This is a genomic window from Streptomyces sp. NPDC097595, from assembly GCF_044761525.1.
GTDB classification, from domain to species: Bacteria; Actinomycetota; Actinomycetes; order Streptomycetales; family Streptomycetaceae; genus Streptomyces; species Streptomyces drozdowiczii_A.
Window position 1 is genome coordinate 163677 of sequence record NZ_JBIWCN010000010.1, and the last position, 52196, is coordinate 215872.

Below are 52196 nucleotides of genomic sequence, written 5' to 3' on the forward strand. Positions count from 1 at the left end.
GCGAAGGAGTAGCGGCGCAGCACCGACGCGGGGCGGCCGAGCAGCCGGCACAGCGCGTCGTTGGTCCGCAGCAGCCGCCCCTGCTGGTCGCCGCCCAGCTCGGCGATCGCCATGCCGCTGGGGGCGTACTCGAATGCCTGGCGGAAGGATTCCTCACTGGCCCGGAGCGCCTGCTGCTCGCGCTCCAGCCGGACCAGGGCCCGCTGCATGTTGGCCCGGAGCCTGGCGTTGCTGATCGCGATGGCGGACTGCGAGGCGTACATATGGAGCGCCTCGCGGCCCCAGGCGCCCGGGCGGCGTCCGTTGCGCGGCCGGTCGACGGATATGACGCCGAGGAGGTCCGCGCCGCCGCCGGACGCGTACATCGGGGCGTACAGCCGGTCCTGGGGGTGCCACTCGTCCTCGAAGCGGGGCTCCGGGCCCTCCGTGTGCCACTGCGGCACGTCGTCGTCGAGGAGGACCCAGCCCTCGGTGTGCGGTATGAACCGGAGCCCGTCCCACGCCTCGCCCATGAGCAGCCTGCGCTCCCAGGAGGCGCGGGAGCCGACCCGGCCGGTGATCAGGGCCTCGGCGGCGTGGTTCCCGGCGAGGGCGGCGACGACGAGGTCGCCGTCGGGACGGACGAGGTTGACGCAGGCAAGCTCGTAGCCGAGATTGGCGACGATCCCGTCGGCCACGGTCTGCAGTGTGTCGGCCAGGCTCCGCGCCGTGTTGAGATCGGCGACGGCCTGGTGCAGCTGCCGCATCGTCGCGAGACGGACATAGGGCTCCGACTCGGCGTCCATCGCTCGCACTCCCCGAGACCTCGACAGCACTCCAGAATTCATATCGACGTACGTGACGTACTTACTGCAGTGTCACGGCCACTGAATCACAGTGAGCTGTACACCCGGTACACAGGGTCAGCAAATATTGCACTCTGTGACTCAAGTCACAAACGAGCGGGAAGAGGTCAGGGCAGGTCAGAGGGGTGACGGAACCGGGCGGTCCTAGGACCCGGCTGGTCCCCTGGCCCGATGCGGGGGCGCGTGGGGCGCGGCTAGCGTTCCCTGTGTGTTGCAGACGAAACCCCCCACCCCGCGTACCGAGCCCGTCCCCCATGCTGAGGGGGTGAGCAACGAAGAGTTCCGTGCCGCCCTGTCCCGGCTGGCGGCCGGCGTGGTGCTGGTCACCGCCCAGGAGCCGCCGCTCGACGAGAGCGGGCGCGGTGAGGACGTCGGCATGACCGCGACCGCCTTCATGTCCGTGTCCCTGGACCCGCCGCTGGTCATGGTGAGCCTGCGCAACGACTCCCGGATGGACGACCTGCTGGCGGAGCAGCCGCTGTGGGCGGTGTCCGTGCTGGCGGAGAGCCAGCGGCACATCGCGGGCCGGTTCGCGATGAAGGGCCGGATCAGCGACCGACTGCTCTTCGAGGACATCCCGTACGTACGCGGCGAGGTCACCGGTGCCCCGCTGGCGGGCGGCGCGCTCGCGACGCTGGAGTGCCGCACCGAGCAGCGGGTGGTCGCGGGCGACCACACCCTGGTGATCGGCCGCGTGCTGGGGGCGCGGGTCCCGAGCGGGGACGGCGGGCCGCTGACGTACTTCCGGGGGAAGTACCGGCAGCTGGGCTGAGCCGAGGGGGCCGGGGGCCGCGGGCCGTCGCGCCGGATCGAGGGGCCGGGCACGGGGACCGCCCTACCAGTCGCGCCCCGAGCGACCCCGTTTCGTGTCGCCGCGCTGTTTCTTCTCGCGCAGCCGTCGTTCGTTGATCCCGCGGGGGATCTTCTTCTTCACGCGCGGCCTGGGCGGCGGGGCGGACGCCTCGGCCAGGAGGGCCGCGAGGCGTACGGCGGCCGTCTCGCGGTTGCGCCACTGCGAGCGGTGCTCGGACGCGCGTACCGCGATCACACCGCCGGTCAGCCGGCCCGCCAGCCTTTCCAGCGCGCGTTCCTTCCACACCTCGGGCAGCGCCTCGGTGGCCGCGAGGTCGAAGCGCAGCTCGACCTGCGAGTCGCTGGTGTTGACGTGCTGGCCACCGGGCCCGGAGGAGCGCGAGAAACGCCACATGAGCTCGGCCTCCGGCAGGGAGACCGAACCTCGGATGACATAGGGCCCGGACATGACACCCATGTTCCCCGCCCCACCAGCTGTTCGTCACCTCTTTTTGCGCCGCCCCGGCTCCCCTTCGGTAAAGAAAGCAAAGGCGGGCGGAACCTCTCGGTCCCCTGTCGGCGTTATGACCTGTGACGGTAGCTTCGTGACCGCGAAGCCCGCACCCGACAGATGAAAGGGACTTCCCATGGCAGTAAGCCTGTCCAAGGGCGGCAACGTCTCCCTCACCAAGGAGGCCCCCGGCCTCACCGCCGTCACGGTCGGCCTCGGCTGGGACGTCCGTACCACCACCGGCACCGACTTCGACCTCGACGCCTCGGCGATCGCGGTCAACACGGGCGGCAAGGTCTACTCCGACGGCCACTTCGTCTTCTTCAACAACAAGGCGACCCCGGACCAGACCATCGTGCACACCGGTGACAACCTCACGGGTGCCGGCGAGGGCGACGACGAGCAGATCAACGTCAACCTGGCGGGCCTGCCGGCCGACGTCGACAAGATCGTCTTCCCGGTCTCCATCTACGACGCCGAGACCCGCAGCCAGAACTTCGGCCAGGTGCGCAACGCGTACATCCGCATCCTCAACCAGGCCGGCGGCGCCGAGATCGCCCGCTACGACCTGAGCGAGGACGCCGCCACCGAGACCGCCATGGTCTTCGGCGAGCTGTACCGCAACGGCGCCGACTGGAAGTTCCGCGCCGTGGGCCAGGGCTACGCCTCCGGCCTGCGCGGCATCGCGCAGGACTTCGGCGTCACCCTCTGACGCCACCAAGCCCTCACAAGGAGCCCCCGGCCGAACGTCTGCGGCCGGGGGCTCCCGTGTGTCCGGAGATCCGGTCACGCCTGGTCGAAGGCCGCCGGATAACGGACATGACAGCCCCTCAGTCGGACAAGAACTGGTCAAAGAAATGTGAGGCATTTGTTGGTACACCGTCAATAACGCCGATTCGGTGGCAGGCTCCCGGCTCGTAACCCCCCACGGAACGAGCAACGGAGTTTGCATGACCCCCCACATGAACACCCGTCGCGCCGCAGCCCTGGCCGCCGTGGCCGCGATGGTCGTCGTCGGAATGCAGACCGGTGCGGCGAACGCCCACCCGAACACCCCCGGCGACTCCTCCTCCGTCTCCGCCACTCCGGCCTTCGGCACCGCCTCGGCCCGCACCGCCGCCATCGAGTCCGCCCAGTCCGACGCCTCCTCCACCGCCTCCGCGCTGAAGCTCGGCGCCAAGGAGAAGCTGATCGCGCGTGACGTGATCAAGGACGCCAAGGGCACCGTCCACACCCGCTACGAGCGCACCTACGACGGGCTGCCCGTCCTCGGCGGCGACCTCGTCACCCACACCGCCGCGAGCGGCAAGCTGAAGAGCGTCACCAAGGCGACCACCGCCCGCATATCCGTGCCGTCCACCACGCCGAAGATCAAGACCGCGGCGAGCGCCCGCAAGGTGATCTGGGCCGGCGACGGCACCCCCGTCCTCGCCCTGGAGTCCATCAAGACCGGCGTCCAGAAGGACGGCACCCCCAGCCGCAAGCGCGTCATCACCGACGCCACCACCGGCAAGGTCCTCCAGAGCTACGAGGAGATCGAGACCGCCGGCGTCGGCAACAGCCAGTACAGCGGCAAGGTCGACCTGTCCACCACCGCGTCCGGCTCCGGCTTCGAGCTGACCGACGGCGACCGGGGCGGCCACAAGACGTACGACCTCAACCAGGGCGAGAGCGGCACCGGCGACCTCGTCACGGACGACGACGACACCTGGGGCGACGGCACCGGCAACGACCGCCAGACCGCCGCCGTCGACGCCCACTACGGCGCCGCGCAGACCTGGGACTTCTACAAGTCCGCCTTCGGCCGCGACGGCATCGCGGGCGACGGCAAGGCCGCGTACTCCCGGGTCCACTACGGCGACGCGTACGTCAACGCCTTCTGGGACGACAGCTGCTTCTGCATGACGTACGGCGACGGCGCCGACAACAAGAGCGCGCTCACCGCCCTCGACGTCGCCGGCCACGAGATGAGCCACGGCCTCACCTCGTCCACCGCCAACCTCAACTACTCCGGCGAGTCCGGCGGGCTCAACGAGGCCACCAGCGACATCCTCGGCACCTCCGTCGAGTTCTTCGCCGACAACGCGACCGACGTCGGCGACTACCTCATCGGCGAGAAGATCGACATCAACGGCGACGGCAGCCCGCTGCGCTACATGGACAAGCCCAGCAAGGACGGCGGCTCGGCCGACTACTGGGACAGCGGCGTCGGCGACCTCGACGTCCACTACTCCTCCGGCGTCGCCAACCACTTCTTCTACCTGCTGTCCGAGGGCAGCGGCGCGAAGACCGTCAACGGCGTCGACTACGACTCCCCGACCTCCGACGGCTCCACCGTCACCGGCATCGGCCGGGACAAGGCCGTCCAGATCTGGTACAAGGCCCTGTCCGAGTACATGACCTCCACCACCGACTACGCGGACGCCCGCACCGCCACCGAGAGGGCGGCGACCGACCTCTACGGCGCCGACAGCGCCGAGCTCAAGGCCGTCGACGCGGCCTGGAGCGGTGTCAACGTGAAGTAACCCGTACGCGGGGAGCGGGAGCCGGTCAGCCGTCCGCGGCGGGCCGGCTCCTGCCGTACAGCCACGCCTTCCACAGGTCCGACAGGTCCTGGCCCGTCTCCTCCTCCACGTACGCCGTGAAGTCCGCCGTCGACGCGTTGCGGTGCCGGTACTTCTTCGTCCAGCCCCGCAACAGCGCGAAGAACTCCTCGTCGTCGTCCACCGCCTCGCGGATCTTGTGGATGACCATCGCGCCGCGCCCGTACACCGGATCGTCCGAGATGGCGGCGGCGGACGGCGGATCGGCGGGCGGGAACGCCCAGTTGTCCTCGTCCTCGTAGGCGTCCTCGAACGACTCCTCGGCCGGGGTGTCGTTCTTCTCCTCCTCCCACAGCCACTCCGCGTACGTCGCAAGGCCCTCGTTCAGCCACATGTCGCGCCAGCTCTCCGGCGTGACCGAATCACCGAACCACTGGTGCGCCATCTCGTGGACGAGCAGCCCGACGCTCGGCGGGCCGGGGAAGAAGGGCCGGTTCTGCGTCTCCAGCGCGTACCCCGCGTCGTCCTTCCGGTCCACGATCGCGCCCGTCGCGGAGAACGGATACGGACCGAAGTGCTCCGCCTCCCACGCCACGACCTCCGGGACCCGGGCGACCGTCCGCGCGCTCGCCTTCGCCACCTCCGGGTCCACGGCCGTGAACACCGTGATGCCACCGGCCATCGTGGACGTCTTCGTCTCGAATTCCCCGATGGCCAGGATCGCGAGATAGCTCGCCATCGGCTCGGCGGTGTGCCAGCGGAAGGTCGTGCGGCCCTTCTCCGTGACCGGCGGGCCCGCCATGACCCCGTTGGAAACCGCCGTCAGCCCCTTCGGGACGGTGACCGTCAGGTCGTACGCGGCCTTGTCGCTCGGGTGGTGATTGCCCGGGAACCAGGCCATCGAACCGGTCGGCTCACCGAGGGCCAGCGCCCCGTCGTCGGTCGGCAGCCAGCCCTCCTCGGACTCGTCCGGGTCGGTGATCGTCTTCGGCGATCCGGAGTAGCGCACGACGGCACGGAACGTCTCGCCCTTGCGCAGCCGGTCCTCGACCTTCGCGTCCGTACGGAGCGTCAGCTCGTTGCCCGCCCGGTTCACGGCGGCCGGACGCCCCTCCACGGTCGCCGAATCCACCGTCAGGCCGGCCAGGTCCAGATTGAACGAGCTGAGGTCCTGCGTGGCGCGCGCGGTGATCTCCGCCGTCCCGCGCAACGTCTGCTCGTCCGGGTCCACATCGAGCGTGAGGGCGTAGTGCGTCACGTCGTAGCCCCCGTTGCCCAGCTTCGGGAAGTACGGATCGCGCACCCCGGCCGCACCCGGCTTGCCCTCCACCCCGCCCGTGCAGGCGGGCGCGAGGAGCGCGAGGGCGAGCAGGGGGAGGGCGGCGCGGGCCACCCTTCGGCGTGCCGGGGTTCGATGATCCACACCGATGATCCTATGTGCGGAATGTCGTAATCCGGGGGTGGTGCGCCGGGCTCACAGCACCGCGATCCCCAGCGGCCGTACGCCCGCCGCCAGACGGACCGGGGGCGTCTTCCCGTCGAGGGCGACGACTGTGATGCCCTTCCAGTAGCCGTCCCGGGTGAAGCCCTTGCGCGGGGCGGGCGCCTGCGCGGCGGGCGCTCACCGCGGGCCCCCGCCGTCCGGCGCCTCCGCGCCGCGCGCGTCCCGCAGCAGCGCCGCGATCCCCGCGAACCCGCGCCGCTCCGCGTGCTCCAGGGCGGTCACCCCGTCGCCGTCCGGCAGCCCCGGCGTCGCGCCCGCCGCGAGCAGCAGCTCCACGATCTCCTGGTGTGCCCGGCCGCCGTCGCCGAGGATCACGGCTTCCAGCAGGGCGGTCCAGCCCAGCCGGTTGACGTGGTCGACGTCGATGTCGGTGGCCCTCAGCAGCTCCCGTACGTACGCGACATGACCGCGCTCGCTCGCCGGGATCAGCGCGATCCCGCCGAACCGGTTCCGCAGCTTCAGATCGGGACCGGCGGGCAGCAGGACGCGCAGCATCTCCACGCTGCCCGTGACGCCGGTGGCCAGCCAGGGGCTCTCCTCGCGCCGGTCCTGCGCGTCCGGGTCGGCGCCCGCCGCGACGAGCAGCCGGGCGGTCCCGACGTGGTCCCCGTGGACGGCCAGGAGCAGCGGAGTGCGCAGCTCCTCGTCGCGGGCGTCGACCCGGGCGCCGCCCTCGATCGCGGTCCGCACTCCGGCGGTGTCGCCGGTGCGCGCGGCGTCGAGCAGCTGGTGATCGAGGGCGTTCATGTCCGTCTCCCGGGAGGTGTGCGCGTAGGTACTACTTGGCGAGGGCGGCGACGCCGGCCTGCGCGAACTTCTCGTCCAGGTCGCCGCTCGGGGCGCCCGCGACGCCGATGCCCGCCACCGGGGCACCCTTGACCTGCACGGGGGCGCCGCCCGCGAGGAACAGCGTGCCAGGGATGTCCTTCAGGTTCGGGGCCTGGGCGAGCCGCTTGGCCAGCTCGGAGGTCGGGGCGTTCCACGACACGGCGGTGTACGCCTTCTTCTCGGCCGACTCGTACGCCTGCGGGCCCGAGCCGTCGCCGCGCAGGGTCAGGATCGTGTTGCCGTTGCGGTCCACCACCGAGACCGCGACGCGCTGGTTCTCCTTCTTCGCCGCGTCCAGGGCGCCCTTCGCGGCCTTCGTCGCGGCGTCGAGCGTCAGGTGCGTCGTCTGCTGGAGGTTGCGGTCAGCGGTGTCCGCCTTGACGGTGGTCGCGGGGGCGGCGGCGGGGGTGGACGCGTTCGCGGACATCGCGCCGAAGGTGCCGGCCCCGAGGGCGGCGGCGGCGACGGTACCGGTCAGGACACGGGTGCGCAGCGACATCTTCTTCATCAGGGGCTCCTCAGCGGGGGGGCGGAAGCGGGTGGTTCCCGCGTCCTGCATCCATCGTTGGCCCGGAACCGGCCCCGGACGGTCGTCGTACCGGCTCGACCCGGCGCCCGGGACGGCTGACGTCCCCATCGGCCGATCGGTTGATGCGCGGGCGCCCGTCCGGGGGGACGATGAAATGTCCACGCAGGTCAGCGGGGGTCCCTCCGGGACCGGAGAGCAGGGGTACGAGGTGGAGCAGGGGTACGAGGACGGGCTCCGGCCCGCGCCCGGGCGGGGCGCCGGCGACGGGGACACCCGCTCCCTCGCCCTCCTCATGCACGCCGCGTTCTTCCTGCTCCTCGGCGCCTCGCTCGCGCGGTTCCTGCTGCGGCACCCCGGGGAGGCCCGCACGCCGTGGATCATCGGGCTGTCGATCGCGCTGGCCGTGCTCTACGTCGTCGGGCCCGTACTCGGGTCGCGCCCGACCGCCCGCAGCCTCGTCTGGCTCGGCGGGCTCGTCGTCGTGTGGATGGTGGTGGTCGTCCTCGCGCCCAGCTTCGCCTGGTGCGCGGTGCCGCTCTTCTACACCGGGCTGCGCATCCTGCCGCCCCGCGCCGCGTACGCGCTCGTCGCCCTGCTCACCCTGTTCGTCGTCGCCGCGCAACTCCGCCTCGCGCACGGCTTCGACCCCAACCTGGTGCTCGCCCCGCCCGCCGTGGCCGCCGTCGCCACCGCCGTGTTCGTCCACATGCAGCGCCAGGCGGTACGGCAGGGCAGGCTCATCGACGACCTGCTCCGCACCCGCCGCGAGCTCGCCGCCACCGAGCGCCGCGAAGGCACCCTCGCCGAACGCCAGCGGCTGTCCATGGAGATCCACGACACCCTCGCCCAGGGCCTGTCCAGCCAGCAGATGCTCCTCCAGGCCGCCGACCGCACCTGGGACACCGACCCGGCCGCCGCCCGACGCCACATCCGTACCGCCGGAGGCATCGCCGAACGCAACCTCGCCGAGGCCCGCCGCTTCGTCCACGACCTGGCCCCCGCCGACCTGGCCGAGGGCGGCGGCCTCGACGCGGCCCTGCACGCACTCGCCGCCCGCGAAACCGCCCAGGCGCAGGGCGGGCTCACCGTCCGCTGCCACATCGAGGGCGCCCCGCACACCGTCCTGCCCGACCGCACCCAGTCCGCGCTGCTGCGGATCGCCCAGGGCGCCCTGGCCAACGTCACCGAGCACGCGGACGCCACCGAGGCCGCCCTCACGCTGACGCACCTGGACGACCGCACCGTCCTCGACATCGCCGACAACGGCCACGGCTTCACGCCCACCGCCACGGCCCCCGGCGGGGTGCGCGGCGGGGTGCGCGGCCACGGGCTGCCCGCCATGCGCGCCCGACTCCACCAGCTCGGCGGCACCCTCACCATCGAATCGGCCCCCGGCGAAGGCACCGTCGTCACCGCCACCGTCCCCGTCGCCCCCACACCCCAGGACCCCGCATGAGCGCCGCCCCGACCCCGGACACGACCGCCGGCATCACCGCAGGCCGCATCCGCATCCTGCTCTGCGACGACCACGCCGTCGTACGCGCCGGGCTCCTCGCCCTCCTCGGCAGCGAACCCGACATCGAGGTCGTCGGCGAGGCGGGCAGCGGCGAGGAAGCCGTCGCGCTCGCCGCCCGGCTCACCCCGGACGTCGTCCTGATGGACCTCCAGCTCGGCACCGGCATCGACGGCGTCGAAGCGACCCGCCGCATCGTGGCCGGCCCCGGCACCCACGTCCTCGTCCTCACCACGTACGACACCGACGCCGACATCACGCGCGCCATCGAGGCCGGCGCCACCGGCTATCTGCTCAAGGCCGAACGCCCCGAGGAGCTGTTCGCCGCGATCCGCTCCGCCGCCCAGGGCCGCACCACGCTCTCGCCGCCCGTCGCCAGCCGCGTGATGGCCCGCATGCGCGCACCCCGCCCCACCCTCACCGACCGCGAACGCGACATCCTCGGCCAGCTCTCCCGGGGCCTCGGCAACCGCGAGATCGCCCGCGCCCTGTTCATCAGCGAGGCCACGGTCAAGACGCATCTCGGCCGGATCTACGACAAGCTCGGCGTCGACACCCGCGCGGGCGCCGTCGCCGTCGCCAAGGAGCAGCGGCTGCTGCCGTAACGGGCGACACGCCGGGCATGACACCATCGAACCGTGCTCGACATCGGCTACTCCCTCTCCCGCCGCTTCCCGGACCCCCCGCAGACCGACTACCGCCGCGCGGACGTCCGCGCGCTGCGGCACGACCTGTTCTCCGGGGACGTCTACCTCGCGGACACCAAGGCGGACCGCGAAGTATCCACAGCCTGGGGATGGGTGCCGGTGCTCGACTTCGCCTGGGCCCTGTGCGACATCGTCGAGCAGATCGACCAGGACCCGCGCGGCAGCCGCTCGCACCGCCGCCAGCAGGCCGAACTCGACTTCACCGAGTCCACCGACCGCATGCTCTTCGAGCGCCGCTTCGGCTGGGTCGACATCGAGGCCGACTGGATGGACCCCGAGGAACCTCCCCTCACCTTCAGCCACTCCCTGCTGCGCCGCGAGGCCCGCGACTTCCTGCACGACCTGATCGCCGACCTCGCCGACATGCACGAGGGCCTGGCCGACAACCCGGCCGTCTGGGACCTCCAGGCCCGCTTCCCCCGCCTCTGACCGGACCCGGCCCCCGCCTCACGCCTCCACTCGCACCCCGATCTGCGCCGCGAGCGCCGGCGCCAGCTCCATCAGCTGCAACGGGCTGATCACCGCACCCGCCAGCCGCTCCACCCCCCGCGCGATGTCCAGCTCCGCGACAGTCCGCAGATCCACGTCCTCCATCCGCGCCGCGCTGAAGTCCGCCCGCTTCAGCACGCAGTCCCGGAACTCCACCCGCGTCAGCCGCGCACCCCCGAAGTCCGGCTCCGCCAGCACACAGCCCTCGAAGACGACGTCCGTCAGCCGGGCCTCCCGCAGATTCAGGTAGTCGATCTTCCCGCCCCGCACGACCACCCGCTCCAGCACCGCGCCGTGCAGCTGCGTCCCGCCCAGCCGCGCGTCCACCACCTCCACGTCCCGCAGCGACGCCTCCGCGAGATCGGTGCCCACGCCCCGTACGCCCGTCAGCACCGAGTCGATGAACCGCGCCCGCACCAGCTCCGCCCGGTCCAGGGCGCAGCCCTCCAGCGCGCAGTCCATGAACCGCGCACCCCGCCCCGACGCGTCCGCCAGGTCCACCGACGCCCCGAACCGCACCCCGTCGTAATCCCCGTCCGGTTCGAGCCCGCCCTCCGCGAAATCCACCAGCGGCGGCAACCGCACCTCCGGCCGCCGCGCCGCCTTCACCCCACCGCTCCGACCACCACTGCGCACCATGCCCCCATCGTGACGCACGCCACTGACAACGCCCCGTCCGCGCTTGACCTCAACCGCGCTTGAGGCCAAAGGCTGGGGCCACCAGCACCCACGCCACCCCGGGGGACCCCGCCATGCACGCCATCCGCCTCCACGCCTTCGGCCCCGCCGAGAACCTCCGTCACGAGCGGACCGAGGACCCCGTCCCCGCACCCGGCCAGGTCCGCATCGCCGTCCGCGCCGTCGGCGTACACCTCCTGGACACCGCACTGCGCCAAGGGCTCCCCGGCCCCGACCCGGCCCCCGCCCCGCTGCCCACCATCCCCGGGCGCGAGGTCGCCGGCACCGTCGACGCGCTCGGCGAAGGCACCGACCCCGCCTGGCTCGGCCGCGACGTCGTCGCCCACCTCGGCAACGTCCCCGGTGGCTACGCCGAGCTCGCCGTCACCGACACCGACCGGCTCCACCCCGTGCCCGAAGGGCTCGGCCACCCCGAGGCCGTCGCCATGATCGGCACCGGCCGCACCACCCTCGGCATCCTCGCCGCCACCCCGCTCGGCCCGGAGTCCGTCGTCCTCGTCACCGCGGCCGCCGGAGGCATCGGCACGCTGATCGTCCAGTACGCCAAGAACGCCGGGGCCACCGTCATCGGCCTCGCCGGCGAACCCGCCAAGACCGCCCGCGTCCGGGACAACGGCGCCGACCTCGCCGTCGACTACACCCGCCCCGACTGGCCGCACCACGTCCGCACCCACCTGGACGCCCTCGGCCGGCGCGCCACCGTGCTCTACGACTCCGTCGGCTCCACCACCGCCCGCGCCGCCTTCGGCCTCCTCGGCGAGGGCGGGCAGCACGTCGTCTACGGCTGGTCCGGCAACGACGGCCCGTTCACCCCGTCCGCCGGTGAACTCGCCGCCCGCTCCCTCACCTCCGAGAACGTCCTCGGCCCCGGCCTGCTGAAGCGGGGCGGCGGACTGCGCGCCCTGGAGACCCGCGCCCTCGCCGAAGCCGCCGCCGGCCACCTGCGCCCCGCGGTCCAGAGCTACCCGCTCGCCCGCGCCGCCGACGCCCACCGCGACCTGGAGACCCGGGGCACCATCGGCAAGGTGGTCCTCATCCCCTGAGGGCGGACCTCACCACGGGCCCCGTCTCACGCCCCGCCCAGCTCCGCCAGCGCCCCGTCGGTCAGCCGGTACACCGTCCACTCGTCCTGCGGACGCGCGCCCAGCGACTCGTAGAACGCGATCGACGGGGCGTTCCAGTTGAGCACCGACCACTCCAGGCGCTCGTAACCCCGCTCCACACAGATCCGCGCCAGCTCCCTCAGCAGCGCCTTCCCGTGCCCGCCACCGCGCCGCTCCGGGCGTACGTACAGGTCCTCCAGGTAGATGCCGTGCACCCCGCGCCACGTCGAGAAGTTCAGGAACCAGATCGCGAAGCCGACGACCTCGCCGTCCTCGTCCGACTCCGCGATGTGCGCGAACGCGGCCGGGTGCTCGCCGAACAGCGCCTCCCGCAACTGCTCCTCCGTCGCACGCACCTCGTGCAACGCCTTCTCGTAATCGGCCAGCTCACGCACCATGGCGTGGATGACGGGGACATCGGCGGGGGTAGCGGTACGAATCATGCGTGCAGCGTAAGCATCGCCCCGCCGACCCTTACCCCTGACCCATTGATCGGACATACCCCCGCACCACTCGCGCGATCTCCGCCTGCTCCGGCGCCAGCCGCCGCGCCCCGCCCTCCACCGACCAGCACGCGTTCTGGAGCACCCGCCCCAGCGTCCACGCCGCCGCGCGCCCCCGGTCCAATCCCAGCACCCCCGTCATTGCGTCGAACCGCTTCCCCACCGCGTCCGCCTCGAAACGGTTCACCAGCGCGGGCAGCAGTTCGAACCCGGGGTCCCCCACCAACGGCTTCGGGTCGATGGCCACCCACCCGGTGCCGCCCTCCCCGGCCAGCACGTTCCCGAAGTGCAGGTCCCAGTGCAGCAGCCGGTCCCCCGGCTCCCCCGCCACCTCGCGCACCGCCGCCGCACAGTCCCGTACGAGCCCCCGCTCCTCCTCGTCCACCAGCGCCGCGACGACGTCCGGCGCGGCGGCCAGCATCCGGGAAGCGGCCTCCCCGAGCCCCCGCAGCCCGGCCCCGGCGCCGGCTCCCGTCGTGCCCGCCCCCGCACCCGCCCCCGGCCGCACCGCCGTCAGCTCCGCCAGCAGCCCGGCGATCACCCGGACCGCCCGGTCCGCGTCCGGCTCGCCCGCCAGCGAACGGCGTCCGTCCAGCCGTTCCAGGAGCATCGTCCCGGTCCCCGGATCGTGTTCCAGCAACCGCACCGCCCCGGCCCCCGCCGCCCCCCACAGCCGCAACGCGACCGGCTCCCCCGCCGTCTCCGCGTCGACCGGCTGCAACTTCAGCACCGCCCGCCGCCCATCCCCCGCCCGCACCACCGGCAGGACCAGCGCGCACACCCCGTACATCGCCTCGCCGTCCCTGCGCAGCCCCCACCGCTCCAGGAACTCCGCCGCCAGCCCCGGCAGCGCGGCCACGAACGCCCGGCCCGCCTCCCCGTTGTATGCGGACTGAGTAGCGATGAGCGCATCCGGAATGTCGATCACGCCCCCGATCGTAGGAGCATGCGTCAATCGGGCATGCCCTCCGGCCACCCAGCCCCGCCCGCCCGGCCCCGCAACGCCCCCGCCGGGCGGCTGCTCCGCGCCCTCGGCTCCTGGATCCGCAGCGCACCCGGCACGTACCTCTGGCTGACCGCCCTCTTCGTCACCACGGTGATCGTCCACCAGATGTCACCGGCCTTCGAGGAGGAGTTCCTCCGCCAGCGCTCCACCAACATCCACGAGCTCTCCCGTAACCCCGTCCGCGTCCTCATCACCAGTGCCTTCTGGATCGACAGCGGACAGTGGCTCCCCTACGCCGTCCTCTACACGGTCTTCCACGCCCCCGCCGAGCGCCGCCTCGGCACCCCGCGCTGGCTCGCCGTCGCCGCCACCGCGCACGTCCTCGCCACCCTGGTCAGCGAGTCCGTCCTCGCCTGGGCCATCACCCACGGCCACGCCCCGGCCTCCGCCGCCAACACCCTCGACGTGGGCGTCAGCTACGCCCTCGCCGGCGTGGTCGCGGTCCTCACCTATTACGTCCCCCGCCCCTGGCGCCCGGCCTACCTCTTCGCGGTCCTGGTGATCTACACGGTCCCCCTGATCACCAACCCGACCTTCACGGACATCGGCCACCTGACAGCGGCCCTGATCGGCCTGGGCTGCTACCCGCTGACGCGACGCGGAACAGAGGCATGAAAAAACCAGGCCGGGGAAGACCGGCCTGGCGGTGGAGCCCCCTGTCGGATTCGAACCGACGACCTACGCATTACAAGTGCGTTGCTCTGGCCAGCTGAGCTAAGGAGGCGTGCCGGAGCAGTCTAACCAACCCGGCCCCCGGCACCGTGCAGAAATTTCACAGCCGGTGAACTACTGACAGATTCGAAACCTCCAGGTAGCGTCCTTGCAGGTTCACTCCGATGGACCAGACCACTCCCTTACAACGGATCGTCCGGCACGTTCCTGCCGGTGGAGGAGAAGAATCAGCATGGCCAGTGTCACGTTCGACAAGGCGTCCCGCGTCTACCCCGGCTCCACGAAGCCCGCGGTCGACCAGCTCGAGATCGACATCGAGGACGGCGAGTTCCTCGTCCTCGTCGGTCCCTCCGGTTGCGGCAAGTCCACCTCGCTCCGCATGCTCGCGGGTCTTGAGGACGTCAACGGCGGTGCGATCCGCATCGGTGACCGCGACGTCACGCACCTGCCCCCGAAGGACCGGGACATCGCCATGGTGTTCCAGAACTACGCGCTGTACCCGCACATGACCGTCGCGGACAACATGGGCTTCGCGCTCAAGATCGCCGGTGTGAACAAGACCGACATCCGGGCGAAGGTCGAAGAGGCCGCCAAGATGCTGGACCTCACCGACTACCTGGACCGCAAGCCGAAGGCGCTCTCCGGTGGTCAGCGCCAGCGTGTCGCGATGGGCCGCGCGATCGTGCGTGAGCCGCAGGTCTTCCTCATGGACGAGCCGCTGTCGAACCTCGACGCCAAGCTCCGTGTCTCCACCCGTACGCAGATCGCCTCGCTCCAGCGCCGCCTGGGCATCACGACCGTGTACGTCACCCACGACCAGGTCGAGGCCCTCACCATGGGCGACCGCGTCGCGGTCCTCAAGGACGGTCTCCTCCAGCAGGTCGACTCGCCGCGCAACATGTACGACCGCCCGGCGAACCTCTTCGTGGCCGGCTTCATCGGCTCCCCCGCGATGAACCTGGTCGAGGTCCCGATCACCGACGGCGGCGTGAAGTTCGGCAACAGCGTCGTCCCGGTCTCCCGCGAGGCGCTGACCGCCGCCGCGGACCGCGGCGACACCACCGTCACGGTCGGCATCCGCCCCGAGCACTTCGACATCGTCGAGCACGGCGGCGCCGCCGCGAAGTCCCTCACCAAGGACTCCTCGGACGCCCCGGCCGGCCTGGCCGTCTCGGTCAACGTGGTCGAGGAGCTCGGCGCCGACGGCTTCGTCTACGGTGCCGCCGAGGTCGGTGGCGAGCACAAGGACCTGGTCGTCCGCGTCGGCGGCCGCGCCGTCCCGGAGAAGGGCACCAAGCTGCACGTCGTGCCCCGCCCGGACGAGCTGCACGTCTTCGCCACGTCGACCGGTGAGCGCCTCACCGACTGACGTCGCACACGCTGTACGGTGGCCCCGCACGATCTTCGTGCGGGGCCACCGCGCTTCCCCGGTGGAAACAACGCCGTTTGAAACGGCACACGCCAATTCCCCGCCAGAACGGTCATTTCGCTTCCGTTCGTCAACACGCGATTCGAAAAGCACACTCGAACCATCCCCCGCGAGGGTGACGTAATGTCGCCACGCCATCACCGGCCGCTACGCTCGCTGCGTGACCCACACCGTGCGCCGTATCGGCCGAACTCTCGCTTTCGTACTGCCCGTCGTCATGGTCCTGTCCGGGACCCTCGCGGTCACCGCCGTGCCGTGGGCAGCCAGCAACTCCGACTCGCAGCTCCTCGCCGCGTCGGCCCGCACCGTCCCCGACGCCAAGGGCGCCGACGCCGCCGTCAAGCAGCGCGCCCCCCAGGACGTCCTGCGCGACCGGCTCCTCCAGGAGCTCCGCGCCAAGGACCCGGGGGTCGCGCTGACGGACCTCCAGCGCGCCGTCGAGGGACGCCCGTCGCTCGCCAAGCACTGCATGTCCATCGCGAAGACCCTGGGCAAGGCCGCCGTCGACAAGTACGGCCCGACGCGCGCGCACCGCTTCTCGCGCCCCGTCTGCGACACCTCGTTCGCCTCGGGCGTCGCCCAGTTCAGCTGACCGCCGCGACACTCCCCGCTGCCGGGCACGGCCTATCGTGCCTGGCATGCATACGTTTCCGACGCAGGCCGTGATCCTGGCAGGTGGCCAGGGGTCACGGCTGCGCCCGTATACCGATGACCGCCCCAAGCCGATGGTCGAGATCCCGGGCACCGGGACGCCGATCATCGGCCATCAGCTTTCCTGGCTGGCCGCCGAGGGCGTGACCGACGCCGTGGTCTCGTGCGGGCATCTGGCCGAGGTGCTCCAGGAGTGGCTGGCCGACGCGGTGCTGCCGCTGCGCGTGACGACGGTCGTGGAGTCCGAACCGCTGGGACGCGGCGGCGGCCTGAAGTACGCGGCGGCGCGGCTGCCCGAGCCGGACGAGCCGTGGTACGCGACCAACGGGGACATCTGGACGCGCTTCTCGCTGCGCGAGATGGCGGCGTTCCACGCGGAGCGCGACGCGACCGCGACCCTGGCGCTGGCCCGGCCCCGGATTCCGTGGGGCGCGGTCGAAACGGACGCGTTCGGGCACATCACCGACTTCATCGAGGCGCCGCCCTCGCCGTATCTGATCAATGCGGGGGTGTACGTGTTCTCCCCCGCGTTCACGGGACTGCTGCCGGACCGGGGCGACCACGAGCGGACCACGTTCCCCCGGCTGGCCCGCGAACGCCGGCTGGCCGGCTATCCGTTGCCGCACGGCGCGTACTGGCGGGCGATCGACACCGCGAAGGACCTGACGGAGGCCGCCAAGGAGCTGGACGCGCGGTAGGACGTACGGGAACGGGGCGGGCCCGGAGGTTCTTCCTCCGGGCCCGCCCCGTTCCCGTACGGGCGCCCGCCGTCAGCCGAGGAGGCCGCCGATCGGGTTGCGGCCTCCGCCGCTGCCGCCGTCGCCGCCGCCGCCCGAGGAGGCGCCGGGGTCGGGGTCGGAGCCGCCCGTGGTGGAGCCGCCGCCGGTGCCGGTGGACCCGGAGGAGCTGGGGCCGGAGCTGGTCGCGGGGGGCTGCTGGGGGGTGGTCTGCTGCGGAGTCTGCTGGCCGGTGCCCTGGGTCTGGCTGGGCTGTCCGGTGCTCGCGCCCGCCGCCTGGCCCGTCTCGCGGACGCTCTCCGACGAGGGGGTGGAGGCGTCGGCGGACGGGGTGTGCGGTGCGGTGCTGTGCGAGGGCGTCGGCTGGTGGCCGGTGGGGCTCTTGGACGCCTTGCCCTTGCGGGACTTGTCGGGGAGCGGCGAACCGGGGAGCTGGTTGGTGGGCACGCCGTGCGGGCCCGGGACGGTGACGACATCCGTGGAGCGGACGGCGCCGCCGAGGACGGAGCCGATCAGCAGGGTGAGGCCGACGACGACGCTGGCGACGACCGCGCCCCGGCGCAGCACGCGGCGGCGCAGGTCCCAGATCTCGGAGCGGGGTCCGAGCTTGCGCCAGGCTTCTCCGGCGAGCCGTCCGTCGATGGAGTAGACGGGGGCACCCGCGATGATCAGGGGGCTCCAGGCGGCGAGGTAGAGCACGTCCGGGGCGTCGTAGGCGGCGACGGTGCGCCAGCTCACGGTGACCAGGAGGGCGGCGGACAGCAGGGCCCCGACGGTCGCGGCGACGCGCTGCCAGAGCCCGAGGACGGTGAGGACACCGACGACGACCTGGAGGAAGGCGATCGAGAGACCGGCACCGACCGGGTGCGAGAGGGCGAACTCGCGCAGCGGCTCGGCCAGCGCCCACGGGTGCAGCGAGTTGAGCCACTTGACCATCGAGCCGCGCTCGCCGCCGTCGAAGTAGACGGGGTCGCAGAGCTTGCCCATGCCGGCGTAGATGGAGATGAAGCCGAGGAAGACCCGCATCGGCAGGAGGACGACGCCGAGGTTCATCCGGCGGCCCGGGTAGTACGCGTGGCGGACGTCGTCCGGGGCGCCCTGGCGCCGGCCGCGGTCCTCCTCGTCCGTGAGGTCGACGGCGGGCTCGTCGTCGTACCGGCCCCGCTCGTCGTAGCCGTCCGGGTCGTACGGGCCGGGGCCGACGGGGTCGTAGGCACCGACCGCCCGGCGCATGGGGGGCAGCAGCGGACCGCCGGAGCGGGGTGCGCCGATGACGGGGTTGGGCTGGGTCTCTTCGAGCGGGGACTCGTCGAGGCGCGGGATGACCTGGGTGCCGGCACCGCCGCGTCCCTGGTCGAACTCGTAGGAGGCGTACGGATCGTAGGGGTCGTACGCGGTGTCGGGACGGCCCGCGGTGGAGTTGCGTACGGCCTGGAGGAGTCCGGTGGCGCCGGGATCGCCGGGGGCGGACTTGCCGCTCCAGACGACGGGGGCGCGCCGGCCGCGTCCGGCTCCGGGGGCGCTCATGGCGGGGATCCTGGGCGCGCCGGCGGGGGTCACACCGCGCAGCCGTGCGCGCTGGCCGGGCGCGAGCTGCACCCGGAAGCTGGCGTGGTTGACGATGACCTGCGCAGGGTCGCAGTCCACCTTGGTCATGCTCAGGGCGGGTAGTTCGTCGAACCGAGGCGTTCTGGTGTCCACACTCATCTAACCGAGTGATGTGTGATTAGGACACTGCCTTGACCGTGTCGAAGGTGTCCGAGACCCGTCAACAGGTGGTGGAGGGTCGTACGGGGGCGCGTGCACGTGCGTACGCGCCCCCGCGCGGCCGGCAAGGGCCTCTGGGATCAGGCGCGGCGGCGCGCGACCTCGTACATGACGATGCCGGCGGCGACACCGGCGTTGAGCGACTCGGCGCCGCCCGGCATGTTGATGCGGACGCGGTAGTCGCAGGTCTCGCCGACGAGGCGGCCGAGGCCCTTGCCCTCGCTGCCGATGACGATGACGACGGGCCCGCCGAGCGCTTCGAGGTCCTCGACCGTGTGCTCACCGTCGGCGGCGAGGCCGACGACCGCGATGCCCTCCTTCTTGAAGGCTTCGAGGGCGCGGGTCAGGTTGGTGACCTTGGAGACGGGGGTACGGGCGGCGGTACCGGCCGAGGACTTCCAGGCCCCGGCGGTCATGCCGGCCGCGCGGCGCTCCGGGACGACGACGCCGTGACCGCCGAAGGCGGAGACGGAACGGACGATCGCGCCGAGGTTGCGCGGGTCGGTGACGCCGTCGAGGGCGACGATCAGCGGGTCCTCGCCGTTGTCGTACGCGGCTTCGAGGAGGTCCTGCGGGTCGGCGTACTCGTAGGGCGGGACCTGGAGGACGAGGCCCTGGTGGTTGAGCCCGCCCGTCATGCGGTCGAGCTCGGGGCGCGGCGCCTCCATGAGGTTGATGTTGCCGCGCTCACCAGCGAGCTGGAGGGCCTCGCGGACGCGCTCGTCGTTGTCGATGTACTGCTGGACGTAGAGCGTGGTGGCGGGGACGCCGTCGCGCAGGGCCTCGTACACCGGGTTGCGGCCGACGACCATCTCCGAGGTGCCCTTGACGCCGCCGCGCCGGGGGGCCGGGCGGCGGTTGGCGGCCTGCTTGGCCCTGGCGGTCGCGATGCGGTTCTTCTTGTGCTTCTTGCGCTCTTCGGCGGGCGGGGTCGGGCCCTTGCCTTCGAGGCCCCGGCGTCGCTGGCCACCGCTGCCGACCGTCGCGCCCTTCTTGTTGGACGTGCGGCGGTTCCTGCGCTGGCTGTTCCCGGCCATGACCTACCTGTTTCGTTGCTTCGGTCGTGCGTACGTATAAGTGCAGTGTGCCGCCCGGCGGACCGGGCGGCATGTGGTGGCTACTGGCGCGGGCCGAGTGTCCACCGGGGACCGGACGGGCTGTCCTCGATGACGAGTCCGGACTGGTTGAGCTGGTCGCGGATGGCGTCGGCGGCGGCCCAGTCCTTGCGGGCGCGCGCGGACTGCCGCTGGTCGAGGACGAGGCGGACGAGCGTGTCCACGACGCCGTGGAGGTCGTCGCCGCGGTCGCCCTCGCCGGCCCAGTGGTCGTCGAGCGGGTCGAGGCCGAGGACGCCGAGCATGGCGCGGACCTCGGCGAGGCGCGCGACGGCGGCTTCCTTGTCGTCGGCGGCGAGGGCCGAGTTGCCCTGGCGGACCGTGGTGTGGACGATCGCGAGCGCCTGGGGCACCCCGAGGTCGTCGTCCATGGCTTCGGCGAAGGCGGGCGGCACCTCGGCGGCGGGCGCGACGGTCTCGCCGGCCTTCTCGGTGACCCGCTGGATGAAGCCCTCGATCCGGGCGAACGCGGACTCGGCCTCGCGCAGGGCCTCCTCGCTGTACTCGATCATGGACCGGTAGTGCGGGGTGCCCAGGTAGTAGCGCAGGACGATGGGACGCCAGGTCTTGACCATCTCGCTGACGAGCACGGAGTTGCCCAGCGACTTCGACATCTTCTCGCCGGACATGGTGACCCAGCCGTTGTGCACCCAGTAGCGCGCGAAGTCGTCGCCGAACGCCTTGGCCTGGGCGATCTCGTTCTCGTGGTGCGGGAAGATCAGGTCGATGCCGCCGCCGTGGATGTCGAAGGCGGTGCCGAGGTACTTGTGCGCCATGGCGGAGCACTCCAGGTGCCAGCCGGGGCGGCCGCGGCCCCAGGGCGTCTCCCAGCTGGGCTCGCCGGGCTTCGTCGCCTTCCACATGGCGAAGTCGCGCTGGTCGCGCTTGCCGGTCTCGTCGCCGGAGGGCTGGCGCAGATCGTCCAGGTCCTGGTTGGACAGCTCCAGATAGCCGGGGAACGAGCGCACGTCGAAGTAGACGTTGCCGTCGGCGGCGTACGCGTGACCGCGCTCGATGAGGCCGCGCATCATCTCGATCATCTCCGGGATGTGCCCGGTCGCGCGCGGTTCGTAGCTGGGCGGCAGGCAGCCGAGCGCGTCGTAGCCCGCGTTGAACGCCCGCTCGTTCTCGTAGCCGATGGACCACCAGGGGCGGCCCTGTTCGGCGGACTTGGTGATGATCTTGTCGTCGATGTCCGTGACGTTCCGGACGAACGTCACGTCGTAGCCGCGGTGGGCGAACCACCGGCGCATGATGTCGAAGTTCAGTCCGGACCTGATGTGCCCGATGTGCGGGGCGGCCTGGACGGTAGCGCCACAGAGGTAGATCGAGACACAGCCCGCTGTGAGCGGGACGAAGTCACGGATCTGCCGGGCGCTGGTGTCGTACAGGCGAATAGTCACCCCTCAAGGGTAGTGGGCCCGCACCAGTGCCCCGCGCCCCTGTGGATATTGCGGGCGCAGTTGTTACGGGGGCCGGTGCGGGCCTGCCCGCGCGGGGGTCAGCCGGTGCGGTAGACGAGGGCGGTCGCGAGGCCGGCGATGCCCTCGCCGCGCCCGGTGAAGCCGAGCCCGTCGGAGGTGGCGGCGGACAGCGAGACGGGCGCGCCGACGGCGTCGGACAGCACCCGCTGCGCCTCCTCGCGCCGCTTGCCGATCTTCGGTCGTACGCCGACGACCTGCACGGCCACGTTGCCGATCTCGAACCCCGCCGCGCGGACGATGCGGGCGGCCTCGGTGAGCAGGGTGACCCCGGCGGCGCCGGACCACTCGGGGCGCCCCGTGCCGAAGTGCTGCCCCAGGTCGCCGAGGCCGGCGGCGGAGAAGAGCGCGTTGCACGCGGCGTGGGCGACGACGTCCGCGTCGGAGTGGCCGGCCAGACCGGGGCCCTCGCCGTCCCAGCGCAGCCCGGCGCACCACAGCTCGCGGCCCTCTTCGAAGGCGTGGATGTCGGTGCCGATGCCGACGAGCGGAATGACGGGGGCGGGGGCCTGGGCGGGCCCGGGGGTCTCAGAAGCCATCGTTGGCCCTCCTGCGTGCGAGAACCGCCTCGGCCAGGACCAGGTCCAGGGGGCGGGTGACCTTGAACGCCTCTTCGTGTCCGGGGACGACGACGACGGGCGCGCCGAGCTGTTCGACCATGCCGGCGTCGTCGGTCGCGCCCTCGCCGCTGACGGCGACCTGCTCATGGGCGCGGAGCAGGGTGGCGCGGTCGAAGCCCTGCGGGGTCTGTACGGCCCTGAGCCGGGCGCGGGCCGGGGTGGAGAGCACCGGCTCGGGCGCGCCGGGGGCCCCGGGCTCGACCTCCTTGACGGTGTCGGCGAGCGGCAGGGCGGGAACGACGGCGGGGGCGCCGTCGCGTACGGCCTCGACGACCGCGTCGACGGTGTCCACGGGGACGAGGGGCCGGGCCGCGTCGTGCACCAGGACGGCGGAGATGGTGTCGGGGAGCGCGTCGAGGCCGCGCCGCACGGATTCCTGGCGGGTGTCGGCGCCGGGCACGACGAGGAAGTCGGTGCGCTCCGGCAGGGCGTACTCGTCCAGGAGGCTGCGGACCTCGGCGACGCCCTCGGGCGGTGCGACGACGACGACCAGGGACACATGCCGGGAGGCCGCCATGGCGCGGACGGCGTGGACGAGCATGGGCGTCCCGCCGAGCGCGCGGAGCGCCTTGGGGGCGCCGGGGCCGAGCCGTACGCCGCGGCCGGCCGCGGGGATCACGGCGGCCGTGCGGTAAGGACGCGGTTGTTCAGACATCGGTTGCACTCCGAGGCTTCGGCATGTTTGTGTCCACGGCCGACGTGGGTAGGGGCACAAGCGAGCCGGGCGCTGCGCCATGACTCGACCGGGACCCTTTCCGTGACCCCGGGCGAGCCGGGACACGCCGCGGCCGTTCGGGGTCGGTCTCGCACGCCGGGTTCAGCAAGATCGCGAGCAACGTACCAAGGACGTGTACCGGGGGATCGTCGGCATGTGGCCGGAATTCGCCGTTGGATTGCGGGCTGGCATGTCCGAACATGCCGCAGCGCCCGACGACACAGCGTGAATACGGCTGGTCAGCGGGCACCGCGGCACATTATCTACGGCCGGTGCGGCCCGGTCGTGATGACCGGTGCCATCCGGTTCAGGATGCGAGGACCTCGTCGAGGAGAGCCTCGGCCTTGTCCTCGTTGGTGTTCTCCGCGAGGGCGAGCTCGCTCACCAGAATCTGGCGCGCCTTGGCGAGCATGCGCTTCTCACCTGCGGAAAGTCCGCGCTCACGCTCACGACGCCACAGGTCGCGAACGACTTCGGCAACCTTGATGACATCGCCGGACGCGAGCTTCTCGAGATTTGCCTTGTAGCGCCGGGACCAGTTCGTCGGTTCCTCGGCATACGGTGCGCGCAGCACCTCGAAGACGCGGTCCAGCCCTTCCTGCCCGACTACGTCGCGCACGCCCACGAACTCCGCATTGTCCGCCGGCACACGCACCGTCAAGTCGCCCTGAGCGACCTTGAGCACCAAGTAGGTCTTGTCCACGCCTTTGATCTGGCGAGTTTCGATAGCCTCGATCAGCGCGGCCCCGTGATGGGGATAGACCACGGTGTCGCCAACCTTGAACGTCATGTGACAGGTACCCCTTCCGTGGCTATCAAGCGTAACACGAGAATCGCTACTCCCGAATGGCGTTTTCGCAGGTCAGGGCATATCTCGGGGCTTGACAAGAGAGACAGGGACGTGCTGCGGAGGGCCCTCGGAAGCGGGTATTCGCAGGTCGGAGCGGCTGTCCGGCGACGGAGAAACGCGGACGTTACACACACTCCGGTCCACCCCGAAGGGGTCGAACGTCCCGTTTTGTCGGGTTCCGCTTGCTGAACTTTCCGTAGCCCGTTCGATGATGGATCACTCGTTCGGACGTAAGTACCGATGGCCAATGAAATTGATCAACGTACGGGCCCGGCGGGGATTATGCGCAATGAATGCGCCACCGTCCGTGAACAGCCAGGAAGCCCGGGGCGAACGTGTGGCCGGAATTTGATCAAGCGCGTTATGTGAAGAGACAGCGAATGTCCGTACGTGTCCGGGCCCCGCGATCCCGGGCCCGTCAGGGGCGGGTCGGGTGCGGGGCGGCGAGAAGGGCTCGGTAACCTGACGGCTGACAGACCCTTAGGGCGGCTTTACCCCAGGCGCCCGCCCCGTCCGTACCCGTCCGCACGTTCAAGGAGTTGCCGCCGCCGTGAGCCGCAGCCTTCGACACGGCGCCCTCGCCGCCACTGCCATCGCGTTCTCGATCACCGCGCTCACCGCATGCGGCGCGGGCAACAACGCGCAGACGCTCGGGGTGCGGCCGGACAACGCCTCCACCCGGTCCGGCGCCATCAAGATCCAGAACGCCAACGTCATCACCCAGCCCGAACGCGACGCCAAGGGCCCGGCGGTCGTCACCGCCACGCTGTTCAACAACGGCTCCAAGCCGGAGACGCTCGACTCCATCACCCTGAAGGGCGGCAGCGGCACCGTGCAGCTGCACCCCGCCGAGGGCTCGGGTCCGGTCGTCGTCCCGGCCGGCGGCCGGGTGATCCTGGGCGGCCAGGGCAACGCCTCCGCCGTGATCGAGAACGGCCACGAGGCCACGGAGAACGGCAACGTGCAGCCGCTGGTCTTCAAGCTCAGCCGCTCCGGCGACATCTCGCTGGGCGCCTCCGTCGTCCCGGCCGAGCACTACTTCAAGGGCTTCGGCCCCAGCGCGCTGCCCGAGCCCTCGGAGACTCCGGACGCCTCGCCGTCCGGCTCCCCCTCGGGCTCCCCGAGCGACTCCGCGTCGCCGGACGCCTCCGGCAGCCCGTCCGGCGAGGCGTCTGCCTCGTCCTCGGCCTCCGAGTCCGGCCAGCCCGGCTGAGCCGCACCCCGCACCGCACATGGCCGAGGCGCCTTCCCCACCGGGGGGAGGCGCCTCGGCCATGTCATGCGTACGGGCCGGCCTACGGCTCGAACTTGTACCCGAGGCCCCGCACCGTCACCAGGAACCTGGGCGCGCCCGGGTCCGGCTCGATCTTGGCGCGCAGCCGCTTCACGTGGACGTCGAGAGTCTTGGTGTCGCCCACGTAGTCGGCGCCCCAGACCCGGTCGATGAGCTGCATCCGGGTCAGCACCCGGCCCGCGTTGCGCAGCAGCATCTCCAGCAGGTCGAACTCCTTCAGCGGCAGGTCGACCTTGCCGCCGGAGACCGTGACGACGTGCCGGTCGACGTCCATGCGGACCGGTCCGGCCTCCAGGGCGGCGGGGGCGACCTCCTCGGGCTCGCCGCGACGGCGCAGCACGGCACGGATGCGGGCGACGAGCTCGCGGGAGGAGAAGGGCTTGGTGACGTAGTCGTCGGCCCCTATCTCCAGGCCGACGACCTTGTCGATCTCGCTGTCCTTGGCGGTCACCATGATCACGGGCACGTTGGAGCGGCTGCGCAGCTGGCGGCAGACCTCGGTGCCGGGGAGTCCGGGCAGCATCAGGTCGAGCAGTACGAGGTCGGCGCCGTTGCGCTCGAACTCGTCCAGGCCGTCGGGTCCGGTGGCCGCGATGGCGACCTCGAAGCCTTCCTTGCGGAGCATGTAGGACAGGACGTCGCTGAAGGATTCCTCATCCTCGACGACAAGCACTCGGGTCACGGAAGGGCCTCCGGGGAAGGGAATGAATCGAAGGAGTCTGGGGTGGCGTCCGGGTGCGACGCCTCGTCGCCGTTGACGATGAGCGGGCCGCCGGACGCGCGGTCCCGGCCGCGTGCGGAGCCCGCTTCGGGCAGCCGCAGGGTGAAGGTGGAGCCCTGTCCCTCCGAGCTCCACACGGTGACCTCCCCGCCGTGCGAGGCGGCCACGTGTTTGACGATGGCCAGGCCGAGGCCCGTACCACCGGTGGCGCGTGAGCGGGCCGGGTCGACGCGGTAGAAGCGTTCGAAGACCCGTTCCCGGTCCTTCTCGGAGATGCCGATGCCCTGGTCGGTCACGGCGATCTCGATCTCGTCCCCGCCGGGCACGACCACGCGGCGGGCGGCGATGCCGACGCGGGTGCGGGCGGGGCTGTAGTTGACGGCGTTCTCGACCAGATTGCCCAGCGCTGCGGCGAGCTGGCCCCGGTTCCCCCATATCCGCAGTTCGGCGGTGCCGCCGGCGGCCATGGTGATCTGCTTGGAGCCGGCCTGCTGGCGGCAGCGGTCGATGGCCTCGGCGACCAGCTCGTCCACGCGGACCGGCTCGGCGTCCTCCAGCGGGTCGTCGTTCTGCACCCGGGAGAGGTCGATCAGTTCCTGGACGAGGTTGGTGAGCCGGGTCGCCTCGATCTGCATGCGGCGGGCGAAGTGCTCGACGGCCTCCTGGTCGTCGGAGGCGTCGAGCACAGCCTCAGAGAGCAGGGACAGGGCGCCGGTCGGGGTCTTGAGCTCATGGCTGACGTTGGCGACGAAGTCGCGCCGGACCGCCTCGATGCGGCGGGCCTCGGTGAGGTCCTCCACGAGCAGCAGCACCAGGCGGGAGCCGAGCGGGGCGACCCGCGCGGAGACCGCCAGGGCCTCGCCCCGGCCCGTGCCGCGACGCGGAAGGTCCAGTTCGACCTGGCGTATCTCACCGTCACGGCGGGTGTCCCGCGCCATGTTGAGCATCGGCTCGACGGCGAGGCGGCCGCCCCGGACGAGCCCCAGCGCGTAAGCGGCGGAGCTGGCCTTGACGACGCTGTCGCTCTCGTCCAGCACCACCGCCGAGGAGCTGAGCACGGACAGCACCGTGTCGACGCCCGGGGGGAGCGGGGCGCCGCTGTCGGACCGCAGGGAGGTGCGCGTCGGCTTCTTCTGGTCGCGCTCGCTCCAGCGGAACGCCAGCATGGCGATCACGCCGGTACCGACACCGGCGATCGCGGCAGCTGCGGCGACCGCCGCGTTCACGTCCATGTGTCCAGGTTATGCGGCAGGTCGGACACTCTCCCAGCCGTCGGGGTGCCTCCTCGGCCACTCGTCGCCCAGAGTTCACCGAGGGGCAAGGGCCGGTTCACTTGGCCGGTCGGAATCCGACGCGTACGCCCGTCACGGTGGTGCCGTGGGGTTCGGAGCCGGTCGTCGGCGGGCCCCGGCCTCGGTCAAGGACTGGAGAGGGACACCCATGCGTGACGCGTACCACGAGGAACTCGACTCGATCGGCGAGGACCTGGTCGAGATGGCCCGGCTCGTCGGCTCGGCGATAGGCCGGGCGACGACGGCGATGCTCGACGCCGATCTGAAGCTGGCGGAGTCGGTGATCGCCGCCGACCAGAAGGTGGACGACCTCCAGCACGAGCTGGAGGCGCGGGCCATCGCGCTCCTGGCCCGCCAGCAGCCGGTGGCGACCGATCTGCGGATCGTCGTGACGTCGCTGCGGATGAGCGCGGACCTGGAGCGCTCGGGCGACCTCGCCCAGCACGTCGCCAAGCTGGCCCGGCTGCGCTTCCCGCAGTCCGCGGTCCCGCACGACCTGCACGCCACCATCCTGGAGATGGGCCAGCTCGCGCAGCGCCTGATGGCGAAGGCGGCGGAGGTGATCGTCACCAAGGACGTCGACCTCGCGCTCCAGCTGGAGCAGGACGACGACGAGATGGACCTGCTGCACCGCGCGCTGTTCCAGCACCTGATGGACGACCGCTGGAAGCACGGCATCGAGACGGCCGTCGACGTGACCCTGCTCGGCCGCTACTACGAGCGGTTCGCGGACCACGCGGTGTCGGTGGCGAAGCGCGTCGTCTACCTGGTGACGGGTGAGCACGCGGACGAGATCCAGCAGTCCTCTTCGGTCGAGGGGGCTTAGGAGGGCTCCGGCGCGGGAAGGGCGGGGCGCTCGGCGGCCGGGCGCACGCCCGCGCACACGGCTCGCACACACGTTCCTGCGCGTGTGCGCCGTTGATGCGCCCGTCCGGGTGGGCATGCAATGGGTTGGGGCGGCACGACGTGTCCGTACGCCCCGGTCGCGGGTCCCTCGGTGGACGTGCGGCTCTGTCGTACGCCTTGAGGAGGAACCATGGCCGATTCCCCCATGACCGAACCGGAGCGCGAGGCCCCCGCCGAGGTGGTGCCGCTCACCGTCCTGGGCGCCTGCGGCTGCGGCTCGGGCTGCGGGTGCGGCTGCCAGTCCGGGGCGCCGTGCCAGTGCGGGGGCTGCTCCGGCTGACGCCGCGGGCCGCTGGACCGTACGGGTGACGTACGGGTTACGAGGGTGACGCCTCCGCCTTCGTGACCCGTGCCCCGGCCGGTCGCACCGGTGTGCCGGTCTCCGCGACCGTGGTCTCCGCCGCCGGCAGGCCGCGCATGAGCAGCCAGTAGCCGGCGGAGGCCACCGTGCCCAGGAGGGCGGTGGTCCCCCACAGCCAGCCGGCGCCGAAGTGGTCGATGACCACACCGGACATCAGCGGGGCGATGAGCGCGGCGGCCGACCAGGACAGGGCGTACACCCCCTGGTAGCGGCCCCTGCCGTGGGCCGGGGACAGCTGGACGACCAGGCCGTTCTGCACGGGCGCGTTGATGATCTCGGCGACGGTCCACACGCTGATGGTCAGCGCGTACACCCCGACGGAACCGGCGAAGGCGGTCAGCCCGAACCCGTACCCCGCGAGCAGCGAGGAGGCGACGAGCAGCCGGCGCGGGTCGCGGCTCTGGATGAACCGGGTGACGGGGATCTGGAGCACGACGATCAGGACGCCGTTGACGGCGATCGCCGTACCGAAGTCGGAGCTGCTGAGCCCGTCCGCGCCCATGGCCACCGGCAGGCCCACGTAACCCTGCTGGAAGATCAGCGCGATCACGAACGACAGGCCGACGACGCCCATGAACCGTCCGTCGCGCAGCACGGTGGAGAGCCGTACGCCGTCGTCTGCGCGCACACCGCCGACCGTGGGTCCGCCGGTCCGCTCCGGGCGGGACTCCGGCACCTTCAGGAAGACGACGATCGCGCAGACGAGCGTCATCGCGGCCTCGCCGAGGAAGCCCGCCCGGTAGCTGTACTCGGCGACGAACCCGGCGCCGGCGGAGGAGACCGCGAAGCCGAGGTTGATGGCCCAGTAGTTGAGGGAGAAGGCCCGCACCCGGTCCTTCGCGGGGACGATGTCGGCGATCATCGCCTGGACCGCCGGGCGGGAGGCGTTGCTCGCCATGCCGACGAGGAAGGCGACCCCGGCGATGGCCACCGGATGCGTCATGAACGCGAGCACGGCGACCGCGGCGGCGGTGGAGAGCTGGGCGGCGAGCATGGTGGGCCGCCGCCCGATGCGGTCGGTCAGCACCCCGGCCCCGAGTGAGGAGACGACGCCGCCGAGCCCGTGGAGGGCGGCGACGAGACCGGCGTACGAGGCGGAGTAGCCGCGGTCCAGGGTCAGATACAGGGCCATGAAGGTGGCGACGAACGCGCCCAGGCGGTTGACCAGGGTGCTGGTCCACAGCCACCAGAACTCCCTGGGGAGCCCGGAGACGGTTTCCCGGGTGGCACGGGTGGCCCGTCCGAGACCGGTGGCAGACATACGGGTTCCCCCCAGGGACGTACGACGGATGGCGCCGGGGAAGTAAGTGGTCCACCGACGGTCCGAACATTACGAATCCGTGAGGCCCGGCTGCCACTCGATTGACGGGCGCCGTCAATCGACGGCCCTGTCCGCTCTGTGACCGGTCGCGCGCGGCTCGGACGGGTTCGATTACGCTCGGACTCATGGCCGACGCACCGTACAAGCTGATCCTCCTCCGCCACGGCGAGAGCGAGTGGAACGCGAAGAACCTGTTCACCGGATGGGTGGACGTCAACCTCACCGAGAAGGGCGAGAAGGAGGCGGTCCGCGGCGGTGAGCTGCTGAAGGACGCCGGCCTGCTCCCCGACGTGCTGCACACCTCCCTCCAGAAGCGCGCCATCCGCACCGCCCAGCTCGCGCTGGAGGCCGCGGACCGCCACTGGATCCCCGTACACCGCTCCTGGCGTCTGAACGAGCGCCACTACGGCGCGCTCCAGGGCAAGGACAAGGCGCAGACGCTCGCCGAGTTCGGCGAGGAGCAGTTCATGCTCTGGCGCCGCTCGTACGACACCCCGCCGCCCGCCCTTGAGGACGGCACCGAGTTCTCCCAGAGCGGCGACGCGCGCTACGCGACGATCCCGCCGGAGCTCCGCCCGCGCACGGAGTGCCTGAAGGACGTCGTCACGCGCATGCTGCCGTACTGGTACGACGGCATCGTCCCGGACCTCCTGACCGGCCGCACAGTCCTGGTCGCCGCCCACGGCAACAGCCTCCGCGCCCTGGTCAAGCACCTCGACGGCGTCTCCGACGCCGACATCGCGGGCCTGAACATCCCCACGGGCATCCCGCTCGCCTACGAACTCGACGCGGACTTCCGCCCCCTGAACCCGGGCGGCACGTACCTCGACCCGGACGCCGCGAAGGCGGCCATCGAGGCCGTGAAGAACCAGGGCAAGAAGTAACACCTGCCCCACGAAGGCCCCCGCCCTGCTTGGTCAGGCGGGGGCTTCTTCGTACCCCGAGACCCCCCAGCCGGACGTGACGCGCGTCACCCCGGCCCGTACCCTGTGCGCCATGCGGGGAAGAGCGGGAGGGCGGTTATGGGTGAGCCTTTGAAGACCTTTGTCGGGGGTGCCGAGGTCGAGGTGCCCAACAGCATTCCGGCGATCCGGGACGCGTTGCCGGAGGGGCGGCGGGCGGAGTTCGAGCGGGCCATCAATGAGGCCGGGGTGCATGAGATCCAGGCCGTGATGCGGCACTGGATGCTGGAGGCCGTGCCCGATCCGGAGGCCGAGCGGATTCTGGACCGGCTGGCGCGGGACGAGGCCGAGAGGCGGAGCGTCGCTTGAGCTTCCGGATCTCCTACGCGCCGCCCGCCGACGACACCCTTGCCAAGATGGCGGACGGTGAAACATTCCGGGACGAGATGGCGGCGACCCTGGGGCGTGAGCCGTACGGCCACGGGTCGACCGCCGTCAAGGGGGAGCACGATCGCCGGGAGGCGACGGTCGCCGGGGCGATCGTGCTCTATTACGTCTCCGGTTCGGTCCTCACCGTCACCGTCGTACGGCTCGTTCCGCTTCCTTTTCCCTGACGGGAGGTCAGGCGAGCTTCTTCGCCTGGGCGTCGATCACCGCGGTCGGCAGGTCGAAGTCCTCGCCGGAGCCCGCGGCCGCGAGGTTCATCGAGCTGAGCGTGGCGAGCGTCGCGCCCTGGCGCAGCGCGGTGAGCTTGAGGGTGTTCTTCTCGCCGTCCGACTCCACCGTCACCGTCCAGGCCGCCGCCTCCTCGCCGCCCTTGACCTGCTCCTCCGCGATCTTGGCGACCTTCTGCTTGTCCCCGCCGACGGTGAGCGTGAAGCCGCCCGCGCAGTCCGTCGCGGCGGTGCGCAGCGCGGCGAGCGTCTCCTCGGCGCCCTTGCCCTCGTACGACGCGAGCGTGGTCATCGTGGTCGTGATGTCGAAGGCGGCCTTGAACGCCTCCTCCGGGTCGGCGATGTCCTTGTCCGCGCCCTTCTTCGGCACGCTGGCCACCTTGCGCTGCGTGGTGGCGGCGGGCGTACCGGCCTTGGCGCCCATCAGCGCGTCACCGAAGACGTCGCAGGACTCCTTGTCCGCCGTCACGTCCTTGGCGTCGATCAGGTCGGCCGGACCGGCCTTGGTGATCTCGTGGTCCTTGACGTCGCCCTGCGCCAGCGAGACCTGCTCCAGCTCGGCGGCGGACAGCGGCTTCGCGGGGGCCTCCGCGCCCTTGTCGGCACCCGTCTCCGACGGCTGGGCCGAGGAGCCGGCCGCCTTGCCGCCGTCCTTGTCGTCACTGTCCGAACCGCAGGCGGCGGTGAACAGCGCCAGGGACATCACGGTGGCGGCAACGGCGGTACGGCGTATGACAGTGGGTCGCATGGCCCGTCCTTCTGCTCAAAGTGTTTCGCCCGCACGCGAGCAGCCCCGCCGGGTTCGGCGCGGCTGAAATGGGGGTGCGTGGGGGTGAGCCAACTCTATGAGCCCGCTGTGGTTTGGCAATCCTTTACCTTGGGCATCGCACGTGATCGTGACGACGTCGTGATCACTACGAGGTCGCGCCCCGCCTGGAGGACACGCTCAAGGAGATCGAGTCCGCGACGCGCGTACGGGGGTGACGCGAGGTCAGTCCGCCGGACGCTGGGTGAGGTGCGCGAAGGCGTCGAGGTTACGGGTGGACTCGCCGCGCGAGACCCGCCAGGCGTACTCCTTGCGGATCGCGGTCGCGAAACCGATCTCCAGCAGGGAGTTGAAGGCGCCGTCCGCCGCCTCCAGCACGGAGCCGAGCAGCCGGTCCACCTCCTCGGGCGTCACCACGGACAGCGGCAGCTTGCCGGTGAGGTAGATGTCCCCGAGCTGGTCGATCGCGTAACTCACACCGAACAGACGCAGGTTCCGTTCCAGCAGCCAGCGGTGCACCGCCGCGTCGTTCTCGTCGGGGTGCCGGATGACGAAGGCGTTGAGGGAGAGGCTGTGCGCGCCGACGATTAGTGAGCAGGTGGTCGCCAGCTTGCGGGTGCCGGGGAGCTGGACGACGTAGTTGCCCGGTGCGGGGCTCTCCCATTCGAGCCCGGCGTCGGCGAAGCTCGCTTCGAGGACCTGGGCGGCCCTGGTGGCCTCGTTCTTCGCCGGTACGGGTGCGTCAGCCATGTTTCGAGCGTACGTCAGGCGGTAAGGACGCGCGGTCGGGGGCGTACGGGGGTCACGCGCGGGTGCGCGTCCGCCTGCGGTGTTCCTGGATGGCCGCCGTGTACACCTCCGCCGTGGCGGCGGCCGCCGTGTCCCAGCCGAACCGCTCGGCGTGCTCCGCCGCCGCCCCGCCCATCCGGGCGACCAGCTCCGGCGCCTGCGCGAACCGCTCCAGCGCCAGGGCGTACGCCGCCGGATCGTGCCCGGGTATCAGGAAGCCGCTGACCCCGTCGCGCACGGCCACCGGGAGGCCGCCCACGGCCGCCGCGACGACCGGTGTCCCGGCTGCCTGGGCCTCGACCGCGACGAGCCCGAAGGACTCGCTGTACGAGGGCATGACCAGCACGGACGCGGCCCGGAACCAGTCGGCGAGCTGGTCCTGCCCGACCGGCGGGTGGAACCGCACGACGTCCGCGATGCCCAGCCGGGCCGCGAGCTTCTGCAGCCCCTCCGGCTTCGCGAGGCCGCTGCCGCTGGGGCCGCCGACGACGGGCACCACGATCCGGGACCGCAGCGAGGGATCCCGGTCGAGCAGCACGGCCACCGCGCGCAGCAGCACGTCGGGGGCCTTCAGCGGCTGTATGCGGCCCGCGAAGAGGGGGATCAGGGCGTCCTGCGGAAGGCCGAGACGGGCGCGGGCGGCGGCCCGGCCGTCGCCCGGGCGGAAGCGGTCGAGGTTGACGCCGGGATGGACGACGGCCACGGCCTGCGGGTCGGCGTCGTAGAACCGGACCAGCTCCCCCGCCTCCTCGGCGGTGTTGGCGATCAGCCGGTCGGCGGCGTCCACGATCTGGGTCTCGCCGATGACCCGGGCGGCGGGCTCGGGGGTGTCGCCCTCGGCAAGCGCGGCGTTCTTCACCTTGGCCATGGTGTGCATGGCGTGCACGAGGGGAACACCCCAGCGCTGCGCGGCCAGCCAGCCGACGTGTCCGGAGAGCCAGTAGTGGGAATGGACGAGGTCGTAATAACCGGGGCGCTGACCGGCCCACGCCTGCATCACACCGTGCGTGAAGGCACAGAGCTGCGCGGGCAGCTCCTCCTTGGCCAGCCCCTCGTACGGCCCCGCGTCGACGTGCCGGACGAGGACACCGGGCGCCAGGTCCACGGCGGACGGCAGCCCGCCCGTGGTGGAGCGGGTGAAGATCTCGACCTCGATATTGATGGCGGCGAGCCGCTTGGCCAGCTCCACGATGTACACGTTCATCCCGCCGGCGTCGCCCGTCCCCGGCTGGTGCAGCGGGGAGGTGTGCACGGAGAGCATCGCGATGCGGCGGGGCCTGCGGTGACCTGCGGTGAAGGAGCCGGTGAGACCTGCGGGGAACCTGCGACGTGGTGCGCCACGGCTGGTGCCGAGCCGAGAGACGTACTGGGTCACGTCGTCCGTCCTCCTCGCTGGGCCCCGGTGCCAACGCGTTTCACGGCATGGCACCGAAGGGGCACACGGTCCCTTCGAAGGTGGGGAACAGCGGAATCCCTCCTTTCATTTCCGCTTTGCCAAATCATTACGGGGCAAACGCCGAGGCCGTCCCGATCGTCTCCCGCCCGCCCGGCGCCCGCATCCGCCCGGATCGTTACGCTCTGTGTCATGCGCCCGATCGGCACCGCGACGCGCGGGACCACCAACCCGAACCGGCTGCGCCGCATGGACCGCTGGATCGCCGCCACGCACGGCCCCGCCCTGCGCCGCGCCGACACCCCCGTCGCCGTCGACCTCGGTTACGGGGCCGCGCCCTGGACCGCCGTCGAGCTGCTGGAGCGCCTGCGCACCGCCGAACCGCGCACGGCGGTGGTCGGCATCGAGATCTCCCCGGAGCGGGTCGCCGCCGCGCAGCCGTACGCGCGCGAGGGCCTCACCTTCCGGCACGGCGGCTTCGAGATCCCGTTGCCGGAGCGGCCGGCCCTGATCCGGGCGGCGAATGTGCTGCGCCAGTACGACGAGGGCGAGGTGGCCGGCGTCTGGCAGCGGCTGTGCGAGCGGCTGGCGCCGGGCGGGCTGCTGGTGGAGGGCACCTGCGACGAGATCGGGCGCCGGCACGTGTGGGTGGCACTGGGGCCGGAGGGGCCGCGCACGGTGACCTTCGCGACCCGGCTCGGCTCGCTGGACCGGCCGTCCGATCTCGCCGAACGGCTGCCGAAGGCGCTGATCCACCGCAATGTCCCGGGTGAGCGGGTGCACGCCTTCCTGCGCGACTTCGACCGGGCGTGGGCGGCCGCGGCGCCCTACGCCTCACTGGGGGCCCGGCAGCGCTGGATCACGGCGGTGCGGGCACTCTCGGGCGACTGGCCGCTGACGGACGGGGTGCGGCGGTGGCGCCAGGGCGAGGTCACGGTGGCGTGGGAGGCGCTGGAGCCCGGGGGGTGGTGAGGGGGCGCACTCGGGAGGCGCGAGGGCGCTTCCTGATGTGGGCGCGTGGGCTCTTCCGCATTGCGCCGGGATTCACCCCTGCGGTGGGAACGGCCGGCGGTCATCGTTCGTCGGAGTGAGTGGGACGTCGGGGGGCGTGGGGGTGGCGGGGAGTGACGGAATAGCGAAGTGCCGCCCGAAGGCCGGAGTGTGTCTGCCTCTGTTGCTTTTCAGTACGGCATGGCACGATCTGGTCGACGCCACATGTTACTGACGGTTAATCAGTTTTCTGGAACTGCTCGAACAGTTGGGAACTGCTCGGAGGGGGAGCTCGTGTACCGACGCCACTGTGCCGCCGCCGCGATGACCCTGGTCTGCGCGCTGGCGGTCCTCGCCTCGCCGGTCCAGGCATTCGCCGCGCCGACACCGCCAGGGTCCGCCGACGGCGGCGGGAAGAGCCTGGAACAGGTGCGCGCGGAGATCGACGAGCTGTACCTGGAGGCGGGCGCCGCCACGGACGCGTACAACCTCGCCGAGGAGAAGGCCAAGAAGCAGTCGGGCGAGCTGGTCGAGCTGGCGCAGTCGATAGTCGAGGGCCAGGCGAAGATCACCGCCCTCAAGAACCGGGCCGGCGCCCAGGCCCGCGAGGAGTACCGCAACGCCGGGCTCCCGCCGGGCGCACGCCTCATGCTCAGCGGCGACCCGCAGCTCTTCCTCGACGGCATCAGCCGCACCCACCAGGGCCAGCAGGCCACCAAGGGGCTCCTGGAGGAACTGACCCGGACCCAGCAGGACTTGGAGACCTACACCAAGGACGCCAGCACCAACTGGACCAAGCTGGAAGCCAACCGGGTCAAGCAGGCCAAGGCCAAGAAGAAGATCAACTCGCAGATAGCGGCGGCGAAGAAGCTGGAATCGCGGCTGGAGAAGGAGGAGCGTGCCCGGCTCCTCGAAATGGAGCGGGAGGCGGCGCGGCAGGCGCAGACCTCGTGGCTCGACTCCGGCGCGCTGAAGGAGATCAACCGGGACGCGAGCCCGCTCGGCAAGAAGGCCGTGGCCTTCGCGACCGCGCAGATCGGCAAGCCGTACGTGTGGGGCGCGGAGGGCCCCAAGTCGTACGACTGCTCCGGGCTGACGTCCCAGGCGTGGGCGGCGGCGGGCCGCCCGATCCCGCGCACCTCGCAGGAGCAGTGGCGGCTGCTGCCGCACATCGCGATCGAGGACATGCGCCCAGGCGACCTGATCATCTACCACGCCGACGCCACCCACGTCGGCATGTACGTGGGCAACGGCCAGATCATCCACGCCCCCCGCCCCGGCCGCGACGTCACCCTGGCGGGCGCGGGCTCCATGCAGATACTCGGCGTGGTCCGCCCCGACGCGTAGTCCTTGGGCGGACGGCGGCGGGGGGTGCGGTGCCGCGCCGGCCGCGGGTGCCCCTGGGGGGGCGGGGCTGCGGCGGCCCGTACCGATGCGGGGTGCGCCGTCGCGCCGGACGCCGGTGGCCCTGGCGGGGTGCGGCACGGTCGCGGAGACCGATGCGGATGCAGCGGCGCGTCGCCGCACCGGACGCGGTTGCCCCGGGCGGAGCGGGATGCGGCTGCGGCGGCCCGTACCGATGCGGGGGTGCGCCGTCGCGCCGGACGCCGGTGGCCCTGGCGGGGCGGGGCCTGCGCCGTTCCGGGCCGGGCCGGGACGCGGCGGCGCGGTCGTCGGGCCCGGCGGGGAGGGCGCCCCGGGGCGGCGTCGGGCTCACCCGTCGGCGGCCGGCCCCGGGGCGGGCCTTCGGCGGTCGGGTGTCGGCGCAGCCGACCACGGCCGGGGGCGTGACCTTTGTCATGTCGGGATCGGCCGCCAAGGCGCGGCCCACCGTGCCTGATCCGTGGTGGGACGCGGCTTATGGCGGTGCATATGCCAGGCGCGGCGGGCGGGTCGGCATTCCGTTCCCGTGGTCCGGACCGCTATGGTCCCCGTCTGGCGGGTCGTCGATCGTCGCTCCGCCGCGCCCTCGGGGGGAGGGAAGGAAACCCGAACCGATGCCCGTACCCGTACCGCAGCCGTGTTCCGTGCCCGCCGCGGAGAACAGCTCCGGCGCCGGCCTCACCCTCCTCGTCATCGAGGACGACCCCGCGGGCACCTTCACCGCACCGGAACTCTCCGCCGCGGCCGGTGCCCGGGTCCGTATCCGTTCCGCCCGGAACCTCACCGAGGCCGGCCGGCTCCTCACCGACGACGTGGACTGCATCCTGCTGGACCTGGCCCTGCCGGCCGGCGCCGAGGCGCGGGGCGACGGGGAGGGCGAGGAGGACCGGCTCGCCACCCTCAAGCACGTCCTGCGCATCGCGCCCCGGCACGCCGTGCTCGCCCTCACCGCGGAGGACGACGCCGAGCTGGCCGCCGAGGCGGTCCGGGTGGGCGCGCAGGACTATCTCTTCCGGGGCGAGCTGGACAGCAGGCTGCTGAGCCGGGCCGTCCGCTACGCCGTCGAACGCAAACGGGCCGACGTCGCGCAGCACCAGCTCACCGAGTCCCGGCTGCTCGCCCAGGAGAACGCCCGGCTGGAACGCGGGCTGCTCCCGACCCCGCTCCTCGACGGCTCCGACCTGCGCTTCGCGGCGCGCTACCGCCCGGGCCGCAGCCGCGCGCTGCTCGGCGGGGACTTCTACGACACGGTCCGCACCCCGGACGGCACGGTGCACGCGATGATCGGCGACGTCTGCGGCCACGGCCCGGACGAGGCCGCGCTCGGCGTGGAACTGCGCATAGCGTGGCGCGCGTTGACGCTGGCGGGGCTGTGCGGCGACGAGCTGCTGTCCACACTCCAGGAGGTCCTGGAGCACGAGCGGGAGAGCGAGGAGATCTTCGCGACGCTCTGCACGGTGGACATCGCCCCGGACGGCCGCCGCGCGGGCCTGTGCCTGGCCGGGCACCCCGCGCCGCTGATCGCCCGCCACGGACGGGCGGCGCAGCTGCTCCCGTACGAGGACGGCGGACCGGCCCTGGGCCTGCTGCCGCGTGCGCGGTGGCCGCGCCGGCAGGTGGAGCTGGGCGGGTCGTGGAGCCTGATGATGTACACGGACGGCCTGATCGAGGGCCGCGTCGGCGACGGCACGCAGCGCCTCGGGCAGGACGGCATGGTGGCGATGATCAACCGGCAGCTCACCGAGGGGCTGACCGGCGAGGAACTGCTGGAAGCGGCGGTCACCCAGGTGCGGGAGCTGAACGGCGGCGAGCTGACGGACGATGTCGCGGTCCTGCTGCTCGACCGCGACCAGGACACCGCCCGGCACCGGGCGGCCCCGGGCGGCGCGCGGAGCGTGCACATCCCGCGCCCGCGCCCGGCCGCACCGGCGAGGGCTCAGCGCCCGCCGTTGTAGGGGCCGTACGGGCCGTCGCTGCTGGAGCCGCCGCGCCGGCGGCCACCGCCGCTGACGGCCTTGAGGGCGGGCCGCACGTCCACGAAGAAGACGATCGTGGCGATCAGGCCGGCGAGCTGGAGGAAGAGCCACGGGACCCAGAGGTTCACCGCCACCGCGACGCCGAGGACGATCAGCCAGAACGACTTCTTCTGCTTGTCGGCGGCGCGATAGGCGTCCTCGCGAACCATCAGGGCCATGACGAAAGCGACCACGGCGAGGACGAGCATGGCCGTGTAGATCAGCCCGAGGAACGAATTGAAGCCTTCGAGCAACATGATGTGCACCGCCTAGTCAGTGAAAAGCGCCTCGCGGCCACGGTACCGGGACAACGAACGGGCCACCCGGAATGTGCCCACCCGCCGCCCCGGCACACCTGCCGGCGGCACCGGTGCTACTTGCCGGAGGGCGGGGTGCTCTTCTTCGCGGCGGGCTTCCGCACCGGCGCCTTCTTGGCGGCCACGGGCTTGGCAGCGGCGGGCTTCGCGGCGGCCGGCTTGGCGGTGGCGGCCGGCTTCGCCGTGGTGGCGGGCTTGGCCGTGGTGGCGGGCTTGACGGCGGCCGGCTTCGCGGCGGGAGCCGCCTTCGCGGGCGCGGCCGGCTTCGGGGCGGCGGCCGGCTCGGACTCCTTGCGCGGCTCCACGACGACGGCGATCTCCACGATCTCGTCGGCGGTCTCGCCCCGCCACGTCCGCACAGTGCGCTCACCGCGCTCGGCGACCTTCTCGTACGTCTCCCGGGCCCGTACAGCGTACTCGGCGGCCACGCCCACCCCGCGCAGCGCCAGGTCCTGGGCGTTCTCGCCGAGCTTCTTCAGGTCGGTGTCGACGGCGCCGATCACCTCGGTGACCTTGGCCTGGAACGTCGCCTGCGCCTCGCGGGCCTGCTCGGCGACCTTCTCCTGCACGGCCTTGGGGTCGGTGTTCCGTACGGCCTCGATCCGCTCGGGGGCCTCGGTCCGCAGCTGTTCGAGCAGCGCGGGCACCTTGCGGGCCTGGCGCACGGCGAGGTCGGCGGTGCCGGCGGCGAAGTAGAGGGGGGTCGGGTCGGTGAGGGTCTTGCGCAGGTCATCGGTGATGGCCATGACTGTGGTCCTCCCGGATCATCAGACTGGGTGTGAGGGTGGTGGAGCTCTCAAGCTGTATCGGCAGCACTGCCGTCGGCATTGAAGGGAGCTCCGGCCTCGGGCTCGTCGTCCAACCCGTTCTCCTTGCGGAAGGACGCGTAGATCTGGAGCAGCACGCTCTTCTGGCGCTCGTTGATCGACGGATCGGCGAGGATCACCGCCCGCGTCTCCAGCTCGTCCTGCTGCCGCTCGTCCAGAATCCCGGCCCGTACGTACAGGGTCTCGGCGGAGATGCGCAGCGCCTTGGCGACCTGCTGCAGCACCTCGGCGCTGGGCTTGCGCAGCCCGCGCTCGATCTGGCTGAGGTACGGGTTGGACACGCCGGCGGCATCGGCGAGCTGCCGCAGGGAGAGCTGCGCGCTGCGGCGCTGCTCCCGCAGATACTCGCCGAGATTGCCGACGTTGAGTGAGGCCATGCCTCGATGCTGCCCCGTCTTGCTAACTTTTGCAAGCAGCCGCTTGCAAAAGTGTTCCGCTCCCCCGCAAACGACCTGGCGGAGTCCCGCGAAGCCGGCCGGCCGGTACGGTCCACCGCATGGTTGACGCGTTCGATGTGGCTCAAGCTCTGCGCGGTGGGATACCCGACAGGGCGCGGGCCTGGGCCTTCGTCCGGGACTTTGCCGCGGCGTGGGCGGAGCCGCTCGCCGACGGCGCGGGTACGCGAGCGGAGGAGTTGGAGGGCGCCGAGGAGACGCTGGGGCTCGCGCTGCCCACCGCGTTGCGCGAGGCGTACGCGCTCCTCGGTACGCGTCACGACCTCACCGGCAATCAGGACCCGCTGCTGCGCCCTTCCGAGCTGTTCGTGCACGACGAGTTCGGTGGAGTGCTCGTCTTCCGCAGCGAGAACCAGGGATGCGCCTTCTGGGGAGTACGGCTGCGGGACCTCGATCAGGACGACCCGCCGGTGTTCGTCCAGTCACGGGACGGTTGGGTCCGCTGCCTGGACCGGGTGTCCCTGGCCTGTGTCGAGCTCGTGCTCAGCGAGACGCTGCACGGCCGCGAAGGACGGTTCTACAACGCATGCGAACTTTCCGCCGACCTGATCCGAGAGCTGCCGAGCCGGTTCGCGCCGGTGGAGTTTCCCGCGTACCCGATGTGGACGGGGACGGAGGAGTCACCCGTGTCCTGGTTCTCCGCGCCGGGGAAGCTCTTGCGGCTCGACGGACTGAGTGACCACAGCTGGCTGCACGTTCGGGGAGGCACGATCGCCGACCTGGAGTCGCTCTGCGCCGCCCTCCCCGGCCACTGGGTACGTGAGTACTCATAGCCGTTCTTCCTGCTTTCGCGCCTACCGGTGGACCCGAGCCGGCACCGACGCGCGGTCGACGGCGTCCGTTCAGAAGCCGAGTGTGGCGAGCCAGTCGGTCAGGAGGCGGTTGACCTCGTTGGGGCGCTCCTGCTGGATCCAGTGGCCGCAGCCGTCCAGGAGGTGGGAGGCGGTCAGGGCGGGGAGGGTGGTGGGGTAGGCGTCGATGGCGTCGGCCATCCAGGTGGTGGAGGCGTCCAGTGCGCCGCCGATGAACAGGGACGGCTGTGTGATCGGGGCTCCGCGGTGGGGGGGCGAGGTCTTCCCAGTCGCGGTCCATGTTGCGGTAGCGGTTGAGGGCGCCGGTCAGGCCGGTGCGCTCGAACTCCCCGGCGTAGACGTCGAGGTCGTCCTCGCTCAACCAGGCCGGGAGAACCCCTGCGGGGAAGCGGTCGCGCAGCCGGCCGCCGCCGAGGGTGACGAAGTGCGGGTCGGGTTCGCCCTCGGCGGGCATGGTGTCGGCGGACAGGGCCGCGTAGATGCCGGCGAGCCAGCCCCGGACATCGGGTTCGATCTCCGCCTCGGCGCGGCCGGGCTCCTGGAAGTAGGAGACGTAGAACTCCTGCTCGGGGCCGCCGATCCGGCCCGCCGTCGTACGCGCTCTCGGAGAGGAGAGCGCGGTGGTCGTCGGCCACGACTGGGGGTCCAACATCGCCGCCGCCTCCGCCCTGCTCCACCCCGAGGTCTTCCGCACGGTCGGCCTGCTGAGCGTGCCCTACGCGCCGCCCGGCGGCCCCCGCCCCACCCATGTCTTCGCGAGTTGGCCGGCATCGCGCTCGGCCCCGGGGCCGAGCCGCGTGCCGCGGCGCCGCTGAGCTTCGGCGACGACAAGGCGGTGCTGCCGCCGACCCGGTACGTCGGCGGCCTGCACGCCCACAAGCACGTCCTGCCCGCCCCCGAGAACCCGCCGGCGCGGCCCCGTCAGGTCTCCCACGACGGCCACGAGTGGCTGTGCGTCCTGTACGGGCGGCTGTGGCTCGCCCTCGGCGACGAGGATCTCGTCCTGACCCCCGGGGAGTTCGCCGAGTTCGACACCCGCACCCCGCACGGGGTCGCGAACGCCGGCCCCGGCGGCCCGGTCGAGTACCTGATCATGTTCGGGCCCCAGGGCGAGCGTCTGAGGCCGCGCAGATGATCGTCGAGGAACTGCTGACAGCAGGCTGCTGAACGAGGATGTGCGACAGGACGGGTACGTCGTCCGCCGGGCCGTACGCGTGGGTGAGTTGCGGCCAATCCGTCATGCGGGGATCCAAGCGGGTGGGTCGGACAGCCAGGATGGGCGGATGGGAAGCATCTCGGTACGCCGGCTCGACCTCGGGTACTTCGTCCGGCCCGCCTCCGAGACGGGCGGCCCGCAGCCGCGCGTCGAGCCGGTCCTCGCCTATCTGGTCCGGCACGACGACGGGCTGCTGCTCTTCGATACCGGTATCGGCGACGCGGGCCCGGAGACCGAGGCGCACTACCGGCCCCGGCGGCGTGCGTTGCGGGAGGCCCTGTCGGGGGCCGGTGTCGGCCTCGGCGACATCTCCATGGTCGTCAACTGCCATCTGCACTTCGACCATTGCGGCGGGAACCCCCTCCTGGCCGGCCGGCCCATCCTGGTCCAGGACGTCGAACTGGCCACCGCCCGCGCGGGCGGCTACACCGTCGACGCGCTGATCGATTTCCCCCGCGCGACGTACGAGGAGGTCTCCGGCGAAGTCGAAATCCGGCCAGGGATCCGGATCGTGCCCACGCCCGGGCACACCGACGGGCACCAGTCGCTGGTGCTCCGGCAGAGCGACGGCACGGTAGTGCTCGCCGGGCAGGCGCACGACTTCGCCTCGCACTTCGCGTCCGACCAGCTGGCGCGCCACGCGGCCCTGGAAGGCGTGGAGCCGCCGCTTCCGCCGTATCGGCCCTGGCTGGACCGGCTGGCCGACTTCGACCCGCGTCGCGTGCTCTTCGCGCACGACTGCTCGGTCTGGGAGCCGGCGCGGTCCTGAACGAATCGGAGACCCGGACATGCCCGAACGAGACGACAACCGCGCCGCCCGACGCGTCCTGGACGAGGTCAACCTCGCCCACGGCACGCGGTTCCGGCTGCTGCGGCGGTTCGATGACGGGGTGCAGTCGGGGGCCTGGCTCCTGGACGGTACGGGAGGACAGCGGGCGGTCCTCAAGTGGAGCCCGTCGCGGTCCTGGGCCGGGCAGATCGAGCGCGCCGCCGACGCGGTGGCCAAGGTCCGGGGCGCCTGCTACCCGATGCCGGAATGGATCGCCGTCAGTACGGGTACGGCGGGTTCGGCTACCAGGTCCAGGCGTTCGTGCCGGGGCGCAGCCCGTACCGGGTCGCCGCCGAAGAAGCCCGACCGCTCGCCGCACACGGGCCGGTGGCGCTGCCCACGCCTCCTCCTCAGCCGCGCCCCCTGAGGAACCCCGCCACCACCGCCCCGAACGCCTCCGCGTCGTCCGCCCACGGATAGTGCCCCGCCCCCGGCTGCACGACGAGCGCGGCGTCCCGGAACAGCTCGGCGAACGCGGTCACCGCACTCGGCGGGCTGTTCAGGTCGTACGCACCGGCCAGCAGCAGGACGGGCGCGGCGAGGGAGGCGAGGGCCTTGCGGGTGGCCGGCGGATCGAACGCCCCCTCGGCTCCGAAGAGGGTGACGGACTCCGGGTTGCCGGGGCGGCCCACCGCCTGCAACTCGACCGGCTCCGGGGTGGCGACGACACGCCCTAGGCTCGGCGGCATGGCCTCGTTCCTGCCGCTCCTCATCAGTACCGGCGTCCTCGCGGCGGTCATGGGCCTGCTCGCCCTGCTGGCCGTGCGCGTCAGGCGGCGCGGGCTCGTCGGATCGGCGATGGGGGCCGCGCTGGCCTCGTACGACGAGGCGTTCCGGGCGACCGCCCACGCCTCGTACTACGAGATCCGCGCGCAGGCGGACCGACAGGCACCGATGGCCTCGCCCGACGACGCGTGGCGCCCCGTGAACGCCCGGCCGCCCGCCCGCCGCGCCCAAGGGCCCCGGAGCCCCGGGAGGGCGTTCCTCCGGTGGTGGCGCCGGGGCTGACCCGCCTCAGAACACGTCCGGGCACCACGCCCGCCGCGCCGCCCGGAACACCGGGTCCGCCTTCGCCGCCGCGCCCGGGGTCAGCTCCTCCACGCGGCCCAGCGCCGCCAGCCGCAGGACCGATTCGTCACCGAGCCACAGCGTCCCCAGCTCCCGGACGTCCAGCGCCAGGTCCGCCGAGCGCGTCGTCGGCGCGCAGGTGGCGCCGTCCGGGGTGGCGTCCAGGTGGAAGCGGCCGGCCGCGTGGCCCGCCGCGTCCCGGATCTCCAGGACCAGCGACCCGGGCACCGCGTACGTACGGGCCTCAAGGGCGCGTACGACGTCCAGGACGCGCACCCACAGGAAGTCCGCCTGCGTCACCACACGCGCCGCGCGCGGGTCCGGCAGCAGCAGCGGGAGCAGGTCGTCGGCCGGGCGGATGCCGGTACGGATGGTGGAGATCCAGTCCACCGAGCACAGGAAGTGCCACAGCGCCCGCTCCGCCGCCGGGGTCACCGCGATCATGTCGCGCACCTTCGCGCCGTTCAGCGGCTGCTTCGCGTCGCCCCAGTGGTCGTCGGCGCGGTAGACCAGCATCCCGTCGAGCGTGCCGTCCGCGCCCCGGTACACGGCGTAGAAGGGTTCGGTCCAGTGGTCCTGGGCGAAGACCCCCTCCCCCGTCGTCTTGTCCCACCAGCGGTCGTCCCGGCTCACCGCCCCGTGCTGCCGGGCCCGCAGCCGGTCGTGCAGCGCGGGGCCCAGCTTCCGGATCTCCGCGCCGTCCACCAGGTCGATCCGGCCGCCGTCGCCGTCCGCCGGGACCCGGCGGTGCGGGTCGAGGCCCGTGCGGTGGACGTCGATCTCCCACACGGTCGCCTGGGCCGCCGGGCCAAATCCGTACCTGCCGTAGATCGGGTACTCGGCGGCGATCAGCGTCGCCGCCACGTCCCCGCCCTCCTTCGCCTCCGCCAGGTCCGCCGCCATCATCCGCGAGAGCAGACCGCGCCGCCGGTGGGTCGGCGAGACGGTGACGTTGGTGACCGCGTCGGTCGGCACGGTGGCACCGCCGACCACCGTCAGCTCCTGCGCGAACGAACGGAACGTGGCCACGCACCGCCCCGCGTCGAACGCCCCGCGCGTACGCGAGAGGTCCATGTACGCCTGGCGCCCCGACACCTCTTCCTCCGGCGGCGTGGGCGGCCTCAGGAAGCCGGTGTTCAGGGCGCGCAGCCAGTCGGGGAACTCGGACGGGGTGACGGGGCGGATATCGAGGGCGTTCATGCGCCCCACGCTAGGCAGCGCGGTACGGGATGTCGCCCGGTTTTGGCGCCCGCACGCGCGGGAAGAGCCGAGGGCTCAGAACGCCGCCCGGATCTCCCCCACCTCGGCCCCGCCGCCCAGCAGCGGCGCCCGGCCGATCCGTCCGACCACCGGGGCGTCGATCCCCAGCAGCCCCAGCGCGCGGGCCAGGACCGGGCCCAGTGCCCGGGTCGAGCCGTCGTCGATCTTGAAGGCCAGCGCCCGGCCGTCCGCCAGGGCCACCGCCTGCACGGCCTCCGCGCCCATCTTCGACAGCGTGCCGGGCACCTCGCGCATCAGCCAGGTGTCGGGGCGCCGGGTGCCCGCCACGTACTCCGGGTGCGCCCGCATCGCGTCCGCCACCCGGCGCTCCGCCGTACCCGGCTCGGCCGTGACGAAACCGCGGAACGCGCGCGCCAGGCCCACCAGCGAGACCGCCATCAGCGGCGCCCCGCACCCGTCCGTGCCGACGGCGGCGACCTCCTCGCCCGCGGCCTCCTCCACGACCTGGTGCACCAACCGCTGGAGGGGGTGCGCGGGGTCCAGATAGCCGGCCATGTCCCAGCCGTTGAGTGCGCAGGCGGCGAGCATCGCCGCGTGCTTGCCGGAGCAGTTCATCGTGAGGCGCTCGCGGACATGCCCGGCGGCGAGATACGTCTCGGCCTCCACCGCGTCCAGCGGCAGATCGGGCGGGGTCTGGAGGTCCTCGGGCGACAGTCCGTGCTCGGTGAGCATCTTGCGTACGAGATCGAGGTGGAAGCCCTCGCCGGAATGGCTCGCGGCGGCCAGCGCCAGCCGCTCCCCCGACAGGTCGAGCCCGGCCCGCAGCACCGCCGCCGCCTGCATCGGCTTGTTCGAGGAGCGCGGGAAGACCGGCGCCGCCGGGTCGCCCAGGGACAGCTCCACGCTGCCGTCGGCCGCCAGCACGACCAGCGAGCCCCGGTGGTGGCCCTCGGTGAAACCGGAGCGCACGACCTCGGCCAGCACGGGCAGGCCGGGGGCCGGGTCGGATATGGCGGAGGTGCGGGCTGTGCTGGAGGTCATGGTGGCCTTCCGGGGACGGGCGGGACCCGCCCGTCCCCGGAGGGATCGCCTCAGGCGAGCAGGTCGTCTACTTGTGCTTCCCCGTCACGGTACCTGCGGGCGATCTCCGCGCCGCAACCGTCCGCCGTGCGCTGGAGCCGGTGCCGGCGCCGGGAGACCTGCTGTTCGTAGCGGACCAGCCGCCCCATCGCGGTGTGCAGCTCTTCGTCCGTCCGGGCGTCGAGGTCGGACAGCTCCACCTCGGCCAGCGTCTCGGCGGCCAGCTTGCGGTACTCGTCGCTGCGCGGCGTGGACAGCGTGACGTGCCGGGCGGACGAGCGGTGCGGGGACGGGGCGTCGGCGAGGATCTCCGACAGCCGGTCCACCACCGGCGACTCCGGGTCCCGGCGCCGGGCCAGCTCGGCCTTCAGGATGTCGATCCGCCCCTGCACCAGCCGCCGCACATAGCTGAGATCGGCCTCGTCGCGCTGGGCGTCGCGGCGCAGCGCGCGCAACTCCGGCAGGCGCAGGGCGGCCAGTTCGGCCCGGGTCCCGCCGTCGCCGGTGTCGTCGCCCTGCCCGGTCCGCTGTACGGGCGGGCGCATGGTGCTGATGCTCGTACCGCTGCCCGTGCTGCTGCCGGCACCGGGGCGCGCGACCGGCACTGCGCCCGGGGACTGCCCGGTTCCATGGGTGCTCATGCTTGTGTCCATCCCCTCGACCCGGTGCGTCGGCGCACCGCCTCCCGAGCATCGTGCCACCCCGAGGGGCCTTCTGAGGTTGCTCTGTACCCGTTCGGCCCAAGATAGGTTGGTCTGTATGCGTGCAGTGGTACAGAGGGTGGATGGTGCGAGCGTCACGGTGGCGGACGCCGCGGACGGCGACGGCGGTTCCCGCGTCGTCGGGGAGATAACCGGCGAGGGCCTGTGCGTCCTGGTGGGGGTGACCCACGAGGACACCCCGGAGAAGGCGGCGCAGCTCGCCCGGAAGCTCTGGTCGGTCCGCATTCTGGAGGGCGAGAAGTCCTGCTCCGACGTGAATGCGCCGCTTCTGGTGATTTCGCAGTTCACTCTCTACGGGGACGCCCGGAAGGGCCGCCGCCCCACCTGGAACGCCGCCGCGCCCGGCGAGGTCGCCGAGCCCCTCGTGGACGAAGTGGTGGCGCAGTTGCGGGCGCTCGGGGCGACGGTGGAGACGGGCCGGTTCGGGGCGGACATGCGCGTCTCGCTCACCAACCACGGCCCGTTCACCGTCATCGTCGAGGTCTGAGGAGCCCTACGGCTCCACGACGGTCTCCTGCGCCGCCGCCGTGTCCCCGGCCAGCAGCTGCGCGTCGACCGCCACGTTCCGCTTCACCAGGGCGAGGGCGATCGGGCCCAGCTCGTGGTGGCGGGCGGACGTGGTGACGAAGCCCAGCTGGCGCCCCTCCGGCCCGTCCGACGCGAGCCGGACCGGGGTGCCGGGGCCCGGCAGATGGACCTCGCTGCCGTCCAGGTGCAGGAAGACCAGGCGGCGCGGCGGCTTGCCCAGGTTGTGCACCCGGGCGACGGTCTCCTGCCCCCGGTAGCAGCCCTTCTGGAGGTGCACGGCGACGCCGATCAGGCCCAGCTCGTGCGGGATGGTGCGGTGGTCGGTCTCGAAGCCGAGCCTCGGCCGGTGCGCCTCCACGCGCAGCGCCTCGTACGCCAGCACCCCGGCGACCGGGCCGTGCTCCGCCGCGTACGCCTCCAGCTCGGCGCGCGGCAGGAACAGGTCGCGGCCGTGCGGGGTCTCGCGTACGACGGCCCCGTCCGGGACCTCGGCGATCGAGCCGGCCGGGAGGTACACCACCGCGAAGTCCTCGGTGCGGTCGGCGACCTCCACCCGGTAGAAGAACTTCATCGACTCCAGGTAGGCGATGAGGTCGTCCTGCGTACCCGGTTCGACGTGCATCCACACCGTCTCGCCGTCATCCACGAGATACAGGGCGTGTTCGATGTGGCCGTTCGCGCTGAGGATGAGCGCTTCGGTGGCCTGGCCCGGGGCGAGCTCGGTGACGTGCTGCGTGATCAGGAGGTGCAGCCAGGCCAGCCGGTCGCCGCCGGTGACGGCGACGACGCCGCGGTGCGAGAGGTCGACCAGGCCCGAACCGTCGGCGAGGGCGCGCTGCTCGCGGAACAGGTCGCCGTAGTGCGCGGCGACGCCTTCGTCGCAGCCCTCGGCGGGGACGGCGCCGGGCAGGGACAGCAGGGGGCTCTTCATGCGACCAGCGTACGACTGGTTTTCGGACCCCGGCGGCCCGGTGCCTCAGGCGCCGGCCGCCGGTGCCGGGCCGACGGCGTCCGGGTCGTCCTTCGCCGCCTTCGCCGTGCAGTCGGCGCAGCGGCCGAAGATCGCGAAGTGCTTCATGTCCGTCTCGAATCCGAACGCGCCGCGCAGCTTCTCGGTGAACTCCGCGACGACGCTCACATCGGCCTCGATCACGTCCGCGCAGTCCCGGCACACCAGGTGGATGTGGTGGTGCCGGTCGGCCAGGTGGTACGTGGGCGCGCCGTGCCCCAGATGGGCGTGGCTGACCAGCTCCAGCTCCTCCAGGAGCTCCAGCGTCCGGTAGACCGTCGAGATGTTCACGCCCGACGCGGTCCGGCGCACCTCGGAGAGGATGTCGTCGGGCGTCGCGTGTTCGAGCGTGTCGACGGCCTCCAGGACCAGCTGGCGCTGCGGGGTCAGCCGGTAACCGCGCTTCCGGAGGTCGGTCTTCCAGTCGGTGCTCACCACAGCCCCCAGTGTAGGTCCGGGCGGACGGCTACTCGGCGGAAACGGCGGCTACTTGAAGAAGGCGATCCCGTCGTCCGGCAGGTCACCGAGGCTCTTGGCCATCGCCTCGACCTCCTCGGGCGTGACGGTCTTCTTCAGGTGCGCCGACATGTACGGCCGCAGCTCGACCTCGGGCGTCGCCTTCTCGCCGACCCACATCAGGTCGCTGTTCACATAGCCGTAGAGCCGCTTGCCACCGCTGTACGGGCCGGAGGCCGCGGTGCGGGCGACCGCGTCGGTGACCAGGTCGATCTGCGGCTTCTTGTCGGCCAGCTCGCCGTACCAGATCTCGATGACGCCCTGGTCGCGGGCCATGACGACCTCGACCTTGCGGTCCTTGTCGATGCGCCAGTAGCCGGTCTCGGTCTCCAGCGGGCGGGCCTTGTTGCCGTCGGCGTCGAGGACCCAGGAGTGCGAGGTGTACTCCAGGAAGTCACGGCCGTCGTGGCGGAAGGTGACCTCCTGGCCGAAGTTGCACTTCTCGGCGCCCGGGAAGTCGGAGACGCCCGCGCCCACCCAGTTGCCCAGGAGGAAGGCCAGCGGGACGAGGTCCGGGTGGAGGTCGGACGGGATCTCGATCATGAGCGGCTCAGTCGATCTGTGAGGCGGGAGGCGGGAACGCCGGGAACGGGGAGGTGGTCAGCGCTGACCCTGGTACAGCTTCTTCACGGTCACGGCGGCGAAGGCGAGGACGCCGACGCAGACCAGGACCAGCAGGGCGGAGAAGAATGCCTCAAGCACGGGGGGCTCCTCGGACGAGCGGTATGGCGGCAGTACAGGGCAGTACAGGACCGGGCCCCAGCCTAATAGGTGGGGCCCGGTCCCGCCGTTCCGGGGCGGGTCAGCCCAGGAGCTGGTTCTGGAGGATGAGCGTCTGGTGGAACGGCACGCCGGGCGTCCCGGCACCGCCCTTGCGGGACTGGACGACCACGGCGAGGGTGTCCCCCGCGATGACGAAGCCCGTCCGCACCTGCGCGGCGCCATAGGGCTTCGGCTCGCTGAAGACGTACGAGGCCGTGGCCTCCACCTTCCCGCCGCCCTTCCAGCTCTCGTCGAGCTCCATCTCGTGCGCGCCGAGCATCTCGTCCCCGGCCGACGCCCCGATGAAACGGTCGTCGCGGTAGGCGTCGGCGTCGTCCGCCGAGCTGAACTGGAGCAGGTAGATCCGGTTCGACGTGCCGTCGGGCATGGTCCAGCCGCGTGCCGCGATGTGCCGCAGGGTGCCCTCGCGCAGGGTGTCGCCGATGCCGGCGCGGCCGCCCTCGGTGAACTCGGACGTGAACTGCTCGGTGCCGACCCAGCCGCCCTTGAGCTTCTTGTCCACCGTGGCCCCGGCCGGGGCGGGCAGCAGCAGCCCGCGCAGGTCGGCGTGGTGGATCTCGGACGGGTTGCCGTCGCTGTAAGGGCGCGGTTTGTCCGCCGGGAGCGCGGGAAGGGCGAGGGCCGGGTAGTCCCAGCGCCCGTCGTCCTCGGTGGCGAGACCGGGCACGTCGGTGCGCTCCATCGAGGTGATGCCGTACGCCGTACCCGCCCCGGCCGCGCCGAACACCAGCACGGCGGCGGTCCACCGCGCCACGGCCCGCAGCACCCGGCGCGGCGGCCGGGGCCCCTGCGCCACGGGGGCCGGCGGCAGCGGCGGCATGGGCGGGAGGTCGGGGGCCGGCGGCGGCGCCACGGGCTCGGGGCCGGTCGCGGGCGCGGGCGCGGCCGTCTGCTCGGTCATACGTACTCCCCCGGGGACGTGATGTGCTTCAGCTGGTCCTTCACCAGTTCGGCGACGGCCGACTTGCGGAACGGCTCGGTGCCCGACGCCGAGAAGGTGACCATCACCTCGCCCTCGTACGCCATGCAGAACATGCCCTCGATCCGCCGGTCGTCGTCCTTCGGGTCGAGGAAGCAGGAGGCGTTCTTCGTATGGCCGGCGATCTTCGGGCCGTCGCGCAGGACGTCGATGCTGTCGAAGAGCTCGTGCCGGAAGGTGTAGAGGTCCCGGACGGCCTTCTTGTCCTTCATCCGGACCAGCTGGGTGTCGATGACCAGGTCGTTGTCGTGCGAGGCATACGTGCGGACCGCCAGGCCCTGGATGCGGAGCTTGTCGATGCGCTTCTCGAACTCCCGCCGCTGCCGGCCCGACAGGCCGCGCCCGCCGTCCTTCATCTCGGCGGTGGCGGCGGCACCGCTGAGCTCGGCGTCGTTGCCGTACGTGCCGGAGTCCGGGCCGAGCCGGTAGCCGGCCGGGACGGGCAGCAGCAGCTTGCTCAGCTCGGTGGTGGCCCTGCCCCTCACCAGGTCCCCGGCGGGGTCCTTGGCCGGTTCGTGGGCGGGCTTCTGCCACAGCCGCGTCGGGACGGTGCGGTCCGCGTTGTCGACGGTGACCTTCGTGTACGCGGCGGCGCCGCCGACCGCGGCGAGCACCAGCACGACGGGGAGGACGCCGAGGACCACCCGGCGTGCCCTGCCCTTCCGTACGGGAGCGGGCGCCGCGAAGGGGTTGTCGTCGTTCACCGGCGGGACGGGCCCGGGGGTGTTGTCGTCGTTCACAGGCGCTCCAGCTGTCGCTCGGCCAGCGTCCGGATGTCCTTCTTGCTGATCGGAGCGCTGTCGTAGATGTGGATGTCGACCATCACGTCGCCCCGGCTGAAGATCGCCCTGGCCTGGTAGAAGGGCAGATATCCGGCCTTGCGCTCGGCCGGGAAGAGGTAGTAGCGGCCTTCCGCGCTGCCCTTGATGGCGGTGCCCTCGTTACCGGCGGCCTTCTCGTCGGGCATGTACGAGCGCTGGTCCTCCGCGTGCGCGGCGGCAGCTGCGCCCGAGCTGAACTGCACCAGGTACACGTCCGCCGCGCTGTACTCGCCCTTCTTCCAGGACGTGCCCGCGACCCGGCGGAGGCCCTGGTCGAGGAGGTCGCCGTACATGTAGTCCTCGTTCTCGAAGTTCAAGGCGTAGCTCTCCACCCCCAGCCACCCGTCCTGGGTGAGGGCGGTCAGGCCCTTGTCCTCCTGCCAGCCCTTCGGCCGGGGCACGATGAGCTTGCGCAGGTCACCGTCGGTGCGGAGCCGGCGGTCCTGCGAGGCCGGCAGCGGGTCGGGCGCCTTGTCGGCGGGCAGGGCCTTCGCCGGGTACGCCAGACCCGGCTGCGAGAGCGCGGCCAGGGGCGTCGGGGCGCGGTCGGCCTGCACGCCGTAACCGGTCGCGATGCCGCCGGCGAGGCCGAGCACG

58 protein-coding genes, 1 tRNA gene and 3 pseudogenes (2 of these 62 cut by a window edge) are annotated in these 52196 nt (G+C 72.1%); 27 read left to right on the forward strand and 35 right to left on the reverse strand.

Annotated features, from left to right (window positions below; translation table 11 throughout):
* Positions 1–785, reverse strand: partial view of a diguanylate cyclase CdgB gene (cdgB, locus tag ACIQZN_RS17870; RefSeq protein ID WP_403994192.1) — the start only. 850 nt of this gene lie to the left of the window's left edge; only the first 785 of its 1635 coding nucleotides appear in the window; it begins with the start codon at positions 783–785; its stop codon lies off the left edge, out of view.
* A gap of 325 nt (positions 786–1110) precedes the next feature.
* On the opposite strand from cdgB, the gene ACIQZN_RS17875 reads away from it, so the two are divergent.
* Positions 1111–1617 carry a flavin reductase family protein gene (locus ACIQZN_RS17875; protein ID WP_403994194.1) on the forward strand — a complete coding sequence of 169 codons (507 nt, stop codon included), beginning with the start codon at positions 1111–1113 and terminating at the stop codon, positions 1615–1617.
* A 63-nt stretch (positions 1618–1680) separates the two neighbouring features.
* Here the strand turns inward: ACIQZN_RS17875 and arfB are convergent, their stop codons facing one another.
* Positions 1681–2115: an alternative ribosome rescue aminoacyl-tRNA hydrolase ArfB gene (gene arfB / locus ACIQZN_RS17880; RefSeq protein WP_403994197.1), complete on the reverse strand. Its 435-nt coding sequence runs from the start codon at positions 2113–2115 to the stop codon at positions 1681–1683.
* A 169-nt stretch (positions 2116–2284) separates the two neighbouring features.
* Between arfB and ACIQZN_RS17885 the strand changes: the two genes are divergently transcribed.
* Positions 2285–2860, forward strand: a complete 576-nt coding sequence (locus ACIQZN_RS17885) for a TerD family protein (protein WP_330313017.1) — start codon at positions 2285–2287, stop codon at positions 2858–2860.
* Between the two features lie 238 nt (positions 2861–3098).
* On the forward strand, positions 3099–4673 hold the full coding sequence (locus tag ACIQZN_RS17890; RefSeq protein WP_403994200.1) for a M4 family metallopeptidase: 1575 nt from the start codon (positions 3099–3101) through the stop codon (positions 4671–4673).
* Between the two features lie 25 nt (positions 4674–4698).
* Here the strand turns inward: ACIQZN_RS17890 and ACIQZN_RS17895 are convergent, their stop codons facing one another.
* The 3 genes from ACIQZN_RS17895 to ACIQZN_RS17905 form a co-directional block, all read right to left on the reverse strand.
* Positions 4699–6114 carry a M1 family metallopeptidase gene (locus ACIQZN_RS17895; RefSeq protein WP_403994203.1) on the reverse strand — a complete coding sequence of 472 codons (1416 nt, stop codon included), beginning with the start codon at positions 6112–6114 and terminating at the stop codon, positions 4699–4701.
* Positions 6115–6312: 198 nt separating this feature from the next.
* Entirely contained in the window at positions 6313–6942 is a 630-nt protein-coding gene (locus tag ACIQZN_RS17900; RefSeq protein WP_403994206.1) for an ankyrin repeat domain-containing protein, read from the reverse strand.
* A gap of 31 nt (positions 6943–6973) precedes the next feature.
* Positions 6974–7531 carry a heme-binding protein gene (locus ACIQZN_RS17905; protein WP_403994208.1) on the reverse strand — a complete coding sequence of 186 codons (558 nt, stop codon included), beginning with the start codon at positions 7529–7531 and terminating at the stop codon, positions 6974–6976.
* Positions 7532–7706: 175 nt separating this feature from the next.
* On the opposite strand from ACIQZN_RS17905, the gene ACIQZN_RS17910 reads away from it, so the two are divergent.
* Genes ACIQZN_RS17910 through ACIQZN_RS17920 form a run of 3 tightly spaced genes read left to right on the forward strand, consistent with a single transcriptional unit; the run spans position 7707 to position 10201 of the window.
* Positions 7707–9008, forward strand: a complete 1302-nt coding sequence (locus ACIQZN_RS17910) for a sensor histidine kinase (RefSeq protein WP_403994211.1) — start codon at positions 7707–7709, stop codon at positions 9006–9008.
* The gene (locus ACIQZN_RS17915) at positions 9005–9670 is read left to right on the forward strand and encodes a response regulator (RefSeq protein ID WP_403994214.1); all 666 of its coding nucleotides are present in this window, start codon (positions 9005–9007) and stop codon (positions 9668–9670) included. Before ACIQZN_RS17910 ends, ACIQZN_RS17915 begins: the two co-directional genes overlap by 4 nt.
* Before the next feature lie 33 nt (positions 9671–9703).
* A complete protein-coding gene (locus tag ACIQZN_RS17920) occupies positions 9704–10201 on the forward strand; it encodes a hypothetical protein (protein WP_018101597.1) in 498 nt (165 codons plus the stop codon).
* Between the two features lie 18 nt (positions 10202–10219).
* Here the strand turns inward: ACIQZN_RS17920 and ACIQZN_RS17925 are convergent, their stop codons facing one another.
* Complete coding sequence (locus ACIQZN_RS17925) at positions 10220–10900, reverse strand: pentapeptide repeat-containing protein (protein ID WP_403994217.1); 681 nt, start codon at positions 10898–10900, stop codon at positions 10220–10222.
* A 113-nt stretch (positions 10901–11013) separates the two neighbouring features.
* Here ACIQZN_RS17925 and ACIQZN_RS17930 point away from each other — a divergent pair, with 113 nt between their 5' ends.
* The gene (locus ACIQZN_RS17930; RefSeq protein WP_403994220.1) at positions 11014–12003 is read left to right on the forward strand and encodes a zinc-binding dehydrogenase; all 990 of its coding nucleotides are present in this window, start codon (positions 11014–11016) and stop codon (positions 12001–12003) included.
* A 26-nt stretch (positions 12004–12029) separates the two neighbouring features.
* Here the strand turns inward: ACIQZN_RS17930 and ACIQZN_RS17935 are convergent, their stop codons facing one another.
* Together ACIQZN_RS17935 and ACIQZN_RS17940 are read right to left on the reverse strand one after the other, a co-directional pair.
* The gene (locus ACIQZN_RS17935) at positions 12030–12506 is read right to left on the reverse strand and encodes a GNAT family N-acetyltransferase (protein ID WP_403994223.1); all 477 of its coding nucleotides are present in this window, start codon (positions 12504–12506) and stop codon (positions 12030–12032) included.
* A gap of 31 nt (positions 12507–12537) precedes the next feature.
* Positions 12538–13494, reverse strand: coding sequence for an aminoglycoside phosphotransferase family protein (locus ACIQZN_RS17940; RefSeq protein ID WP_403994225.1), 957 nt, complete (start codon positions 13492–13494; stop codon positions 12538–12540).
* A 33-nt stretch (positions 13495–13527) separates the two neighbouring features.
* On the opposite strand from ACIQZN_RS17940, the gene ACIQZN_RS17945 reads away from it, so the two are divergent.
* On the forward strand, positions 13528–14187 hold the full coding sequence (locus tag ACIQZN_RS17945) for a rhomboid-like protein (protein ID WP_403994496.1): 660 nt from the start codon (positions 13528–13530) through the stop codon (positions 14185–14187).
* A 32-nt stretch (positions 14188–14219) separates the two neighbouring features.
* Here the strand turns inward: ACIQZN_RS17945 and ACIQZN_RS17950 are convergent.
* Positions 14220–14296: transfer RNA gene (locus ACIQZN_RS17950), tRNA-Thr, on the reverse strand.
* Between the two features lie 180 nt (positions 14297–14476).
* On the opposite strand from ACIQZN_RS17950, the gene ACIQZN_RS17955 reads away from it, so the two are divergent.
* From ACIQZN_RS17955 to ACIQZN_RS17965, 3 genes are all read left to right on the forward strand, one after another.
* On the forward strand, positions 14477–15613 hold the full coding sequence (locus tag ACIQZN_RS17955) for an ABC transporter ATP-binding protein (RefSeq protein WP_403994228.1): 1137 nt from the start codon (positions 14477–14479) through the stop codon (positions 15611–15613).
* Positions 15614–15833: 220 nt separating this feature from the next.
* Positions 15834–16265 (forward strand): hypothetical protein, encoded by a 432-nt coding sequence (locus tag ACIQZN_RS17960; RefSeq protein WP_403994231.1) that lies wholly within the window; start codon positions 15834–15836, stop codon positions 16263–16265.
* Positions 16266–16311: 46 nt separating this feature from the next.
* Positions 16312–17022, forward strand: a complete 711-nt coding sequence (locus ACIQZN_RS17965) for an NDP-sugar synthase (RefSeq protein WP_403994234.1) — start codon at positions 16312–16314, stop codon at positions 17020–17022.
* A 72-nt stretch (positions 17023–17094) separates the two neighbouring features.
* Here ACIQZN_RS17965 and ACIQZN_RS17970 read toward each other — a convergent pair whose 3' ends face one another.
* The 6 genes from ACIQZN_RS17970 to ACIQZN_RS17995 form a co-directional block, all read right to left on the reverse strand.
* The gene (locus ACIQZN_RS17970) at positions 17095–18717 is read right to left on the reverse strand and encodes a DoxX family membrane protein (RefSeq protein ID WP_403994237.1); all 1623 of its coding nucleotides are present in this window, start codon (positions 18715–18717) and stop codon (positions 17095–17097) included.
* Between the two features lie 191 nt (positions 18718–18908).
* Positions 18909–19865, reverse strand: coding sequence for a 23S rRNA (guanosine(2251)-2'-O)-methyltransferase RlmB (gene rlmB, locus ACIQZN_RS17975; RefSeq protein WP_403994239.1), 957 nt, complete (start codon positions 19863–19865; stop codon positions 18909–18911).
* Positions 19866–19945: 80 nt separating this feature from the next.
* A complete protein-coding gene (gene cysS / locus ACIQZN_RS17980) occupies positions 19946–21346 on the reverse strand; it encodes a cysteine--tRNA ligase (protein WP_403994241.1) in 1401 nt (466 codons plus the stop codon).
* Between the two features lie 98 nt (positions 21347–21444).
* Positions 21445–21963, reverse strand: a complete 519-nt coding sequence (ispF, locus tag ACIQZN_RS17985; RefSeq protein ID WP_403994244.1) for a 2-C-methyl-D-erythritol 2,4-cyclodiphosphate synthase — start codon at positions 21961–21963, stop codon at positions 21445–21447.
* Positions 21953–22699, reverse strand: a complete 747-nt coding sequence (ispD, locus tag ACIQZN_RS17990) for a 2-C-methyl-D-erythritol 4-phosphate cytidylyltransferase (protein WP_403994246.1) — start codon at positions 22697–22699, stop codon at positions 21953–21955. The genes ispF and ispD overlap by 11 nt, the downstream gene beginning before the upstream one ends.
* 367 nt (positions 22700–23066) lie before the next feature.
* Positions 23067–23549 (reverse strand): CarD family transcriptional regulator, encoded by a 483-nt coding sequence (locus ACIQZN_RS17995; protein WP_006380568.1) that lies wholly within the window; start codon positions 23547–23549, stop codon positions 23067–23069.
* A 610-nt stretch (positions 23550–24159) separates the two neighbouring features.
* On the opposite strand from ACIQZN_RS17995, the gene ACIQZN_RS18000 reads away from it, so the two are divergent.
* On the forward strand, positions 24160–24822 hold the full coding sequence (locus ACIQZN_RS18000; RefSeq protein ID WP_403994249.1) for a DUF461 domain-containing protein: 663 nt from the start codon (positions 24160–24162) through the stop codon (positions 24820–24822).
* 82 nt (positions 24823–24904) lie between these two features.
* Here ACIQZN_RS18000 and ACIQZN_RS18005 read toward each other — a convergent pair whose 3' ends face one another.
* Positions 24905–25585 (reverse strand): response regulator transcription factor, encoded by a 681-nt coding sequence (locus ACIQZN_RS18005; RefSeq protein WP_018519642.1) that lies wholly within the window; start codon positions 25583–25585, stop codon positions 24905–24907.
* Entirely contained in the window at positions 25582–26856 is a 1275-nt protein-coding gene (locus ACIQZN_RS18010) for a sensor histidine kinase (protein ID WP_403994252.1), read from the reverse strand. The genes ACIQZN_RS18005 and ACIQZN_RS18010 overlap by 4 nt, the downstream gene beginning before the upstream one ends.
* Positions 26857–27064: 208 nt before the next feature.
* Here ACIQZN_RS18010 and phoU point away from each other — a divergent pair, with 208 nt between their 5' ends.
* Complete coding sequence (gene phoU, locus ACIQZN_RS18015) at positions 27065–27742, forward strand: phosphate signaling complex protein PhoU (RefSeq protein ID WP_403994255.1); 678 nt, start codon at positions 27065–27067, stop codon at positions 27740–27742.
* A 210-nt stretch (positions 27743–27952) separates the two neighbouring features.
* Positions 27953–28102, forward strand: coding sequence for a hypothetical protein (locus ACIQZN_RS18020; protein ID WP_185992863.1), 150 nt, complete (start codon positions 27953–27955; stop codon positions 28100–28102).
* A 37-nt stretch (positions 28103–28139) separates the two neighbouring features.
* Here the strand turns inward: ACIQZN_RS18020 and ACIQZN_RS18025 are convergent, their stop codons facing one another.
* Positions 28140–29444 carry an MDR family MFS transporter gene (locus tag ACIQZN_RS18025; protein ID WP_403994258.1) on the reverse strand — a complete coding sequence of 435 codons (1305 nt, stop codon included), beginning with the start codon at positions 29442–29444 and terminating at the stop codon, positions 28140–28142.
* A gap of 185 nt (positions 29445–29629) precedes the next feature.
* Here ACIQZN_RS18025 and ACIQZN_RS18030 point away from each other — a divergent pair, with 185 nt between their 5' ends.
* The 3 genes from ACIQZN_RS18030 to ACIQZN_RS18040 all read left to right on the forward strand — a co-directional run bounded on the left by ACIQZN_RS18030 (position 29630) and on the right by ACIQZN_RS18040 (position 31020).
* Positions 29630–30388, forward strand: a complete 759-nt coding sequence (locus ACIQZN_RS18030; protein WP_403994261.1) for a phosphoglyceromutase — start codon at positions 29630–29632, stop codon at positions 30386–30388.
* Positions 30389–30526: 138 nt separating this feature from the next.
* The gene (locus ACIQZN_RS18035; protein WP_073964763.1) at positions 30527–30775 is read left to right on the forward strand and encodes a hypothetical protein; all 249 of its coding nucleotides are present in this window, start codon (positions 30527–30529) and stop codon (positions 30773–30775) included.
* Positions 30772–31020: a hypothetical protein gene (locus tag ACIQZN_RS18040; RefSeq protein ID WP_403994264.1), complete on the forward strand. Its 249-nt coding sequence runs from the start codon at positions 30772–30774 to the stop codon at positions 31018–31020. The genes ACIQZN_RS18035 and ACIQZN_RS18040 overlap by 4 nt, the downstream gene beginning before the upstream one ends.
* Before the next feature lie 7 nt (positions 31021–31027).
* Here the strand turns inward: ACIQZN_RS18040 and ACIQZN_RS18045 are convergent, their stop codons facing one another.
* The 3 genes from ACIQZN_RS18045 to mshA form a co-directional block, all read right to left on the reverse strand.
* Positions 31028–31828: a hypothetical protein gene (locus tag ACIQZN_RS18045; protein ID WP_403994267.1), complete on the reverse strand. Its 801-nt coding sequence runs from the start codon at positions 31826–31828 to the stop codon at positions 31028–31030.
* 243 nt (positions 31829–32071) lie between these two features.
* Complete coding sequence (locus ACIQZN_RS18050; RefSeq protein WP_403994270.1) at positions 32072–32596, reverse strand: YbjN domain-containing protein; 525 nt, start codon at positions 32594–32596, stop codon at positions 32072–32074.
* A 52-nt stretch (positions 32597–32648) separates the two neighbouring features.
* The gene (gene mshA / locus ACIQZN_RS18055; RefSeq protein WP_403994273.1) at positions 32649–34010 is read right to left on the reverse strand and encodes a D-inositol-3-phosphate glycosyltransferase; all 1362 of its coding nucleotides are present in this window, start codon (positions 34008–34010) and stop codon (positions 32649–32651) included.
* Between the two features lie 210 nt (positions 34011–34220).
* On the opposite strand from mshA, the gene ACIQZN_RS18060 reads away from it, so the two are divergent.
* From ACIQZN_RS18060 to ACIQZN_RS18070, 3 genes are all read left to right on the forward strand, one after another.
* Positions 34221–35000, forward strand: a complete 780-nt coding sequence (locus tag ACIQZN_RS18060; protein WP_403994276.1) for a class I SAM-dependent methyltransferase — start codon at positions 34221–34223, stop codon at positions 34998–35000.
* Between the two features lie 312 nt (positions 35001–35312).
* The gene (locus ACIQZN_RS18065) at positions 35313–36365 is read left to right on the forward strand and encodes an NlpC/P60 family protein (RefSeq protein WP_403994279.1); all 1053 of its coding nucleotides are present in this window, start codon (positions 35313–35315) and stop codon (positions 36363–36365) included.
* Between the two features lie 650 nt (positions 36366–37015).
* Positions 37016–38356, forward strand: a complete 1341-nt coding sequence (locus tag ACIQZN_RS18070) for a PP2C family protein-serine/threonine phosphatase (RefSeq protein WP_403994282.1) — start codon at positions 37016–37018, stop codon at positions 38354–38356.
* On the opposite strand, the gene ACIQZN_RS18075 is transcribed toward ACIQZN_RS18070, so the two are convergent.
* The 3 genes from ACIQZN_RS18075 to ACIQZN_RS18085 all read right to left on the reverse strand — a co-directional run bounded on the left by ACIQZN_RS18075 (position 38338) and on the right by ACIQZN_RS18085 (position 39937).
* Complete coding sequence (locus tag ACIQZN_RS18075) at positions 38338–38673, reverse strand: DUF2516 family protein (RefSeq protein ID WP_403994285.1); 336 nt, start codon at positions 38671–38673, stop codon at positions 38338–38340. The genes ACIQZN_RS18070 and ACIQZN_RS18075 overlap by 19 nt on opposite strands.
* A 116-nt stretch (positions 38674–38789) precedes the next feature.
* Complete coding sequence (locus ACIQZN_RS18080; RefSeq protein ID WP_403994288.1) at positions 38790–39479, reverse strand: hypothetical protein; 690 nt, start codon at positions 39477–39479, stop codon at positions 38790–38792.
* A gap of 50 nt (positions 39480–39529) precedes the next feature.
* Entirely contained in the window at positions 39530–39937 is a 408-nt protein-coding gene (locus ACIQZN_RS18085) for a helix-turn-helix domain-containing protein (protein WP_391268761.1), read from the reverse strand.
* A gap of 119 nt (positions 39938–40056) precedes the next feature.
* Between ACIQZN_RS18085 and ACIQZN_RS18090 the strand changes: the two genes are divergently transcribed.
* Positions 40057–40788, forward strand: coding sequence for an SMI1/KNR4 family protein (locus ACIQZN_RS18090; RefSeq protein ID WP_403994290.1), 732 nt, complete (start codon positions 40057–40059; stop codon positions 40786–40788).
* 69 nt (positions 40789–40857) lie between these two features.
* Here the strand turns inward: ACIQZN_RS18090 and ACIQZN_RS18095 are convergent.
* Positions 40858–41413: pseudogene (locus ACIQZN_RS18095) on the reverse strand (alpha/beta fold hydrolase); the annotation flags it as partial.
* A gap of 1 nt (position 41414) precedes the next feature.
* Between ACIQZN_RS18095 and ACIQZN_RS18100 the strand changes: the two are divergent.
* The 4 genes and pseudogenes from ACIQZN_RS18100 to ACIQZN_RS18115 all read left to right on the forward strand — a co-directional run.
* A pseudogene (locus ACIQZN_RS18100) lies at positions 41415–41582 on the forward strand (alpha/beta fold hydrolase); the annotation flags it as partial.
* Positions 41579–41962, forward strand: a pseudogene (locus tag ACIQZN_RS18105) (cupin domain-containing protein); the annotation flags it as partial. The pseudogenes ACIQZN_RS18100 and ACIQZN_RS18105, both read left to right, overlap by 4 nt.
* Before the next feature lie 148 nt (positions 41963–42110).
* Positions 42111–42812, forward strand: a complete 702-nt coding sequence (locus ACIQZN_RS18110; protein WP_403994293.1) for an N-acyl homoserine lactonase family protein — start codon at positions 42111–42113, stop codon at positions 42810–42812.
* A gap of 19 nt (positions 42813–42831) precedes the next feature.
* Positions 42832–43239, forward strand: coding sequence for a hypothetical protein (locus ACIQZN_RS18115; protein WP_403994296.1), 408 nt, complete (start codon positions 42832–42834; stop codon positions 43237–43239).
* On the opposite strand, the gene ACIQZN_RS18120 is transcribed toward ACIQZN_RS18115, so the two are convergent.
* Positions 43223–43561, reverse strand: coding sequence for an alpha/beta fold hydrolase (locus ACIQZN_RS18120; protein ID WP_403994299.1), 339 nt, complete (start codon positions 43559–43561; stop codon positions 43223–43225). The genes ACIQZN_RS18115 and ACIQZN_RS18120 overlap by 17 nt on opposite strands.
* Here ACIQZN_RS18120 and ACIQZN_RS18125 point away from each other — a divergent pair.
* Positions 43560–43880 (forward strand): hypothetical protein, encoded by a 321-nt coding sequence (locus ACIQZN_RS18125; RefSeq protein WP_403994302.1) that lies wholly within the window; start codon positions 43560–43562, stop codon positions 43878–43880. The two genes, ACIQZN_RS18120 and ACIQZN_RS18125, sit on opposite strands and share 2 nt — an antisense overlap.
* Positions 43881–43886: 6 nt before the next feature.
* On the opposite strand, the gene ACIQZN_RS18130 is transcribed toward ACIQZN_RS18125, so the two are convergent.
* From ACIQZN_RS18130 to ACIQZN_RS18140, 3 genes are all read right to left on the reverse strand, one after another.
* On the reverse strand, positions 43887–45140 hold the full coding sequence (locus ACIQZN_RS18130; protein WP_403994305.1) for a GNAT family N-acetyltransferase: 1254 nt from the start codon (positions 45138–45140) through the stop codon (positions 43887–43889).
* Positions 45141–45215: 75 nt separating this feature from the next.
* A complete protein-coding gene (locus ACIQZN_RS18135; RefSeq protein ID WP_403994308.1) occupies positions 45216–46202 on the reverse strand; it encodes an asparaginase in 987 nt (328 codons plus the stop codon).
* Positions 46203–46252: 50 nt separating this feature from the next.
* Entirely contained in the window at positions 46253–46846 is a 594-nt protein-coding gene (locus ACIQZN_RS18140; protein ID WP_403994500.1) for an ABC transporter substrate-binding protein, read from the reverse strand.
* Positions 46847–47000: 154 nt separating this feature from the next.
* Here ACIQZN_RS18140 and dtd point away from each other — a divergent pair, with 154 nt between their 5' ends.
* Positions 47001–47450 carry a D-aminoacyl-tRNA deacylase gene (gene dtd, locus ACIQZN_RS18145; protein ID WP_265542729.1) on the forward strand — a complete coding sequence of 150 codons (450 nt, stop codon included), beginning with the start codon at positions 47001–47003 and terminating at the stop codon, positions 47448–47450.
* 6 nt (positions 47451–47456) lie between these two features.
* On the opposite strand, the gene ACIQZN_RS18150 is transcribed toward dtd, so the two are convergent.
* From ACIQZN_RS18150 to ACIQZN_RS18175, 6 genes are all read right to left on the reverse strand, one after another.
* Positions 47457–48422, reverse strand: coding sequence for a YgfZ/GcvT domain-containing protein (locus ACIQZN_RS18150; protein WP_403994313.1), 966 nt, complete (start codon positions 48420–48422; stop codon positions 47457–47459).
* A 45-nt stretch (positions 48423–48467) separates the two neighbouring features.
* A complete protein-coding gene (locus tag ACIQZN_RS18155; RefSeq protein ID WP_403994316.1) occupies positions 48468–48938 on the reverse strand; it encodes a Fur family transcriptional regulator in 471 nt (156 codons plus the stop codon).
* Between the two features lie 48 nt (positions 48939–48986).
* Positions 48987–49559, reverse strand: coding sequence for an FABP family protein (locus tag ACIQZN_RS18160; RefSeq protein ID WP_361029918.1), 573 nt, complete (start codon positions 49557–49559; stop codon positions 48987–48989).
* A 259-nt stretch (positions 49560–49818) separates the two neighbouring features.
* Positions 49819–50700: a hypothetical protein gene (locus ACIQZN_RS18165; RefSeq protein WP_403994319.1), complete on the reverse strand. Its 882-nt coding sequence runs from the start codon at positions 50698–50700 to the stop codon at positions 49819–49821.
* Positions 50697–51518 (reverse strand): hypothetical protein, encoded by an 822-nt coding sequence (locus tag ACIQZN_RS18170; protein WP_403994322.1) that lies wholly within the window; start codon positions 51516–51518, stop codon positions 50697–50699. The genes ACIQZN_RS18165 and ACIQZN_RS18170 overlap by 4 nt, the downstream gene beginning before the upstream one ends.
* Positions 51515–52196, reverse strand: the 3' portion of a protein-coding gene (locus ACIQZN_RS18175) for a hypothetical protein (RefSeq protein WP_403994325.1). The gene runs 152 nt beyond the window's last position; the window shows 682 of its 834 coding nt (coding positions 153–834); the start codon falls outside the window, past its right edge; the stop codon is at positions 51515–51517. Before ACIQZN_RS18175 ends, ACIQZN_RS18170 begins: the two co-directional genes overlap by 4 nt.

Excerpts from the sequence above, each read along its gene's own strand:
- arfB (WP_403994197.1), bottom strand. The coding sequence starts at position 2,115 with ATGGGTGTCATGTCCGGGCCCTATGTCATCCGAGGTTCGGTCTCCCTG.
- ACIQZN_RS17885 (WP_330313017.1), top strand. The coding sequence starts at position 2,285 with ATGGCAGTAAGCCTGTCCAAGGGCGGCAACGTCTCCCTCACCAAGGAG.
- ACIQZN_RS17890 (WP_403994200.1), top strand. The coding sequence starts at position 3,099 with ATGACCCCCCACATGAACACCCGTCGCGCCGCAGCCCTGGCCGCCGTG.
- ACIQZN_RS17900 (WP_403994206.1), bottom strand. The coding sequence starts at position 6,942 with ATGAACGCCCTCGATCACCAGCTGCTCGACGCCGCGCGCACCGGCGAC.
- ACIQZN_RS17905 (WP_403994208.1), bottom strand. The coding sequence starts at position 7,531 with ATGAAGAAGATGTCGCTGCGCACCCGTGTCCTGACCGGTACCGTCGCC.
- ACIQZN_RS17910 (WP_403994211.1), top strand. The coding sequence starts at position 7,707 with ATGTCCACGCAGGTCAGCGGGGGTCCCTCCGGGACCGGAGAGCAGGGG.
- ACIQZN_RS17915 (WP_403994214.1), top strand. The coding sequence starts at position 9,005 with ATGAGCGCCGCCCCGACCCCGGACACGACCGCCGGCATCACCGCAGGC.
- ACIQZN_RS17925 (WP_403994217.1), bottom strand. The coding sequence starts at position 10,900 with ATGGTGCGCAGTGGTGGTCGGAGCGGTGGGGTGAAGGCGGCGCGGCGG.
- ACIQZN_RS17930 (WP_403994220.1), top strand. The coding sequence starts at position 11,014 with ATGCACGCCATCCGCCTCCACGCCTTCGGCCCCGCCGAGAACCTCCGT.
- ACIQZN_RS17935 (WP_403994223.1), bottom strand. The coding sequence starts at position 12,506 with ATGATTCGTACCGCTACCCCCGCCGATGTCCCCGTCATCCACGCCATG.
- ACIQZN_RS17945 (WP_403994496.1), top strand. The coding sequence starts at position 13,528 with ATGCCCTCCGGCCACCCAGCCCCGCCCGCCCGGCCCCGCAACGCCCCC.
- ACIQZN_RS17955 (WP_403994228.1), top strand. The coding sequence starts at position 14,477 with ATGGCCAGTGTCACGTTCGACAAGGCGTCCCGCGTCTACCCCGGCTCC.
- ACIQZN_RS17965 (WP_403994234.1), top strand. The coding sequence starts at position 16,312 with ATGCATACGTTTCCGACGCAGGCCGTGATCCTGGCAGGTGGCCAGGGG.
- ACIQZN_RS17970 (WP_403994237.1), bottom strand. The coding sequence starts at position 18,717 with ATGACCAAGGTGGACTGCGACCCTGCGCAGGTCATCGTCAACCACGCC.
- rlmB (WP_403994239.1), bottom strand. The coding sequence starts at position 19,865 with ATGGCCGGGAACAGCCAGCGCAGGAACCGCCGCACGTCCAACAAGAAG.
- ispF (WP_403994244.1), bottom strand. The coding sequence starts at position 21,963 with ATGGCTTCTGAGACCCCCGGGCCCGCCCAGGCCCCCGCCCCCGTCATT.
- ispD (WP_403994246.1), bottom strand. The coding sequence starts at position 22,699 with ATGTCTGAACAACCGCGTCCTTACCGCACGGCCGCCGTGATCCCCGCG.
- ACIQZN_RS17995 (WP_006380568.1), bottom strand. The coding sequence starts at position 23,549 with ATGACGTTCAAGGTTGGCGACACCGTGGTCTATCCCCATCACGGGGCC.
- ACIQZN_RS18010 (WP_403994252.1), bottom strand. The coding sequence starts at position 26,856 with ATGGACGTGAACGCGGCGGTCGCCGCAGCTGCCGCGATCGCCGGTGTC.
- phoU (WP_403994255.1), top strand. The coding sequence starts at position 27,065 with ATGCGTGACGCGTACCACGAGGAACTCGACTCGATCGGCGAGGACCTG.
- ACIQZN_RS18020 (WP_185992863.1), top strand. The coding sequence starts at position 27,953 with ATGGCCGATTCCCCCATGACCGAACCGGAGCGCGAGGCCCCCGCCGAG.
- ACIQZN_RS18025 (WP_403994258.1), bottom strand. The coding sequence starts at position 29,444 with ATGTCTGCCACCGGTCTCGGACGGGCCACCCGTGCCACCCGGGAAACC.
- ACIQZN_RS18030 (WP_403994261.1), top strand. The coding sequence starts at position 29,630 with ATGGCCGACGCACCGTACAAGCTGATCCTCCTCCGCCACGGCGAGAGC.
- ACIQZN_RS18035 (WP_073964763.1), top strand. The coding sequence starts at position 30,527 with ATGGGTGAGCCTTTGAAGACCTTTGTCGGGGGTGCCGAGGTCGAGGTG.
- ACIQZN_RS18045 (WP_403994267.1), bottom strand. The coding sequence starts at position 31,828 with ATGCGACCCACTGTCATACGCCGTACCGCCGTTGCCGCCACCGTGATG.
- ACIQZN_RS18050 (WP_403994270.1), bottom strand. The coding sequence starts at position 32,596 with ATGGCTGACGCACCCGTACCGGCGAAGAACGAGGCCACCAGGGCCGCC.
- ACIQZN_RS18060 (WP_403994276.1), top strand. The coding sequence starts at position 34,221 with ATGCGCCCGATCGGCACCGCGACGCGCGGGACCACCAACCCGAACCGG.
- ACIQZN_RS18070 (WP_403994282.1), top strand. The coding sequence starts at position 37,016 with ATGCCCGTACCCGTACCGCAGCCGTGTTCCGTGCCCGCCGCGGAGAAC.
- ACIQZN_RS18075 (WP_403994285.1), bottom strand. The coding sequence starts at position 38,673 with ATGTTGCTCGAAGGCTTCAATTCGTTCCTCGGGCTGATCTACACGGCC.
- ACIQZN_RS18080 (WP_403994288.1), bottom strand. The coding sequence starts at position 39,479 with ATGGCCATCACCGATGACCTGCGCAAGACCCTCACCGACCCGACCCCC.
- ACIQZN_RS18085 (WP_391268761.1), bottom strand. The coding sequence starts at position 39,937 with ATGGCCTCACTCAACGTCGGCAATCTCGGCGAGTATCTGCGGGAGCAG.
- ACIQZN_RS18090 (WP_403994290.1), top strand. The coding sequence starts at position 40,057 with ATGGTTGACGCGTTCGATGTGGCTCAAGCTCTGCGCGGTGGGATACCC.
- ACIQZN_RS18110 (WP_403994293.1), top strand. The coding sequence starts at position 42,111 with ATGGGAAGCATCTCGGTACGCCGGCTCGACCTCGGGTACTTCGTCCGG.
- ACIQZN_RS18115 (WP_403994296.1), top strand. The coding sequence starts at position 42,832 with ATGCCCGAACGAGACGACAACCGCGCCGCCCGACGCGTCCTGGACGAG.
- ACIQZN_RS18125 (WP_403994302.1), top strand. The coding sequence starts at position 43,560 with ATGGCCTCGTTCCTGCCGCTCCTCATCAGTACCGGCGTCCTCGCGGCG.
- ACIQZN_RS18120 (WP_403994299.1), bottom strand. The coding sequence starts at position 43,561 with ATGCCGCCGAGCCTAGGGCGTGTCGTCGCCACCCCGGAGCCGGTCGAG.
- ACIQZN_RS18130 (WP_403994305.1), bottom strand. The coding sequence starts at position 45,140 with ATGAACGCCCTCGATATCCGCCCCGTCACCCCGTCCGAGTTCCCCGAC.
- ACIQZN_RS18135 (WP_403994308.1), bottom strand. The coding sequence starts at position 46,202 with ATGACCTCCAGCACAGCCCGCACCTCCGCCATATCCGACCCGGCCCCC.
- dtd (WP_265542729.1), top strand. The coding sequence starts at position 47,001 with ATGCGTGCAGTGGTACAGAGGGTGGATGGTGCGAGCGTCACGGTGGCG.
- ACIQZN_RS18150 (WP_403994313.1), bottom strand. The coding sequence starts at position 48,422 with ATGAAGAGCCCCCTGCTGTCCCTGCCCGGCGCCGTCCCCGCCGAGGGC.
- ACIQZN_RS18160 (WP_361029918.1), bottom strand. The coding sequence starts at position 49,559 with ATGATCGAGATCCCGTCCGACCTCCACCCGGACCTCGTCCCGCTGGCC.
- ACIQZN_RS18165 (WP_403994319.1), bottom strand. The coding sequence starts at position 50,700 with ATGACCGAGCAGACGGCCGCGCCCGCGCCCGCGACCGGCCCCGAGCCC.